The organism is Cyanobacterium sp. (genome assembly GCF_054166785.1).
The window spans coordinates 1-57,671 of sequence record NZ_JBSZCP010000013.1; the positions used below are offsets into that span (position 1 = coordinate 1).

General features: G+C 39.0%; 54 protein-coding genes, 2 tRNA genes and 1 riboswitch (1 of these 57 running past the window's edge). Of the genes, 27 read left to right on the top strand and 29 right to left on the bottom strand.

Annotated elements, in window-relative coordinates:
- The first annotated feature begins 311 nt into the window (after window positions 1–311).
- Window positions 312–1,286, top strand: coding sequence for a hypothetical protein (locus ACXITR_RS01425; RefSeq protein WP_457995451.1), 975 nt, complete (start codon window positions 312–314; stop codon window positions 1,284–1,286).
- A 225-nt stretch (window positions 1,287–1,511) separates the two neighbouring features.
- Here ACXITR_RS01425 and ftsH2 read toward each other — a convergent pair whose 3' ends face one another.
- From ftsH2 to ACXITR_RS01475, 10 genes are all read right to left on the bottom strand, one after another.
- On the bottom strand, window positions 1,512–3,398 hold the full coding sequence (gene ftsH2, locus ACXITR_RS01430; protein ID WP_457995452.1) for an ATP-dependent zinc metalloprotease FtsH2: 1,887 nt from the start codon (window positions 3,396–3,398) through the stop codon (window positions 1,512–1,514).
- A 176-nt stretch (window positions 3,399–3,574) separates the two neighbouring features.
- Window positions 3,575–4,582 (bottom strand): CsgG/HfaB family protein, encoded by a 1,008-nt coding sequence (locus ACXITR_RS01435; RefSeq protein ID WP_457995453.1) that lies wholly within the window; start codon window positions 4,580–4,582, stop codon window positions 3,575–3,577.
- A 154-nt stretch (window positions 4,583–4,736) separates the two neighbouring features.
- The gene (locus ACXITR_RS01440; protein ID WP_457995454.1) at window positions 4,737–5,591 is read right to left on the bottom strand and encodes an HIT domain-containing protein; all 855 of its coding nucleotides are present in this window, start codon (window positions 5,589–5,591) and stop codon (window positions 4,737–4,739) included.
- 8 nt (window positions 5,592–5,599) lie between these two features.
- Window positions 5,600–6,394 (bottom strand): ABC transporter permease, encoded by a 795-nt coding sequence (locus ACXITR_RS01445; protein WP_457995455.1) that lies wholly within the window; start codon window positions 6,392–6,394, stop codon window positions 5,600–5,602.
- A gap of 153 nt (window positions 6,395–6,547) precedes the next feature.
- Entirely contained in the window at window positions 6,548–7,711 is a 1,164-nt protein-coding gene (locus ACXITR_RS01450) for a DegT/DnrJ/EryC1/StrS family aminotransferase (RefSeq protein ID WP_457995456.1), read from the bottom strand.
- 80 nt (window positions 7,712–7,791) lie between these two features.
- On the bottom strand, window positions 7,792–8,229 hold the full coding sequence (locus ACXITR_RS01455) for a tetratricopeptide repeat protein (protein ID WP_457995457.1): 438 nt from the start codon (window positions 8,227–8,229) through the stop codon (window positions 7,792–7,794).
- Window positions 8,230–8,246: 17 nt separating this feature from the next.
- Complete coding sequence (locus ACXITR_RS01460; RefSeq protein ID WP_457995458.1) at window positions 8,247–8,783, bottom strand: hypothetical protein; 537 nt, start codon at window positions 8,781–8,783, stop codon at window positions 8,247–8,249.
- Between the two features lie 61 nt (window positions 8,784–8,844).
- Complete coding sequence (locus ACXITR_RS01465; protein WP_457995459.1) at window positions 8,845–9,330, bottom strand: allophycocyanin; 486 nt, start codon at window positions 9,328–9,330, stop codon at window positions 8,845–8,847.
- A 105-nt stretch (window positions 9,331–9,435) separates the two neighbouring features.
- Window positions 9,436–9,855, bottom strand: a complete 420-nt coding sequence (locus ACXITR_RS01470) for a hypothetical protein (RefSeq protein WP_457995460.1) — start codon at window positions 9,853–9,855, stop codon at window positions 9,436–9,438.
- 192 nt (window positions 9,856–10,047) lie between these two features.
- On the bottom strand, window positions 10,048–10,197 hold the full coding sequence (locus tag ACXITR_RS01475; RefSeq protein WP_457995461.1) for a hypothetical protein: 150 nt from the start codon (window positions 10,195–10,197) through the stop codon (window positions 10,048–10,050).
- A gap of 37 nt (window positions 10,198–10,234) precedes the next feature.
- Window positions 10,235–10,296, bottom strand: a riboswitch (Glutamine riboswitch).
- A 346-nt stretch (window positions 10,297–10,642) separates the two neighbouring features.
- Between ACXITR_RS01475 and glmM the strand changes: the two genes are divergently transcribed.
- The 4 genes from glmM (at window position 10,643) to ACXITR_RS01495 (ending at window position 15,144) form a co-directional block, all read left to right on the top strand.
- On the top strand, window positions 10,643–12,073 hold the full coding sequence (gene glmM, locus ACXITR_RS01480) for a phosphoglucosamine mutase (protein ID WP_457995462.1): 1,431 nt from the start codon (window positions 10,643–10,645) through the stop codon (window positions 12,071–12,073).
- A gap of 64 nt (window positions 12,074–12,137) precedes the next feature.
- The gene (hpsL, locus tag ACXITR_RS01485; protein WP_457995463.1) at window positions 12,138–13,871 is read left to right on the top strand and encodes a hormogonium polysaccharide biosynthesis protein HpsL; all 1,734 of its coding nucleotides are present in this window, start codon (window positions 12,138–12,140) and stop codon (window positions 13,869–13,871) included.
- Entirely contained in the window at window positions 13,868–14,854 is a 987-nt protein-coding gene (gene hpsN / locus ACXITR_RS01490) for a hormogonium polysaccharide biosynthesis glycosyltransferase HpsN (protein ID WP_457995464.1), read from the top strand. The genes hpsL and hpsN overlap by 4 nt, the downstream gene beginning before the upstream one ends.
- Window positions 14,855–14,871: 17 nt before the next feature.
- Window positions 14,872–15,144: a glutaredoxin family protein gene (locus ACXITR_RS01495; RefSeq protein ID WP_457995465.1), complete on the top strand. Its 273-nt coding sequence runs from the start codon at window positions 14,872–14,874 to the stop codon at window positions 15,142–15,144.
- Between the two features lie 94 nt (window positions 15,145–15,238).
- Here ACXITR_RS01495 and ACXITR_RS01500 read toward each other — a convergent pair whose 3' ends face one another.
- Window positions 15,239–15,832, bottom strand: a complete 594-nt coding sequence (locus ACXITR_RS01500) for a chorismate lyase (RefSeq protein WP_457995466.1) — start codon at window positions 15,830–15,832, stop codon at window positions 15,239–15,241.
- 277 nt (window positions 15,833–16,109) lie between these two features.
- On the opposite strand from ACXITR_RS01500, the gene ACXITR_RS01505 reads away from it, so the two are divergent.
- From ACXITR_RS01505 to ACXITR_RS01520, 4 genes are read left to right on the top strand one after another with little or no spacing between them, the layout of a single operon-like run.
- Window positions 16,110–16,565 carry a phosphate-starvation-inducible PsiE family protein gene (locus ACXITR_RS01505; RefSeq protein WP_457995467.1) on the top strand — a complete coding sequence of 152 codons (456 nt, stop codon included), beginning with the start codon at window positions 16,110–16,112 and terminating at the stop codon, window positions 16,563–16,565.
- A gap of 37 nt (window positions 16,566–16,602) precedes the next feature.
- On the top strand, window positions 16,603–17,496 hold the full coding sequence (locus ACXITR_RS01510; protein ID WP_457995468.1) for an ROK family protein: 894 nt from the start codon (window positions 16,603–16,605) through the stop codon (window positions 17,494–17,496).
- 28 nt (window positions 17,497–17,524) lie between these two features.
- Entirely contained in the window at window positions 17,525–18,598 is a 1,074-nt protein-coding gene (locus tag ACXITR_RS01515; protein WP_457995469.1) for a potassium channel family protein, read from the top strand.
- Between the two features lie 14 nt (window positions 18,599–18,612).
- Window positions 18,613–19,437 (top strand): hypothetical protein, encoded by an 825-nt coding sequence (locus ACXITR_RS01520; protein WP_457995470.1) that lies wholly within the window; start codon window positions 18,613–18,615, stop codon window positions 19,435–19,437.
- On the opposite strand, the gene ACXITR_RS01525 is transcribed toward ACXITR_RS01520, so the two are convergent.
- Window positions 19,438–21,330: a protein kinase domain-containing protein gene (locus ACXITR_RS01525; RefSeq protein WP_457995471.1), complete on the bottom strand. Its 1,893-nt coding sequence runs from the start codon at window positions 21,328–21,330 to the stop codon at window positions 19,438–19,440.
- 252 nt (window positions 21,331–21,582) lie between these two features.
- Between ACXITR_RS01525 and ACXITR_RS01530 the strand changes: the two genes are divergently transcribed.
- Window positions 21,583–21,669 (top strand) — tRNA-Ser (locus tag ACXITR_RS01530).
- Window positions 21,670–21,801: 132 nt separating this feature from the next.
- Here the strand turns inward: ACXITR_RS01530 and ACXITR_RS01535 are convergent.
- Window positions 21,802–22,383 (bottom strand): Npun_F5749 family FMN-dependent PPOX-type flavoprotein, encoded by a 582-nt coding sequence (locus ACXITR_RS01535; protein ID WP_457995472.1) that lies wholly within the window; start codon window positions 22,381–22,383, stop codon window positions 21,802–21,804.
- A gap of 103 nt (window positions 22,384–22,486) precedes the next feature.
- Here ACXITR_RS01535 and ACXITR_RS01540 point away from each other — a divergent pair, with 103 nt between their 5' ends.
- On the top strand, window positions 22,487–23,956 hold the full coding sequence (locus ACXITR_RS01540; protein WP_457995473.1) for a glycosyl hydrolase family 57: 1,470 nt from the start codon (window positions 22,487–22,489) through the stop codon (window positions 23,954–23,956).
- A 304-nt stretch (window positions 23,957–24,260) separates the two neighbouring features.
- A complete protein-coding gene (locus ACXITR_RS01545) occupies window positions 24,261–25,007 on the top strand; it encodes a hypothetical protein (RefSeq protein ID WP_457995474.1) in 747 nt (248 codons plus the stop codon).
- Window positions 25,008–25,059: 52 nt separating this feature from the next.
- On the opposite strand, the gene ACXITR_RS01550 is transcribed toward ACXITR_RS01545, so the two are convergent.
- Window positions 25,060–25,431 carry an AbrB family transcriptional regulator gene (locus ACXITR_RS01550; protein WP_457995475.1) on the bottom strand — a complete coding sequence of 124 codons (372 nt, stop codon included), beginning with the start codon at window positions 25,429–25,431 and terminating at the stop codon, window positions 25,060–25,062.
- A 170-nt stretch (window positions 25,432–25,601) separates the two neighbouring features.
- On the opposite strand from ACXITR_RS01550, the gene ACXITR_RS01555 reads away from it, so the two are divergent.
- On the top strand, window positions 25,602–26,045 hold the full coding sequence (locus ACXITR_RS01555; protein ID WP_457995476.1) for an Rrf2 family transcriptional regulator: 444 nt from the start codon (window positions 25,602–25,604) through the stop codon (window positions 26,043–26,045).
- 8 nt (window positions 26,046–26,053) lie between these two features.
- Window positions 26,054–27,241, top strand: a complete 1,188-nt coding sequence (gene dprA, locus ACXITR_RS01560) for a DNA-processing protein DprA (protein ID WP_457995477.1) — start codon at window positions 26,054–26,056, stop codon at window positions 27,239–27,241.
- A 65-nt stretch (window positions 27,242–27,306) separates the two neighbouring features.
- Here dprA and ACXITR_RS01565 read toward each other — a convergent pair whose 3' ends face one another.
- The 3 genes from ACXITR_RS01565 to aroB form a co-directional block, all read right to left on the bottom strand.
- Window positions 27,307–28,119 (bottom strand): hypothetical protein, encoded by an 813-nt coding sequence (locus tag ACXITR_RS01565; protein ID WP_457995478.1) that lies wholly within the window; start codon window positions 28,117–28,119, stop codon window positions 27,307–27,309.
- Window positions 28,120–28,275: 156 nt separating this feature from the next.
- Complete coding sequence (locus ACXITR_RS01570) at window positions 28,276–29,898, bottom strand: MFS transporter (protein ID WP_457995479.1); 1,623 nt, start codon at window positions 29,896–29,898, stop codon at window positions 28,276–28,278.
- Between the two features lie 193 nt (window positions 29,899–30,091).
- A complete protein-coding gene (gene aroB / locus ACXITR_RS01575) occupies window positions 30,092–31,174 on the bottom strand; it encodes a 3-dehydroquinate synthase (RefSeq protein WP_457995480.1) in 1,083 nt (360 codons plus the stop codon).
- A 101-nt stretch (window positions 31,175–31,275) separates the two neighbouring features.
- Here aroB and petL point away from each other — a divergent pair, with 101 nt between their 5' ends.
- The 3 genes from petL to purL all read left to right on the top strand — a co-directional run bounded on the left by petL (window position 31,276) and on the right by purL (window position 35,002).
- Entirely contained in the window at window positions 31,276–31,371 is a 96-nt protein-coding gene (gene petL / locus ACXITR_RS01580) for a cytochrome b6-f complex subunit PetL (RefSeq protein ID WP_069790161.1), read from the top strand.
- 84 nt (window positions 31,372–31,455) lie between these two features.
- Window positions 31,456–32,625 (top strand): tetratricopeptide repeat protein, encoded by a 1,170-nt coding sequence (locus ACXITR_RS01585; protein ID WP_457995481.1) that lies wholly within the window; start codon window positions 31,456–31,458, stop codon window positions 32,623–32,625.
- A 100-nt stretch (window positions 32,626–32,725) separates the two neighbouring features.
- Window positions 32,726–35,002, top strand: coding sequence for a phosphoribosylformylglycinamidine synthase subunit PurL (gene purL, locus ACXITR_RS01590; protein WP_457995482.1), 2,277 nt, complete (start codon window positions 32,726–32,728; stop codon window positions 35,000–35,002).
- On the opposite strand, the gene ACXITR_RS01595 is transcribed toward purL, so the two are convergent.
- Window positions 34,999–36,003 carry a pentapeptide repeat-containing protein gene (locus tag ACXITR_RS01595; protein ID WP_457995483.1) on the bottom strand — a complete coding sequence of 335 codons (1,005 nt, stop codon included), beginning with the start codon at window positions 36,001–36,003 and terminating at the stop codon, window positions 34,999–35,001. The genes purL and ACXITR_RS01595 overlap by 4 nt on opposite strands.
- A 417-nt stretch (window positions 36,004–36,420) precedes the next feature.
- Window positions 36,421–37,245, bottom strand: coding sequence for a hypothetical protein (locus ACXITR_RS01600; protein WP_457995484.1), 825 nt, complete (start codon window positions 37,243–37,245; stop codon window positions 36,421–36,423).
- Window positions 37,246–37,510: 265 nt separating this feature from the next.
- Between ACXITR_RS01600 and ACXITR_RS01605 the strand changes: the two genes are divergently transcribed.
- Window positions 37,511–38,665: a cysteine desulfurase family protein gene (locus ACXITR_RS01605; RefSeq protein WP_457995485.1), complete on the top strand. Its 1,155-nt coding sequence runs from the start codon at window positions 37,511–37,513 to the stop codon at window positions 38,663–38,665.
- A gap of 7 nt (window positions 38,666–38,672) precedes the next feature.
- Here the strand turns inward: ACXITR_RS01605 and ACXITR_RS01610 are convergent, their stop codons facing one another.
- Window positions 38,673–39,098: a hypothetical protein gene (locus ACXITR_RS01610; RefSeq protein WP_457995486.1), complete on the bottom strand. Its 426-nt coding sequence runs from the start codon at window positions 39,096–39,098 to the stop codon at window positions 38,673–38,675.
- Between the two features lie 71 nt (window positions 39,099–39,169).
- On the bottom strand, window positions 39,170–39,823 hold the full coding sequence (gene lipB, locus ACXITR_RS01615) for a lipoyl(octanoyl) transferase LipB (RefSeq protein ID WP_457995487.1): 654 nt from the start codon (window positions 39,821–39,823) through the stop codon (window positions 39,170–39,172).
- 573 nt (window positions 39,824–40,396) lie between these two features.
- On the opposite strand from lipB, the gene ACXITR_RS01620 reads away from it, so the two are divergent.
- Window positions 40,397–42,811 (top strand): phosphoketolase family protein, encoded by a 2,415-nt coding sequence (locus ACXITR_RS01620; RefSeq protein WP_457995488.1) that lies wholly within the window; start codon window positions 40,397–40,399, stop codon window positions 42,809–42,811.
- An 82-nt stretch (window positions 42,812–42,893) separates the two neighbouring features.
- Here the strand turns inward: ACXITR_RS01620 and ACXITR_RS01625 are convergent, their stop codons facing one another.
- The gene (locus ACXITR_RS01625; protein WP_457995489.1) at window positions 42,894–45,437 is read right to left on the bottom strand and encodes a DUF3536 domain-containing protein; all 2,544 of its coding nucleotides are present in this window, start codon (window positions 45,435–45,437) and stop codon (window positions 42,894–42,896) included.
- A gap of 106 nt (window positions 45,438–45,543) precedes the next feature.
- Complete coding sequence (gene cruG / locus ACXITR_RS01630) at window positions 45,544–46,716, bottom strand: 2'-O-glycosyltransferase CruG (protein ID WP_457995490.1); 1,173 nt, start codon at window positions 46,714–46,716, stop codon at window positions 45,544–45,546.
- Window positions 46,717–46,853: 137 nt separating this feature from the next.
- Between cruG and ACXITR_RS01635 the strand changes: the two genes are divergently transcribed.
- The 3 genes from ACXITR_RS01635 (at window position 46,854) to accB (ending at window position 48,270) form a co-directional block, all read left to right on the top strand.
- A tRNA-Gly gene (locus ACXITR_RS01635) sits at window positions 46,854–46,924 on the top strand.
- A gap of 231 nt (window positions 46,925–47,155) precedes the next feature.
- Window positions 47,156–47,716 carry an elongation factor P gene (efp, locus tag ACXITR_RS01640; RefSeq protein ID WP_457995491.1) on the top strand — a complete coding sequence of 187 codons (561 nt, stop codon included), beginning with the start codon at window positions 47,156–47,158 and terminating at the stop codon, window positions 47,714–47,716.
- A 56-nt stretch (window positions 47,717–47,772) separates the two neighbouring features.
- Window positions 47,773–48,270 (top strand): acetyl-CoA carboxylase biotin carboxyl carrier protein, encoded by a 498-nt coding sequence (gene accB, locus ACXITR_RS01645; RefSeq protein ID WP_457995492.1) that lies wholly within the window; start codon window positions 47,773–47,775, stop codon window positions 48,268–48,270.
- A gap of 91 nt (window positions 48,271–48,361) precedes the next feature.
- Here accB and ACXITR_RS01650 read toward each other — a convergent pair whose 3' ends face one another.
- Window positions 48,362–48,562 carry a hypothetical protein gene (locus tag ACXITR_RS01650; protein WP_457995493.1) on the bottom strand — a complete coding sequence of 67 codons (201 nt, stop codon included), beginning with the start codon at window positions 48,560–48,562 and terminating at the stop codon, window positions 48,362–48,364.
- 90 nt (window positions 48,563–48,652) lie between these two features.
- Between ACXITR_RS01650 and ACXITR_RS01655 the strand changes: the two genes are divergently transcribed.
- The 3 genes from ACXITR_RS01655 to ACXITR_RS01665 all read left to right on the top strand — a co-directional run bounded on the left by ACXITR_RS01655 (window position 48,653) and on the right by ACXITR_RS01665 (window position 52,205).
- Window positions 48,653–49,390, top strand: coding sequence for an HAD family hydrolase (locus tag ACXITR_RS01655; RefSeq protein WP_457995494.1), 738 nt, complete (start codon window positions 48,653–48,655; stop codon window positions 49,388–49,390).
- Window positions 49,391–49,424: 34 nt separating this feature from the next.
- Window positions 49,425–50,867, top strand: coding sequence for a D-alanyl-D-alanine carboxypeptidase/D-alanyl-D-alanine endopeptidase (dacB, locus tag ACXITR_RS01660; protein WP_457995495.1), 1,443 nt, complete (start codon window positions 49,425–49,427; stop codon window positions 50,865–50,867).
- Window positions 50,868–51,191: 324 nt separating this feature from the next.
- Window positions 51,192–52,205, top strand: coding sequence for a thiamine phosphate synthase (locus ACXITR_RS01665; RefSeq protein WP_457995496.1), 1,014 nt, complete (start codon window positions 51,192–51,194; stop codon window positions 52,203–52,205).
- Window positions 52,206–52,309: 104 nt separating this feature from the next.
- On the opposite strand, the gene ACXITR_RS01670 is transcribed toward ACXITR_RS01665, so the two are convergent.
- Both ACXITR_RS01670 and ACXITR_RS01675 read right to left on the bottom strand, forming a co-directional pair.
- The gene (locus ACXITR_RS01670; protein WP_457995497.1) at window positions 52,310–52,843 is read right to left on the bottom strand and encodes a deoxycytidylate deaminase; all 534 of its coding nucleotides are present in this window, start codon (window positions 52,841–52,843) and stop codon (window positions 52,310–52,312) included.
- Window positions 52,844–52,906: 63 nt separating this feature from the next.
- Complete coding sequence (locus ACXITR_RS01675) at window positions 52,907–53,209, bottom strand: 30S ribosomal protein PSRP-3 (protein WP_457995533.1); 303 nt, start codon at window positions 53,207–53,209, stop codon at window positions 52,907–52,909.
- Window positions 53,210–53,349: 140 nt separating this feature from the next.
- On the opposite strand from ACXITR_RS01675, the gene ACXITR_RS01680 reads away from it, so the two are divergent.
- On the top strand, window positions 53,350–54,120 hold the full coding sequence (locus tag ACXITR_RS01680) for a TIGR01548 family HAD-type hydrolase (RefSeq protein ID WP_457995498.1): 771 nt from the start codon (window positions 53,350–53,352) through the stop codon (window positions 54,118–54,120).
- 146 nt (window positions 54,121–54,266) lie between these two features.
- On the opposite strand, the gene remA is transcribed toward ACXITR_RS01680, so the two are convergent.
- The 3 genes from remA to minC form a co-directional block, all read right to left on the bottom strand.
- Window positions 54,267–54,527 carry an extracellular matrix/biofilm regulator RemA gene (remA, locus tag ACXITR_RS01685; RefSeq protein WP_457995499.1) on the bottom strand — a complete coding sequence of 87 codons (261 nt, stop codon included), beginning with the start codon at window positions 54,525–54,527 and terminating at the stop codon, window positions 54,267–54,269.
- 182 nt (window positions 54,528–54,709) lie between these two features.
- Entirely contained in the window at window positions 54,710–55,138 is a 429-nt protein-coding gene (locus tag ACXITR_RS01690; RefSeq protein WP_457995500.1) for a VOC family protein, read from the bottom strand.
- 42 nt (window positions 55,139–55,180) lie between these two features.
- A complete protein-coding gene (minC, locus tag ACXITR_RS01695) occupies window positions 55,181–56,125 on the bottom strand; it encodes a septum site-determining protein MinC (protein ID WP_457995501.1) in 945 nt (314 codons plus the stop codon).
- 131 nt (window positions 56,126–56,256) lie between these two features.
- Between minC and ACXITR_RS01700 the strand changes: the two genes are divergently transcribed.
- Window positions 56,257–57,671: the 5' portion of a serine/threonine protein kinase gene (locus ACXITR_RS01700; RefSeq protein ID WP_457995502.1), read on the top strand. The gene runs 85 nt beyond the window's last position; the window shows 1,415 of its 1,500 coding nt (coding positions 1–1,415); it begins with the start codon at window positions 56,257–56,259; the stop codon falls past the right edge of the window.

The window sequence follows — 57,671 nt, forward strand, 5'->3', positions numbered from 1 at the left end:
CTTGGATGGAAAGATGTAAAAATTTGGTCAAAAACTTTGAAAGAACCTTATTCAACTCCACCCAAAAAGTTAACTTATGTTTTATTCGATTACTTTTAAAAAGACTCACTGCTTCCTGAGATACCAAATGGGTTCTATAAGGGCATTCTGAGAGTTTAATTCATTTCCAGAAGAAGTCAAGGTAAAAACTAATCGCCACAATTAACAAAAGATAAAGTTTTATTTCACAAAGCCCAAAAAAAATGTTATCTATAATACGATTGTCCAAATATAGAAATTATAATCATATTTTCCGAGGTTAATCATAAGTCATGACCAGAAAAAAGAGTAGAACTGGAACTGGTTTAGGAAGTTCTAAATCTAAAGTTAATATCACCCTTACCCCAGAAGCCAACGACACTCTGGTTGCTTTGGCGAAGGAGACTGGTTTAACTAAGTCTAAACTATTTGAGCAAATTCTATTGGGTGGATTGATAATTAACAGTCATAGTGCGGATACTCAGGTAGTCTTGCATGATGAAGGAGAGCAAAAGTTTTCTATCACTGAAGTGGATGGGAATGATGGGGTTAGGGAAGATGAGTCGGTTTCTTTAGATAAAGATGCCATTGAGCAAAAAACAAAAAACCAGCTACAAAAAATTGCTGAGTTAGAAAAACAAGTCAGTCAACAAAAAGAGTTAGTGGCTGATGCTTCTAAGAATAATCAAGATTTAGAAAGTAAGTTACAAGCACAACAGGATAAAGTTGGGGCTATTCAACAAGAGTTAGACAATAAAAATAATCAGATAAAAGATTTAGAAAGTAGTTTAAAGAAGGTTACTCAAGATTTAGAAAAGGGAGATCAATCTAATGAGATTAAAAACCTTAATCAAAAACTAAGTGAGCTTAACAATAATATTAAAAGTTTAGAGGAAAAAAATTCTGAGTTAGAGTCTTTTGTTAAAGAAAAGGATAATCAAATTACTAATTTAAAAGAGCAGATTTCTAGTTTACAAGAGGACGCTAAAAATAATGATAGTAATGAACAATTAAATTCTATTATTAATCAACTTAAACAAGATGTAGAAGATTATCGTCAACAAATTGCCATAAAAGAACAAGAGAAGGTTGCTTTGAGCCAAAACTATGCTAATAAACATAATAATATTATCAATACTTTAACTAAGGAAAATTCACAGTTAAAACAGGAAAACGCTAGTTTAAATAAACATTTAATAGATTTACAGTCTGTGGCTAGTATTGGGGAAAAAATGCTTAATAAATGGCGTGGTAAAAATAATTATTAACTCAATTTTAGTTGTATAAACCCACAAAAAAACTGACCTATATTTTAGATCAGCTTTTATACTAAGTCCGATTTATCTATACTGGGCAATGGGCTTAAGCCCATTGTTCTTTTTATTACTATACTTTTCTCTTAGAATCCAGTATTATTGTTTGTTCTGAAGAAAAAAGAGGTAGGGGGCGATCGCCCATTATTTGCTTGACACCCTACCTAAATTAATGAATCCCTATAGTTGAGGAATAAACTGTTCTTTTTCAGGAACTTCGGTATATTCAGCCACAATTTGACGGAATTCTTCACCATCAATGGTTTCCCTTTCAATTAAAAGATCCACAAGGCGATCGATTACTTCACGGTTATCTCTGACAATTTGACGGGCTAGTTGATGACCATGTTCGGCAATCATGCGAATTTGATCATCGATACGGGAAGCACTTTCTTCTGAATACTCAGCACGGTTCATGAAACCACCACCGAGGAACACTTCTCCCCCTTGTCCTTCTAAGGATAGAGGACCCATATCACTCATTCCAAAACGAGTTACCATTTGACGAGCCATGCCAGTAACTTGTTGTAAGTCACCCCCAGCACCCGTAGTTACTTCATCATCACCAAAGATTTCCTCCTCAGCGGCACGACCACCCATGGCCCCTGCAATTCTTGCCATAAGCTGGGATTTAGTGGTTAAACCTTGCTCCTCATTGGGGGTAAACCAAGTTAAACCTTGGGCTTGTCCACGGGGGATAAGGGTTACTTTTTGCACAGGATCATGATCTTTTAAGAGAGTACCAACGATGGCATGACCTACTTCATGGTAAGCAATTAGACGCTTACTCTTACTATCCACCAATGGAGTACCTTCCATCCCTGCGATCACACGATCCACCGCTGCATCGATCTCACTCATGGTGATTTCGGGTTTACGACGACGGGCGGTTAGAATAGCAGCTTCATTAAGAAGGTTGGCAAGATCCGCACCACTAAATCCGGGGGTACGACGGGCGATCGCCTCGATGGACACATCAGGGGCTATTTTTTTGTTACGGGCATGGACATCTAAGACCCCTAAACGACCTTTGAAATCGGGGGGATCAACCATTACCTGACGGTCAAAACGACCGGGACGCATCAGCGCAGAATCGAGTACATCGGCTCTGTTGGTAGCAGCGATAACGATAATACCAGTATTACCTTCAAAACCATCCATTTCCGTAAGGAGTTGGTTGAGGGTTTGTTCCCTTTCATCATTACCACCACCGATACCAGCACCCCGTTGACGACCTACCGCATCAATCTCATCGATAAAGATAAGACAAGGGGCATTTTCCTTGGCTTTTTTGAACAAGTCACGGACACGGGAAGCACCCACACCCACAAACATTTCCACAAACTCTGAACCAGAAATACTGAAGAAAGGAACTCCAGCTTCCCCGGCGATCGCCTTTGCTAGTAAAGTTTTACCAGTTCCGGGAGGTCCTACCAAAAGAACCCCTTTAGGAATACGGGCGCCCACTGCCGTAAATTTTTCAGGCTGTTTAAGGAAAGTTACCACTTCTTGTAACTCCTCTTTGGCTTCATCGATACCAGCCACATCATCAAACTTGATTCCTGTTTTAGCATCCATCTGGAAACGAGCCTTAGACTTACCAAAACTCATCGCCTGTCCAGGGCCTCCTGGCATATTGCTAGAACGACGGAACAAAAAGAACAAAGAAGCAATCAATAATACAGGGAATACTAGATTACCCAAAATTCCCCAAACAGCTCCCTCGCTGCGCATGGGGTGAGAGTCGAAGCTAATACCAGACTCTCTTAATTTACTGATTAACTCAGGAGAAGAACCGGGCAAATCAACCCTTAATCTTTGTACCTGACGTAATTCAGGATCAATGGCTTCAACGATAGCAGTGCGTCCACCTTCGTATAAATCAACACTGCTAACTCTGCCCTTATCAATGTATTCTAAAAATCTACCATAGGTCATGCGGGTACTAGCGGTATTATTACCAGCATTGCTCATGTTGTTGGGAGCAAAACTGCCTTGCCACAAGAAGAATCCCACCACCAAAAACGGGATTGCCCACAATAGTATAGTTCGCCAAGGTGTTTTCATATTTTCTAATATCCTCTTTTTAATGTCGAAAGTATTTTCACACTTCCCTTTAATGTTGTCTTTTATTTAATTATTAACAATAATAACAACTGCTTGTTAACTAAACTTAACATAATTCTCATCTTAAACGCAAAAAAACCTATTGGGGGAAAACCACACCCATTATCTATGGTTCATTACATGGGAGATACAATGTCACCCACCTGAAAACCAGAACCAGAAATAATACGACCTTCACTAGAGGAAGCATCCACGTCCTGAAGCTCTACAACCCCTAACTGCTGAGTAACTTGGCGAATAACCTCTCCCGTGGCAGGATCTTTAATTTCTCTGGATACCCTTTCAATGGACACCCGTAAACCACTACTGTAACCATGATTGGTGCCACGGTTAATAATGACGCTATTTCCTGCTACATCGGCTACTAAACCGGGGGTACTAGGGGCTACTCTGGCGATGGATGATAAATCAGCTTGTCTTGCATCCATTCTTTTAATCACTTCTCTGGTGGCATCCCGAGTGGCAACACTTAATAAAGTACCATCGTTACTGGTGGAGGTATCAATGGCAACTCCCCTTCTTCTGAAACTACCATCTACTTGAGAAACTTCGGCTTTTCCTTCCGCACCCATGACAATTTCCCCCGTGGTGGTGTTGATAAGACGGGTATTGAGGGTGACAAGGGCTTTTTTTGTTTGATTGCCGAGGCTGACACCAAATAAACCAAAACCTGTACCTCTTTCTTGTAAGTCAAACTGGGTAATAGAGCCTACCATAATTAGTTCTACCCCCAAAAGGCGACCGATTTGGGCTGCGGTGGCAGGATTTACCATTCCACTAGCCCCTAGGTTTTGCTCGTTGATAACGTCTTCTAGGCGACTGCGTTCGATTACGGAATATTTACCACTTTCTAACAATTCATTGACCACTATATCACTGACTCCTCTGGCGGCGCCTTCGATAAAGTTAAGGTTATTGGCGTTACTTAAGCTACTGTAATCAAAGTCCATTACCGCTAGTCTTACCCTTTGTTGGTTGTTTTGGGCTAACAGGTTTTGGGAGGGGTTTTGCTGGGCTATGGCTTGATATGGACTCACAGAAAGGGTTGAGATGGATACGGTGATGAGGCTAGAGGCGATCGCCATGGGAACTATTTTAAGGGACTTTTTTTTTGTGATGGTCATGATTATGGTATTTAGTAATTTAAAAATTAGCGGATGTTTAAAATTATAATAGTTATTATGACGACGTTTATTATGGTAAATTGTTCCGAAAAATAATAATAGAAAATAATTTAGTAAATATCATTACAATATGGCTTTTAAGTAATGGTTTATCCTATCTTTTGGGAATGATGGAGCGAATACCTTTGTTTGATTTTTGGTTCTCTTTTTCATAGCGAGGGATAATGTGAATATGGCTGTGCATCACTTTTTGTCCTCCTGCTTTATTGACGTTAAATCCTACGTTGAAACCATCTGGATTATATATATTTTTTAATATTTTTTGGACGGTATTAACCATTTGCCAACAGTTTTTTTGATATTCTATGGGTAACTCAAAATAATCAGCAACATGAATTTTAGGAATAATTAAACTATGTCCTTGGGTGAGAGGGTAGCCGTCTTTTATGGCATAGCTAAGGCTGGATTCTGTAATTAATTCTAGTTTTGGGTAGGGATTACAAAAGATACAGTATTCTTTCCTTTTTTTTATTTGATTGTAGGGAGTATATTGATAAATTTCGCAAAATTCATCGTTATATAATGATTTAAATGGTAGTTTTACTAATCTTTGATAGGTTAGTTTTTTATGGACATAATGGGTTCTATATCCTTCTTTTTTTAGATCCCTTCTTACGGCAAAATAAGCCTTTCCTGATGGTTTTAGGCTATGGGCGATCGCCATTATCACATCTTCTTGGGGTTCGGGAAATAATACATTGAGGACGTAAAAACAGATTATGGTATCAAATTTTTCTAAGGGATAATGGGGAAAATAATGGGGGTCATAACCAATAATATTTAGACCCTTTTCTTGTAGCTTTTTTACATCATTGCCTAATCCACAACCAAAATCTAAAATTTTACCCTTTAATAGGTTATTTTCTAACAAATATCGTGCAGGAAAGGATAAATATTTTCTATCAATGGCGGTTAAGTGACTATATTTATTTTCCTGTTTTTCATTCATTACAATAACTATTTTCTTGTAAAACGTAAAGTTTCAATGGATTGAGCTGTTAAAAATAAACCTAGTATAATGTAGCTTAAAAATATAATCAGACTAGATGTACTAAAAATACCTTGCACAAATTCCTCATAGCTTTTTAGCACTGACAATTGATTAATAAATTGCCCAAAAGAATTTTGAATATTATTCGTTAAAGCATCTAAAATTGAGATAAAAACAACTAAAATAAAGGTAATAATTGCTGAAAAAATGGTGCTATCCGTAAGGGAAGAGATAAACATTCCTAGGGATAATATGGCACTGGCTAAAAGAATTAAACCAAGGTGGGCTAGTAGAGGTACCGCAGGAGGAATAGGGGGATTAGAAGTACTAAAGGCGATCGCCTCGTACAACAAAATAGGTATAATCATAGTGATGTAAAACACCACTACTCCCAACAATTTACCTAGGGCAACTACCCAATTAAAAATAGGCGAAGTGGCTAAAAGTTCGATAGTACCCCTTTTTCTCTCCTCGGAATATAAACCCATAGATAGCATGGGTAAAAGAAAAATGGTAATAGACCCCATAATACCAAAAAACACTTGGATAAACTCATAGGGTACATCCCTAGGGCTAGTATTACCTAACTGTTCTTGCAATGCTACATTTTGAATAATGCCCTCTTCACTAAATAAAATAAAGAGAAAAAATACCCCTGAAATTAACCAAAAAACACTGGCAATAGTTAAGGCTAAAGGGGAATTAAAATAACCTTGTAACTCTTTTTGAAAAATAGCAATTATATTATTAATAATTTTCATAAAATCAGTAAAAAATTAGAACTTGAAACTTTGTTAATCGAATCTGAGAATTTTTAGTAACCATTGAAAAATGAGCAATAGGTGATAAAAAATGTACTTTATAACTGTAGAAAATCCTATGGTATTTTAATTCACATCTATCAGCACAAAACTCTAACTATTGATGGTTTTTGTCCATTGAATAATGGTATCAGCCACAATTTTAATGTCAGTTTGAGGTAATTCGGGATAGATAGGTAAACTCAAAACCTCAGAAGCCAATTGAGTTGTAAGGGGGTAAGGGGTATATTGACCTTGATAAACTGGTAATTGATCTTGGGGAATGGGATAATAAATCATACTACCAATGCCTTTATCTGCGAGGTAATCTTTTAACTCATCTCTTTTGCCATTTTTTACCCTGATAGTATATTGGTGGAAAACATGACCATCAGAAAATTTAGGTACGATGATAGAATTACAATCTGCCAATAATTGATTATATTGACGGGCGATATTTTGTCTTGCCTGATTCCACTTTTCAATATATTTGAGTTTTACCCGTAAAATAGTTGCTTGAATACTATCAAGACGGGAATTGTAACCCAACATTTCGTTATGATAATTCTTCTTCGCCCCATGCACTCGCAACATTCTAGCTAATTCGGCAACGCTATCATCGTTAGTCGTAATCATTCCCCCATCTCCATAAGCCCCAAGGTTTTTGGTAGGATAAAAAGAAAAAGCCCCCACATCACCAATACCCCCCACATATTTTCCTTTGATGGGATTAAGGTAATTTTCGTGGCATTTTTGCTCACATCCCAAACAATCTCCATGGTATTTTGCCCCAAAGGCTTGGGCGCAGTCTTCAATAATTTTTAATCCATATTCTTCTGCAATTTCTTTGATTTGAGCCATTTTTGCTGGTTGCCCATAAAGATGCACAGGCATAATAGCTTTAGTTTTCGAGGTAATTTTTTCTTTGATACTCTGGGGATTAAGATTAAAACTATCGGCTTCTACTTGGGCAAAAATAGGTTTCGCCCCCACTAAACTGATGGATTCGGCGGTGGCATAAAACGAAAAAGGGGTAGTTATTACCTCATCTCCTTCCCCAATATTTAACGCTCTTAGGGCGATAATTAGTGCATCTGTACCAGAGTTGACTCCAATGGCATGGTTAACCCCCAAAAAACTAGCAATTTCTTGTTCTAATTTTTGAACTTCTGGCCCTAATACAAATTGGGTTGATTCTAGCACAAGGGCGATCGCCCCATCAATCTCAGATTTTAATTGTTGATATTGCAGTTTTAAATCAAGAATAGGAATTTTCATAAAGATGGAATACTAAAGACACAATAATTTTAGGGCTAAAAATAACCAATAATTAAACTTTTCTTGCTTTTGCTCGGATTTTACTCAGTCTCAGGGGTAGTCTCAGGATTGGTTTCTAACTCAGTGGGAGGATTCTCTTGCTCCTCTAAACCCTGCTTAATGATACCCAAAACCTCCTGATAACGCTCTTCTTCGGGTTGAATTGCCACTAATTTTTTCATGGGAGTGAGCGCTCCTTGTAAATCACCCTTTTGTAAATTTAACTCTACTAATCTTTCTAAAGCAAAGCGATTTTCTGGCTCATTTTCCAACACCGATTCATAACCAGCGATTTCCCTCTCTATTTGAGATATGGCCACACCATCATCCTGGGGATTTTGATTATCCGTTGACACAGGAGTTTGAGGATTGATAATCATATTAACTACCGCCGACACAGAAAACAAAACAAAAGCTAATCCTGAGAGAATTATAAAAACCTTTTTAAAAATTTCTTTACCCTTCTTTTTACTTGCCATAAAATTAATTATATTATTCAGTGTAAATAATCAAACATTAAAACTCCTAAACTAAAAGTTATAGAAGCAATGGAAACCATGATAAAAATAAGTTGCTTACCGTAAATCTTTTTTTCTTCTAAATCTAAACTTACCAGAATAGTAGCTGAAGTGATTACTAAAATATCTGCAAAATAATCAAAATAACAAAAGATAAAAACTAATAAAATAGACCAAATCAGTACCGAAATAAATCCCTTTAAATCAGAACTAATGGATTCTTCAAAAATAAAAGTAATTATAGAAAAAGGGTTCATTACCATCAAAGAGATAGTAACAACGAGTATTAAAGACAATATCCGAATAATAATGAGTAATAAATCGTCATCAATTATTATATTCCATCTATTTATTAAACCCCTTGCATTTCTAATTAAAATCTCAGAGCGATTAGCCACAGACCAACCAATTATTAAGTAAATAGAAGAATATAAAAATAAAGATAACCACCACTTTTTACCAACCCAAGAAATGGTATTTTCCGATGATGAATCTTTCGCCTTTTTCTTAGCCATACAACTTTAGCAAAAAGGGCTTGATAATCAAGCCCCCGTAAAAAAATTTAACCGTTTTCTCTTAAGACATTACTTGAACCATATAATCGAAATAAGGAGCGGTTTCTGCGGCTTCCTCTTTGCTCAAAAGACCTAAGGATGCGTCTTTTAAACAACGAATAGAGTCAATCATGCCGGGGATAGGTACACCAAGAGAGTTGTACATTTCCTTGACACCAATCAGGCCAATTTTTTCGATAGGCTCTTTATTTCCAGCTAAAACTCCGTAGGTAGCTAAACGCAAATACCAACCGAAGTCTCTTAAACATTGATTATATTGTTTTTGTCCTGAAGCATTGCCACCGTTAGCACGATATTCAGGATGTTTTTTAAATAACTCTTGACTAGCTTTTTCTACGATTTTCTTTTCGTTTTCGGCTAGGGTTTCAGCTATTTTGAGACGAATCAAACCTGAATCTAAAAAACTTTTGATTCCTTGTAATTCCCCACTACTAGGATAACGCAGTTCATCATCTGCTTTGAGAATAACTTGACTTACTATGCTCATCTTAAAATACGAGTATTATTTTTTTATTATGTTTAGTTTAACTTAATTCGGTCTATCTATTTATGGCAAAGGTGGTGACATTTTGGTAAACTTTTTAATAATTCTTTAATTTTGGAATAACTCGAACACTTGACGGGAAAAATATTTGAGCTTTTCTTTGACTTCTTCTACGGGGGGAGTTTTTCCTTCTAGTTGCCAGTTTTCAATGGTGGATAGTCGCCACGCTTCCCCTGTATAGTTGAATCCTGCACTGTCAACCCCGATTAGTTTGTGGGTTTTATCGATTTCGTCATAATGAAATCTGATTTGTACTAGGATACTTCGACTCTGAATTTTACGACTCCAACCCGGGAAGTGAAAGCCGATGTCGATGGAGTCAGGATCTACTAAGTTAATGGTATCAGGATCACTATGCCATGGTTTAAGATCTGCTTTTACGTCAGGAAATTGTTGCTTGAATAGGTTGACTATAGCGGCTATTTTTGTGGCTATTTCTAAGCCTCTGGCTTTTTCTTCTGCATTCATAGACTATTGATGGATGATTACTGTTTCGGCTCAAACCTTTTAGGTTTATTATTAACACTATAGTTTGCCTTTTAGGGAAAAGGTAGTCTAAAACACATTCAATCTATGGTGAAAGCAAAAAAAACCTTCTGCCCTTATGATTAAGAACTCGAGGTTTTTTGTTAGTAAACTAGATTATTTTATTTTCTAGGATTATTGAAGTCCTACTTCTGCTGATATTCTGGTTAACATTGATTCTTGACGGCTCTGGGTGCGTTTGCGATCGCCCCTCATCAATAAACGAGCTTGTTGATTAACCGAACCGATGGTGTTATTTTTTTTGAAAGTGTTAGTTGCGTTCATAATACCGCCTCCTCTAATTTGTTGAGTTTAGATTTGAGGCGCGTTCCTTCAGAAGACTTTTTTCTTCTTACTTCCGTCTGTAACCAACAGATGAACGATTTATCCTTACTCTTTTAATATAACATAAACCATTAAAAACTGTCAAAAATAAAGTTATGTAACAGTTGATTTATTTAGCGTTCTAGTCTATGATCCAAGGATCTTTGAAAACATGGTTATCATATAACCAACATAAGAAAACTTAATTAAAAATTTATGGATTAGCAAGGACTGTTTGTAAATCGTCGTGGTTAGAATCAAATACTTTTAGATATTCCCTATAAATTAGATTTTTGATAATAGTATTAATAACCGATGGTTCATAAAATCATGGCAAATATATTTGTCTGTCTGTTTTAAAACATAAATTTAATAACCATTTATTATCGTGTGAGGAAAATTTACAATGGTAATGTCTTTTAATATTGCTGAAAATGGCAAGGTATCTGACCATGGAACGGTGCGATTTGGGGTTAATTCTTTACCCGACAAACTCTTTGGCACCGATGGCATCAGAGGTAAGGCGGGAGAGTTACTCACCCCTGAGTTAGCTTTGGGGGTTGGTATGGCAGCAGGAAGGGTATGGAACGAGGATGGAAACGGCTCTAAGATTGTTATTATTGGTCAAGATTCCCGTAATTCTAGTGATATGTTAGCCATGGCGATCGCCTCTGGTTTAACTTCCATGGGGTTAGAGGTATGGAATATTGGTCTGTGTCCAACTCCTTGTGTATCCTACCTAACAAGAACCATGGGAGCCGTGGGTGGCATTATGATTTCCGCTAGTCATAACCCCCCTGAAGATAATGGAATTAAGTTTTTTGGGGCTGATGGTACTAAATTAAACGGTGACAAGGCGATCGCCATTGAAGACCTCCTCAAGAGCCAAAATTTAAGGGCAGATGGTTACAAATATGGAAAAAATATTTATCGCCATGGACTAGCCCATAACTATCAAAGATTTTTAAGCCAATCCCTTCCCCAAGATATGAATTTTCAGGGAATGCGCATCGTCCTTGACTTGGCATGGGGGGCAGCGGTAGAAATTGCTCCCCAAGTATTTACCGAATTAGGAGCCGAAGTCATCACCCTTCATCATCAAGCCGATGGCGATCGCATTAACGTTAACTGCGGTTCTACCCACCTAGATAGAATTAAACAAGCTATCAAAGAATATGACGCTGACATGGGCTTTGCCTTTGATGGTGATGCCGACAGAGTTATGGCCATGGACTCGATGGGGAACATCATATGTGGTGATTATATTCTCTATCTTTGGGGACAATATTTACAAGAACAAGGACAACTACCCGACAACCTTTTAGTAGGCACTGTGATGGCAAACTTGGGTTTTGAGTTGGCATGGCAAAAAATAGGCGGTAAACTATTACGCACCGCCGTAGGAGATCAACACGTCCAAGCCACCATGTGGAAAACGGGAGCCATGTTGGGGGGTGAACAGTCGGGGCATATCCTTTGCCACCATCACCACTACTCAGGAGACGGCATCCAAACCGCCCTCCATCTCGCTTCCCTTACCCGCCAAAGGGGTGTTAGTTTAGCCGAATTGGTCTCTCAAAGTTTTACCCCCTATCCTCAAATTTTAAAAAATGTGCGGGTAGAAGATCGGGAAAAACGTCTGCGTTGGGGTGAGTGTGAACCCCTCGCCCAAGCCATAGCTAAAGCCGAGTCCGCCATGGGTAATCAAGGTCGCATTTTAGTACGACCATCGGGAACGGAGCCTTTAATTCGGGTCATGGTAGAAGCACAAAATGAGCATCTTGTCAATTATTGGACTGAAAATTTGGTGGCGGTAGTTCAACAACATCTAGCATAATAAAAAAGAAAAGAATTATTGGTTTGCTCAGTGATTCTTTTCTGTACATCATCCCCAAACTATTATGACTGCATCGAAAACCCAAAAATTTCGCAATCGTAAAAGGGGTGTTAAAAATGCTCCACTCAATGCTCCTGCCCCCCTCAGTCGCAAAGAAAAAATTGCTCTCAAGCGACAGGAAACTCGACAAAAGCAGAAACTGGTTAGTTCATGGGCGATCGCCCTTATATTGGGCATTTTAACCGCTTTACCCTCATTTTTCCTCTTTTCCCCAAAAGTGGGAATTTCTGCTGGTATCGGGATCATGGCAACCATTTTATCCTATCAATTTCCCAGATCCGCCCTCTGGGCTTTTCTCATCTATATGCCCTTCGGGGGAACCGTGGTATATGCCTTTGCTGGGGGAAATCTAATCTTTCAAATTGCCAAAGATGTATTTTATATTCCCGCACTGTTTGCCCTACTCATTCAGGCATGGAAGAACAGAAAACCAATTATCATCGCTAAACCCCTACTACCCACCCTGATGATATTGAGCATAGTGTGCCTCATTGTTTTAATCTTTGTAAATCTTCGACTAGAACTTTTTGCCCCGGCCTGTAGCTTAGTAGAAAATGTAGTTCCCCGCCCCATCTGCAAAAATGGTCAACCTTTTCTCCAAGGGCTTTTGGGGTTAAAAATATTCATCGGCTACATACCCCTGATGTTTTGTGGCTATCACCTCATCGAAGATAAAAAAACCCTCCTTAAACTAGGCAGATTACTCGCCGTATTAGCAATCATCTGTTGTCTTTTAGCCCTTGTGCAATACTCTTTCCTCCGCAGTGGACGTTGTCAGGCTACCAGCGAATTTACCGATGGTGCAGGTTTATTCCGTGCCAGTTTAGATGCTCGATGTTTTGTGGGTGGCTCGTTGCTTTATACCCCAGAACAAAATCAAATACGCTTACCAGGTACATTTGTATCCCCTTGGCATTGGGGCTGGTTTCTCATCGCTAACAGTGCCATTTGTTTTTCCGTTGCCTTTTTTGAAACCTCCCGTTTTTGGCAACTAATAGGGCTTGGGGGCATGGGATTAATTTTTATTAATACCGTTATCTCCGGGCAAAGGGTGGCTCTTTTTCTCGTGCCTGTGTTTCTTTTTGTGATGTTGGTGTTGACGGGGCAACTATTTCGCCTGAAGCGTTTTATACCCATTGCCGTTATTCTTGCCATCGCTGGATTTATATTTGTTTCGGCTAACCCAGATATTGTCACAGACAGGGTAAACAGTGCGATCGGACGTTGGAATGCTTCTCCCCCCCAAGATTTCATCATACAACAATGGCGATGGGTTATTAGGAACACTCGTTCCTATGGAGGAACAATTTTGGGATCTGGACTAGGCACTGCCACCAATTCCGCCAGAACTTTTGGTTCCATTGCTTTCATTGAAACCTATCATCCTAAAGTCATCTATGAAGTGGGAATAATGGGTCTAATCACTTTTTTAGCTTTTATCACCCACATAGTAATATATACTTTCAAAAAATATCGTTCTATTCAAGATCCTACCCTCAAAAGTTTTGCGAGCGCCTTTTGGGTATTTTTACTATTTCTCGGCTATTTCCCCTATTGGTACCCCCTTGATACTGACCCTGTTGCCGTTTACTATTGGTTATTTGCAGGGGTTTTAATTAAACTGACAATCATAGATAAACAAGAACGAGATCAAGAAGTACAAACGATCTTGAGTAAAAATCGAAAAAACAAGAAAAAATTTAAATCCCTAAAAAAAAGACGTACTGCCTCACCATGAATCAACCTCTAGTGTCTGTTATCATCCCTACCTATAAGCGAGAACAAGCCCTTGTGGATAGTATTCGGGATGTACTTAAACAAGATTATCATTCTTTTGAAGTGCTTGTGGTGGATCAAACTCAAAACCACGGAGAAGATGTGGAGTCTTTTCTTAACGAGCATCATGGGCAGGGGCAGATAAAATGGTATCGGGTAGATTGGGCAAGTTTACCTAAAGCTAGAAATTATGGAGTTAGTAAAGCTAAGGGGGAGATTGTCATTTTCATTGATGATGATGTTCAGTTGTCGGAAAGTTATATATCATCCCATGTCAAAAACTATCTGGATAATGAAAATATAGGAGCAGTGGCTGGAAGGGTTTTAGACCGTATGAAGCAGTTTTCGGCTCAAACAGGGGAACAAGGATATTCAACGGCATTCAAAGAGCATTTAGACCCCAAGGCGAGTGATCCTGGATTGGCATGGTATCATTTAGATTTTGTTTATCTGATTAAACCTCAAAAAATTATTACGGCGAGGGGTTGCAATATGTCTTTTCGGCGGGATATTTTCACAAAATATAATGTTTGGTTTGATGAAAGGTTTCGGGGTAGTGCGGTAAGGGAGGAATCGGATTTTTGTTTACGATTGCGGAGTACGGGGTATGATATTTGGTACGATCCTGATGCCGATTTGGTACATTTAGGGGAAGAAATGGGGGGCTGTCATGACATTACCACTAAGTCTTTGAGTTATCAGTTTGCTTTTTATCATAATCATTTTTTGATGGGGTTAAAAAATTTGACTTTTGCTCAACAAAGGCGTTTTTATGGTAAGTTATTTGACTGTCATGTTTTAGGGAATCCTCCTTGTAATAAAAGTGGTTCTTTATTTAAAATTATTACTCGGGGTATTTTTTATTTTTTAGGTTTTTTGGATGCTTTGAAAACTCAATTTTTGGGTTTATTTAGTAGTTATCATTCTTCTTTTTCTTTGGATTAATTAATATTTTAAAAATAATGAAGTTAATTTTATATAGTAAACAGGGTTGTCATCTTTGTGAAGGATTAGAGGAAAAACTTAGGGAAATTGATGATTTTAGTTTAACTATTGAGCTTAGGGATATTACTACTAATGAACAATGGTTTGAGATGTATAAGTATGAAATACCTGTTTTATTTATGGTTACGGATAAGGGCGATCGCCCCATCCCCCGTATGTCTCCCCGCATTTCTGTGGCACAATTAAGCAAAAAATTACAACAAATTACCGAAGATTTTGTAGATAATTAGGCTTTGATGAATAGATGATATTAAGTCTGATTTCTCGTTGAGGAGGGAACGGGGAATAGGGAACGGTTATAATATTTGGAAGTCTTAGTTTTTATCAATTATCATATTTGATTTGCCCTAAATATTTAGATAGATAAGGAGAAAAAACTTCATAAATAAGAGTCAAAGGCTTTTTATTATGCCAAAAAAGATAATGTCTGCCCCAAAAAGGCCCTTTTTCCCCGAAACTTTCCTCCAAATAAGAACAATTTCCGTAGTAAATACCCTGAATATCTCGATATAATTCCGTATGCAGTTTCGATAAACTTTCCCAAATGGGCAAGGCTCTATTTTCTAAATAATGATCCACATTATCCGCATTCCACCAAGAAGAAGCATAGGCTAACCTTTGTCCTGATGCGGTTTTGAGCCATACTTGTCTTCTTAATCTAGGGCCTGGTACTTTTTCGATGGCTTGAGGAGCATTATCTTTATCCATACCAATTAAGGACATATCAATCACATCTACTTGGGTGGGTTCTTGGGTTAATAATCGTAGATGCCTTGTGGGAGAGCCATCCCCTAATAGTAGTATTTGCCAGGGAGGTGCTAGTTGGGTATGGGGTAAGCCTGTTTTAACTACTTCTTCTCCCCCTTGCCAGATATTATCTAAACAATTCCATTGAGTTACGGTTGGTTGAGTCTTCAAGATTTTTTTGCTGAGTTTACAAAACTTAATAATATTGTAGCAATTATCTTAATACCGTTGTGGAAGATGCTTTTTTTGATGCAGTGCCTAGAAAGAACAAGGGCAATAACATGATTTAATATTTGTGGGTTAGAAATATTGGCTAAAAAGCATTTTTATCCGTGGGCGATGGTGTGCCATGGGATTAGGGGAATGGAATTAATTATTTTGTTTGAATAAATATATATTTTCTGCTCAATTTTATGGTTATTTTCCAATCAAATCAATATTAGGATTTATGAATAATTTTATCAACTATTTAAGAGAAATATTTAGGGATAAAAATTTTTTAAAAATAGTTCATCTTACGGAAAACGTTGTTTCTAAAATTTTGTCCTTGGGTATTATTATAGTAGTTTTTATATCTATACTAGATTTAATATTTGTTTTAGCAAGATACTTATTTATTACAGGGCAAATAGGCTTTTTCGCTAGTACGATATTTGAAATATTTGGATTATTTCTCAATATTTTGATTGCTTTAGAATTGTTGGAAAATATTACTGTATATTTAAGGAAGCATATTCTTCAAGTGGAATTGGTGTTGACTACGGCTTTAATTGCGGTGGCAAGAAAAATAATTATTTTTGACCCCAAACAGTCTGATAAAGTTGATTTAATTGCTTTAGGAATCGCCATAATATGTCTTTCGGCTAGTTATTGGTTGGTGAGGAAGTCCCACGAAGCTAAGTAAACATTAAAATAAATAAGGATAATAACACTATTATAAGATGGTAAAAGAAAAAGACGTAATCGGAGTAGATTTAGGGGGAACAGCCATTAAATTTGGTCGGTTTTTGGCCGATGGTACTTGTTTAGAATCCTTTAGTATTCCCACTCCTCAACCTGCTACCCCGGAAGATGTCATCAGTGCGATCGCCCTTACGGTCAACAAAATTAATCAAAATAACCATAGCATTGCCTTAGGTATTGGCATGCCCGGGGCTACCGATGCGGGGGGCAGAATCGCTAAAGTTGCTATTAATTTGAGTGGATGGCATAATGTACCCCTTGCCGATGAACTAGAGGCAAAAACAGGGCTAAAAACCACCATCTGTAACGACGCTAACTGTGCAGGATTGGGAGAAGCATGGTTAGGGGCTGGAAAAAACTATCAAAACTTGATTTTACTCACCATTGGTACAGGGGTAGGGGGTGCGGTTATCCTTGATGGTAAACTATTTGTGGGACACAATGGAGCGGGGGCAGAACTCGGTTTAGTTACTTTCAATCCCCAAGGGCATCCGTGCAATAGTGGTAATACGGGTTCATTTGAACAACACGCTTCCGCCACCGCCATCTATCGTGACACAGGAAAAAAGCCCTCGGAGTGGGGAAAATTAGCCAAGAATAATGATCCCAAAGCCCTACAATTTTGGCAAGATTACGGCAAAACATTGGGTATTGGTTTGGCAACCTATATTTACATATTTACCCCAGAAGCCATTTTAATTGGCGGAGGAGTAAGTGCTAGTGCAGAATATTTTTTACCCGCAACTTGGAAAGAAGTTGAAAAAAGAGTTTTACCGAGTTCTCGAGAAGGACTAAAATTAATGGTGGCACAGTTGGGGAATAATGCTGGAATAGTAGGGGCAGCAAAACTTGCTTGGCAATTAGTTGATTAAATTACCATAAGCAGGAGTGTTTAAGTGAGTGAATAACGGAAAAAGACCTTCAGCTTCCGAACAAAGATATTTACGGGTAAAAAGAGAGTTAATCGTTGCTTCTGTCGCCCTTGGGGGGGTAGTATTATCCGGTACGTTGTGGTACTGGCTGGTGGAAAAGTGGTCATTCATCGACTCTGCCTATATGACTATTATTACCCTCTCGACGGTGGGTTTTGGTGAAATTAGATCCCTCGATGATCGAGCTAGGGTTTTTACCATGCTCCTGATTTTAACAGGGATCATCATTTTCGGTTATTTGGTCAACAGTTTTACCGATGCCATTTCTCAGGGTTATTTTAAACAAAGACTTTTACTAAAACAAAAGAAAAACGTGATTGATAAACTAGAAAATCATTATATTCTCTGTGGATTTGGTCGGATGGGCTTCCATGTGGCAAGAGAGTTACACGCCGAAAATACCCCTTTTATTCTCATCGAAATGGGGGAGGATGAATTAGAAATTGCTCAGGGTTTAGGTTATCTACATATCCAAGGGGATGCCACCCTTGATGAGTCTTTATTGGAGGCTAGGGTGGAAACGGCGGCGGGTATTATTGCCTCCCTTAGTTCTGATGCTGATAATCTTTATACGGTAATATCGGCTAAGGCTCTTAATCCTCGTATAAGGGCGATCGCCCGGGCAAACTCAGAGGAAGCGGTAAAGAAGCTAGAAAGGGCAGGGGCCGATGCGGTAGTATCCCCCTATGTAACAGGGGGAAAAAGACTAGCTGCCGCAGCTTTAAGACCCCAGATAATGGATTTTGTAGATGGTATCCTTAGTGGGGGGGAGCGATCTTTTTATTTAGAGGAATTTATGCTTCAAGAAGATTGTCTTTGTTTGGGGCAAACCCTCCGAGAAGCTGGTCTAAGGGCAAGATCTGGGGCTTTGGTGGTGGCTATCCGCACCCCTGACAACGGACTAATTCCAGGTCCTACGGGGGAAAGCATCCTTGAGGAGGGGGACTCTTTGATTTGCATGGGTACAGCGGAGCAATTACGCTCCCTTAATTCCATTCTTGCTCCTATGAAAAAGTCTCCTCGTCAACCTAGAAAATCATAGGTTTTTATTGTTAAATGGACAGTGTTTTAGTTAGCGATATTTTAGGGAATACTTTATTTAAAATCTATTCACATGGGCAACTAAATCAACAAGAATTTATTAACGTATCTAATGATATTTTCTTCGATTTAATTTTAAATCAACGTCAAAAAACTACTATTACTTTCAATAGTTCTATCTGTTTTAAATTAACTAAATATTATTCTTGTACTCCCTATTCTTTAGCTACTGATTTTCTTGAAATTTATAAAAATATGAATCTCAAAAAATATGGTAATTTAATGATGAATATATCAGGAGAGGGTTGGTTAGAGTTAACTTTAGATAATTTTTTTTTAGAGGAATATTTAAATAATTTACTGAGCTTTTCTTTTGAAAATAACTATATTAATCATAGTAAAATACAAGCTGATTTTAAGCATATTTATATCCACAGTCGCTTTTGCTCAATTTTAAGATCAGCCCATGAACAAAGAATAATTACTTTAGACTGTTTAAATTTTGCCACAAATTTATGGAATATATTAGATTTTGAGGAAATAAAATTTAGTAGTTTAGAATTTTTAATAACGAAAGATTTAGGGTTAATAAAAAGTATTATTTACTGCTTAGAACTAACGAAAAATAATAAATCAGGAAAAATTAACTACCTTAAAATCGTTGAAAAAATGTTTCAAGCCTTAACCGCATGGGAAAAAAACTGTCGTATTTGGGGAGCAGTAAAAGAAGAAAATATCGATTTAGCCAAGGCTAGATTGGGACTAAGTGCGATCGCCCTTAGATATTATCAAAACCTATGTAAATCAATATTTATAGAAGACCTGCCCACAGAATTGTAACTACTCCATCACCCAAAGATTAACATTAATTCTGCCATTAACCTTTCTAATCTGACCATTCCAATTTGCCACACTAAAAGATCTTAAATCAGTCTCCCCATCTACCACCTGCCTTAAAGCCTCCCTTACCACAGGGGTTAAATTACCCTTCAATAAACGATCAAAAGTTGCCGCCATGGTTTCCATATCCGCAGAAGGAGGAAAAGATAAATCAACTTCTCTAATGCGATTATTGTTATCATCCACCTTGTAACTAACCTGAGTGTTGCTGTTGAGTACGTTGTTATAACTCCATTCCGTGGTATTGCTTTCAGGATTAGAGCGTCTTTGGCTAGGCTCACCTAATCTGCTTAAAACTTCATTTACGAGGCTTCCTGTGGTTAAAACAGGGAGAGAGTTGCCTGTGCCAGAGGACGAATTATCTCTCCTACCCCGTCCCCTCGAACTATCAGAAGGAGGATTAGAAGCTCCTTGGTTTTGATTACCCTCAGGGGATTCTGGGGAAGTAGTTTCCTCTGAACTTGATTGATTTTCAGTAATTTCCGACTCATTTTCCTGATTTTCCACGGTTTCTTCTGGATTAATTTCTTCTTCTACCGTTTCTCGCTCCGGAAGACGAAATATATCAGGATTTAGGATTGGATTACGGCGATTTGACTCAATGGCAGGGGGTTCAACTTCTTCTGAATTTGGGGATGGTTGATTTTCCCCTGATTCATTGGCTAACTGTGAATTAGAATTATCAAATATATTGGCAATTACCCCATAACCGAGGGTAAAAGAGGCGATCGCAATGAGAGATAACCATAGGATAGGTAATAAAGAGCCAAAAAAGCCCTGTTTTTCATCCTCCTCATACCCTTGAGTATAAGAATCATTAACCGCTACCGTGTTCACCTTGCCCCGTCTAATAGTACCCCCATGGAGAGGATTATTAACCAAGTTTTGATTCCGTCCTCCCACCGCCACCGTGGGATCATAACTAATAGTACGATTATTAGTAGAAGTAGAAATATTTTTAGTAGGTATTTTCGGGCTACCAAAACCCACCGTAGGCTGATGGGAAGTCATGGGTTTGAGGGCATCCAACATTTCCTGAGAATTAGAAAAACGCTCCCTGGGGCTAAAACGAATTGCCCTATCAATTACCCCAGCGAGATTAGAATGAAAATCTGGAATCTCATCACGCCACAAAATTTCCCCCGTGCGATTATCCGTGCGTAAATGCTGGGGGGACTTACCCGTTAACATATATACCGCCGTCAAACCTAAGCTATATAAATCACTAGAGAAAATAGGGCGCCCCGCCGCTTGCTCAGAAGACATATAACCCGGGGTGCCAATGGCGATAGAATAGGCAGATTGCCCATGGGAATACATTAAAGTCGTTAAAGCCTCTTTTACGGCCCCAAAATCGATTAATACTGGTAAATTATCCTTCGCCCGAATGATGATATTGTCAGGCTTCACATCTCGATGGACGATATTTTCTTTGTGAATGTAACCCAATACGGGAAGGATTTTTAATAAAAACTGCTCCACTTCTTCGGGAGGAATTTTGCCTTCTTCCTGAACTTTTTTGGTGAGGGTAATTCCCTCTACCCATTCCTGTACTAAATAAAAATTTTTATCTTCACAAAAATAAGCATGAAGACGGGGTACTTGAATTTGTTCATCCCCCACATGTTCTAATATACGAGCCTCTTGTTCAAAACGATCATACATCCAGTCAGGAATGCTCGACTCATTAATAATCGGCTTTAGTTGCTTAATCACACATCTTTTATGGGAGGGCGAATGGGTATCTATGGCAAGAAAAGTCTCCCCAAACCCCCCCCTACCAATAGATTCTATGATTTGATAACGATTATTTAACAATGTAGTAGTATTCATTCCTTTGGTGGAAGTCGTTGATATTTTTCCCATCTATCATAACCATTATTTAAAAAATTTTGAGATAGTGATTTTCACACTTTTTGCTCTACTGAATTTGAATTAAACAATAATTGGCATTTTCAAAAAATGATTACAAGAATCTCCTAGCAAGGACTATAGCCCTAATTTAAGAAATTGTCTAAACCTTTTTTTGTTCTCTTACCTTGTAAATTTTTTTTAGATTAGCTATAATATTTAACTGTGTCATCTGGAGAGGTGGCCGAGCGGTTGAAGGCGCAGCACTGGAAATGCTGTTTGGGGGTAACTTCAACGAGGGTTCGAATCCCTCCCTCTCCGTACTCCATAAGAAGAGCTAAGGGTTAATTCCAAGGCTCTTTTTTTGTTGTCAATTTTCTTAGTTTTACATTTAATTTAGTTAGTTGTTTAGGGGAAGGAGTTTAAACCCCTTGTTCAAGATAAATTTGATTACTATGGATTAGTAGGACTCATTTTCCATTGATTTTGTTCCTCTAATTGGTACAAGTATCTATTTTGAGGATTGCCTTTGAGTTGCAGATGGTCAACCTTTTGGGGTTTAAATAGTAGTAAACAAAAAGTATCTAGGGGATTATCAAGATTGTCGGGGGTGATGGCGGATTCATCATTAAGTGTCTCCCCGGGGTTTGCCCATGTGAATTGTATTTTGGCGTTATCGCTCAATTTTTCCCATACCTGTTGACGGCCATGGAGCATTTTTGGCTCTTTTTCTTGATGGGTGATAATATCAATAACACCATGGATTCTAAATTGCTCTCTAGTTTTGGTAAAGTACCAACAAATTTCGCTTTGGGGTTGTTTTTGTAGATGTTGATATTTTTCGCTTCTGATGTCGGTGATGATTTGTAGCCAGTTGGTATCGTCATAAAATCCCCTAAATACCACGGTGCGATTTGTAGGAAAGTCCTCGGGGGAAATGGTGGCTAGTTGAAAGTAACGGCTATAGGGTTTTGCCCTATTTAGATGTAATGCTTTGGCTAAGGGCGATCGCCATGGTGCTAGAATATTAGACATGGGGGTATATGTAAAAAATTAATTAAGATTTGAGAGTCAAACTAAAAAGACTTACATAATAAAGATACTATAGCGATAGTTCACATGGAGAACCATTGTTATCATGACCGCTACAAATGTACAACAGTTTAGACAACTCACCACAGATATTCCCCCCATTGCAGGAAAAGAATTAGATATAGAAAAGATAGTTAATCACCAAGAATCTATTTTTTTAGATAACACCGATATTAATTTACAAGAAAAAAAAGCTCTATTTGCCTGTGCCTTACATATGCACCAACCCACCATCCCCGCAGGGCAACATGGGGAATTAATCTGTAATTTACAACATATGTTTGAGCATCAGGGGGAAGGGGATAACCATAACGCTTCTGTATTTGCTTGGTGTTATAGCCGTATGGGGGATTTTATTCCCGAATTAGTGGCAAATGGTTGTAGCCCTCGCATTATGCTGGACTACTCAGGCAATCTATTATGGGGATTGCAACAGATGGGCAGGGAGGATATTTTAAATAATTTGCGTAAAATTACTCAAGATAAAACCTACCAACCCTATGTAGAATGGTTAGGTACGATGTGGTCCCATGGGGTAATTCCATCTACTCCTATTCCCGATATTAAGTTACACATTCAGGCATGGCAACATCATTTTGCTTCTATTTTCGGAGAAGATGCCCTAAAAAGAGTTAAGGGTTTTTCACCCCCTGAGATGCACCTGCCTAATCATCCCGATACTTTGTATGAATATATCAAGGCGTTGAAGGAATGTGGTTATCGTTGGTTATTAGTACAAGAGCATTCGGTGGAAAGACTCGATGGACAAGGACTATACCATGATGAGAAATATATTCCTAATCGTTTGGTAGCTAAAAATTCCCGTGGGGAGACTATCAGTATTACAGCGTTAATCAAAACTCAGGGTTCGGATACTAAGTTAGTGGCACAGATGCAACCCTACCATGAGGCGAAAACAAAAGACAAGCAATCCATAAATGGGGTGATGATTCCCCCTTGTGTAACCCAAATTGCCGATGGAGAAAATGGTGGGGTAATGATGAATGAGTTTCCTCGGGATTTTCCTCCCCTATGGTATGGCATCAAAAATTCTGATGTGGTGGGGGTAAATGGCACAGAATATCTGGAGTTGTTGGCAGCCTCTGGGGTATATGAAGATGATTTCCCTGTGTGTCAAGGGGTGGGGCAACACAAGATTTGGCAACGGGTTGGGGATGATATAACCCCCGAAAAAGTACAAAGTGCGATCGCCTTTTTAACGGAAAATGATCATCAATTCCATACCGAAGGCGCATCATGGACAAATGATTTAAGCTGGGTAAAAGGTTATGAAAATGTATTGCAACCCATGAATCAGCTAAGTGCTTTATTCCATGAAAAATATGATTCTTTGGTAACAGAAAATCCTCAAATTACCCATACCCAAAACTATCAAGAAGCCCTTTTATATAATCTACTATTGCAAACTAGCTGTTTTCGCTATTGGGGGCAAGGCACATGGACAGATTATGCTAAGGAGTTATATCAGCGAGGAATAAACATCATCAAGGCATAACCCTACTTCTATTATTTTTTGTCTTTATTACTCATTTATTAACAAGGGGTTTTAACCCCTTGGCTTCTAACACCGAATAGACAATTATCAATTATTCCCTAACCTCCCTTTGCAAAGGCAGCCATCACAATAATAGATAAAGACAATCCGGGGATTAATAGTACCACTAACATTAAAAATTGATCGCTGGTCATAATATTATTGCTTAAAAGTATTTACATTAACTATCATTTTAGAGGATGAGAAAAAAAATAAACCTTAAGAGATGGTTTAAGTTCATGTTTAAAAGTCAGTGGAGTTGGATATGGTAGATGTGAAAGATTTTTTTCTGGGCTTATTTTTATGGTTAGGAAGCTCAGTTTTTTTGATGGCTTTTTTGGGTAGTAAAACCTCATCGGAGCATAATTCCGTATCTACTCCTCGGCGTAGAAAGTTAGTTCAAATTACAGAGCAACAAAGGACGGTTATTGATAATCTACAGGGGCAATTGGCTACTAAGGTGGAGGAATTACAACAGGCTAGATTAGATATTATGGAGTTGCAGTCTGACTTGAATGATTCCACTGAGGAATTAGAATCTACCCAAGATAAATATCAAGCCCTTCACAAAGAATTTACCCAGAAGGTGGCCGATATAACTAATAAAATATTGGAGTTAGAAAAACAAAACTCTGTTTTATCTCAACAGTGTGAAAGGTTGCCAGAGGAAGTAAAACAAGATTTACAGACAAAATATTTTGAGCAATTACAGTCTTTGCTTACTAATTATCCTACGGCTAAAATTATGGTGAAGTTTAAACCCGATTTACCCGCTAAAAGTGTTGTCTGTTTACTAAAACCCCTCGAGGATTTGTTGGCAGGGTGGGAAATAACTCCCGTTGGGCAACCATGGCGACGGGTAAATTTTGACCCCAATTTACACCAACCAGATGCTGATGATATTAGGGAGGGGGATTTGGTTTATATACGTTTTATTGGCTATGCCCAACAGGATAAAGTTTTGGTTAAAGCCAAGGTTAGTCGTTTTTTACCTGGGCAAGAGGGAGGCTAAACCCATTAAGCAAGGTTGGTTGGATGGGGCAGAGGGGATTAGTTAATGGAGTTTATTCTTCATCTACTTGTTTGAGATGAATATTTTTACGCCCCAAAACTACTTCAAATTCATCTCCCGGTTTTAAACCCATTTTTTCGGTATAGGCTTTACCGATGGATAAATTACCGTTGGATTGTACATTGATGCGGTAGTTGGCACTTCTACCCCTTTTCTTGGCTTCGGCGGTGGAGTCATTGTCGAGGCTAATACCTTCTGCTTCTATGAGAGCATTAAGAAATTTCACCATACTGACTCTTTTTTGTTTGCCTGATAGGGTGTAATAACCACATTCAATGGCTTTTTCTTCCCGGGATGCGTCACCCATCTTTTTTACTTTTTTGAGTAACTCTTTTCCTGTTAATGCTTTTACTTTTTTTGACATTTACTTTGATTTTACTATTTTTTGACTAGCTATTTTTTTTGATTTACAAAAGACTAATAACTCTCTTTGTTTCTGATCTATAATATACTAAAATAGCATTTTTTTATTTTATTTCTAAACTTATTGTCCTTTAATATGTTATTCCTGTTTTTTTAATATTTTTTCTTTATATGAAGTTAACTACTAAGGGGCATTATGCGGTCAAAGCCTTGTTGGATCTTAGTTTACAACCTGATTTTAAACCTACCTCTGTAAGGGCGATCGCCCTTAGACAAAATATTCCTGCACCCTATTTAGAGAAAATATTAATAAAAATTCGTCAAGCGGGATTAATAAATTCTGTGAGGGGGTCACAAGGGGGTTATCAATTAGCCCATGAAACCGATGAAATATCCCTAGGACAAATACTCGAAGCAGTGGGGGAAAATTTAGAATCAATGCCCTTAGATATTAGTGGTCAAAACAACTCTACTGACTGGGTTACGGTTGCTTTGTGGCGTAAATTAAACCAAAAAATAAGACAGGCAATTTATAGTATAACTTTAGCTGATTTATATTATGATGCTCGTAGTCGTCAAGCCTCTCTGGGGGAAGAAAATAACTTTATCGTATAGGATGAAACATGAGTAATAACCGAGAAAAAAAGTATTGGTTGGCATGGTCAAATATCAAAGGATTAGGTGCAACATCTATTAGAAAAATTCATCAAACTTTTAATAGTTTAGAGATAGCTTGGCAGGTTTCTTCTCAAGAATTATTAATGGTGGATGGCATCGGCAAAAAACTTAGTGAAACCATCGATCAACAAAGAGGAAAAATTGACCCTGATTCCCTTTTTCAACAACACATTGAAAAGAATCCTTTTTTTTGGACTCCTAGTGATGATTTATACCCCCATTTATTATTAGAAATTCCTAGCCCTCCCGCTATTCTTTATTACAAAGGAAAGATAGTGGAAAAAGAAAATAATGGCATTACACCGATGATTGGTATTGTCGGTACTCGTAAACCCACCGAACATGGTCGTCGCTGGACTTATAATATTAGTAAAGCACTAGCACAGAAAGGTTTTATTATCGTTTCAGGGTTGGCGGAGGGTATCGATACCGTTGCCCATCGTGCCTGTTTAGATGCAGGGGGTAGAACTATTGCGGTATTAGGTAATGGATTAGATCGAGTTTATCCCCCTAGTAACCGTGATTTGATGAGGGAGATTACCCAAAAGGGATTAATCATGACGGAGTATGCCCATGGTAGTCGCCCAGAAAGGGGAAATTTTCCTGCCCGTAATCGTATTGTGGCGGGGTTATGTCGAGCAGTATTGGTGATGGAAGCACCGGAAAAGTCGGGAGCTTTGATTACAGCCCATTATGCGACGGAGTTTAATCGAGATGTCTATACCTTACCCAATACCCCTGATAATTTTCAGGCAAGGGGTTGTTTGAGGTTGATTCATAGGGGGGCGGAAATAATTGTCACCCCAGAGGAGTTACTAGCTAGTTTGGGGAGTATTCCTGATTTAGATCAACCTCAGCAATTATCTTTATTTAGTGAAAATGTACAACAGGATGCTTTTGATGGGGTAGTTGTAAAATCCTCTGTTGTGGTAAAACCAAAAGAGCCTAATTTGAGTCCTCCTTTGAGTATAGTATATGGTGCGATCGCCCCTGACCCCACATCTTTAGATATGGTAGTAACAAAAACACAACTACCCACCGCCCAAGTGTCAGGAATTTTACTACAACTAGAATTAGAAGGACTTATTACCCAATTACCCGGCATGAAATACAAAAAAGTAATGGATAATTGAGAATTGAGAATGGATAATTAGATATTTAAAATTATCTGAGCGTTGGTTATTCTCAGTAATCTAATCTAATAACTTAAACTAGAACGTAAGGTAAGATTAAGATCCCTTCTAGTATCAAAAGAAATTACCTCCGCAGAAGAAGGCCCCTGACGGAGTAATAAACCAGCCAATGCTCCTAAACCAGCACCACCCAAAATTTTCTCGGTGGAAATAACCCTGTTACCAGTTACTCCAGAAATTAGGGTAGCCGCTGCTGCCCCTGCCAATGCACCTTGCCAAATGGAATCGCTATTACCCCCCCTTTCAACTACTTCGGTGCGAGTAACTACATTAGATTCAATATCAATGGGCATCCTTGTACCATTAGGATAAACGATAGTTCTACCCACAAATAAAGAACCTCGACCATTTCTTGCTGGGCGAATTTCCCCCTCAATACGGCTGTTGACAGGAATTACAATATTATTACGATTATTTCTAATATCTCTATCTACAGTAAGGGTTAAAGGTAAAGTTTCTTCTTTCGTTACATAAATTCTGGTGGCGTTTCTATCTTCTGCATAAACGGTGGGAACATTTGTTCCTGCAGGAAGGCTAAGTTGCGCATTTTGTTGGGTAAAGATACCTCTATTTTCATTGGAAACTGGTACAGTATCTCTGCGGTTTCGAGAAGAATTGTTATCACCACGAAAATCTCTGTTATTTCTAGCAGGAAAATCACCACGAAAATGTCTGGAGTTACGACTTTGAGCGGCAACGGAGCTAATACCTGTAGTGGAAATCATCCCTGCACAAAGGGTTAGGGCAATAATAGATTTAGGCTTGACTAAGGATAATACTTTTTTTTGATTGGAGGTTCTGGAGGAAGAGTTAAACATATTAATAAAATATCCTGAAAGTTATCAACTAATTTATTTAGACTGGCAAAACCATAAAAAGTTCCAAAAAAAAATTGATATTGACAACCTAATTAAAATATTCCTTTTCTTACCTGTGCGTAAGTAGAGCAAAATTAGATTTAAATTGTGCAATACTTATAAATTTTTCTGGTCTAACTTTAATCTGATTTGACTATGATATTCTCTGGTAATGGGATAAAAGTAGGCAAGAATTACTCCCATAACTAATACGATGGCGGGTAAAACCGAAACCACCAGACGAATGGCAAGGAGGGCAGAGGAAGGTTGGGTGGGAATTGCTTCTCCGGGAATGTTTCTGATAAAGCCTGATGCGTCTAGGGCTATGCCCACAAGGAATAAGCCAAGGGCTAGTCCAAATTTTTGCAACAGTACCATAAAGCCATAGAAAATTCCTTCTCTACGTTTTCCTGTGTTTAGTTCGTCAAGGTCAATTACATCGGGTATCATTGACCAAGGGATTAGATAGGCTACCGAAACTCCGAATCCTGCGAGGATAGCAAGAATATATAGTAGTGTTGTTTGCCCGGGTTGAATGAGAAATAAGCCGATTTGGGCGATTACCCAAATACCTGAGCCGAGGAAGTAAACTATTTTTTTGTCTAATTTTTTACTGATTATTTGCCAAACAAACAGCATTATTAAGGCTGTACCCTGAACTGCGATCGCAACTTGGGGAAAGGCACTTTCGGGTAATCCCATCCAGTTAACCACAAAAAAGAGCAATATGGAGGCGGTGAGTTGCACGGCTAACCATGAGCAAAGATAGATACCGATAACGAATAAAAAGGGTTTGTTACTAAATACGATTTTTAGTTGGCGAAAAAAGGGAATTTGTTCTTGATTTTGATTATCTTTGATTTCCTCTGGAATGAGTAAATGTTCTTCTGTTTTTCCTGTAATAAATGTCCATGCCATGGCACTTAATATAATAGTAAAAAACAAAAATATAATGCCTTCAAATATATCTTGAGAAGTGACATTATTAACTATTCTAATAACTGCAAATATACTTAATATTGTGGCTATGGCAATTAATAAAAATCCTAGGTTTTTTCGATTATTTCTGGTTAATAATGGCTTTTTCCCCCTTTCTTGTAGTTGTAAAGGACACCAAACTAGGGCTACCAAGGCAATTAGACTAGATAAAAAACCTAAGATTAAATATTTTTCTTGATCTTGACCATCATAAATATCAAATATTATTCCTGCTAAGATTAAGGAAAAAATACTAGCACCGATGGAAAAACTGAAGCGAAAACTGTTTAAATTTGTGCGTTCATTATAATCTTTGGTTAATTCTGGGGTGAGGGCTTGATAGGGTAAATTAACGGCAGTATAGCAGATGTGAAAGGCGATCGCCACTACCATGTAGTATATAAATAGGTAAATAGTATTTGTGCGAGGATCATCACTAAAACTAGGTACTACCCACATCAGGAAAAAGAAGACGACAAAAGGAATTGCCCCTAATATCATCCAAGGGATACGGCGCCCCCAGGGGGTTGAGGTGCGATCGCTCGACATTCCAATGATAGGATCATTAATAGCATCACTAATCTTACCAATCATCAAAATACTACCCGCCAAACTAGGACTTAAACCAGCTACATTAGTAAAAAAAGGTAACAGGAAAAAAATCAATAAATTAGCAGACAAAGCAGTGCCAACATCCCCCGCCCCAAACGCTAATTTAGTGGTAAATGCTAACTTTTCCGTCTTATTAGTTGATGAAACCATCTTTTTTAATTCCTAAAAATTAGTATGGGGGTAAAAGTAAAATAATATTTAAAATTAAATATCGTGTTTTCTTTGATTATGGGGTACGTCTGTTATTTCCCAATCCCACTTATTAAGGGCGATTTAGGGGCATTATTCTATATTTTACGACCATGATAACTGCTATATTAAACCCTCACAAGGTAACACATCATCAGAAACAATCCCTCAATAAATCTGCTGTAATTTCATCGGTAATAATCACCTTACCAACTTCAGTGGGTAAAATAAAACGTACCTTTCCAGCCTTAACCTTTTTATCCAACTGCAAACTATCCAGTAAATCTTCCTTATCCACCGTATCAGGGATATTTAACGGTAAACCAGCCTTCTCAATTAACTTATTTTGTCTGATTAGCTCATCCTCCGTCCACAAACTAGCCCCCACAGCAATTTTTCCAGCCACCGCCATGCCAATGGCTACCGCTTCCCCATGGACAAAGGTATTGTAATTAGTCAAACTTTCTACCCCATGCCCTACCGTGTGTCCATAATTAAGGATAGCCCTTACCCCCCCTTCCCGTTCATCCTGTCGCACCACCTCCGCCTTCGCCAGACAAGAACGTTCTAAAATGTAACGGAGTAACTCAGGATCTAAAACATTCATAGAATCAAGGTTCTCAGCCGATTCTAAGCGGTAAAACAACTCTTTATCCCAAATCACTCCATATTTAATCACCTCCGCCATACCAGCCCGAAACTCTCGCTCTGGCAATGTTTTTAAAACCGTAGGATCAATTAACACCAATTTAGGTTGATAAAAAGCCCCAATCAAATTTTTTCCTCGGGGATGATTTACCCCCGTTTTTCCGCCCACCGAAGCATCCACCATGGCAAGTAAGGAAGTAGGAATCTGAATAAAATTTATTCCCCTCAACCAAGTAGAAGCGGCAAACCCCGTCATATCTCCAATGACACCGCCCCCCAAAGCTACCATGGTAGAGTTTCTTTCTAGGCGTAAATCTAAAGCCTGATCATAGATTTTACTGATAGACTCAAGGGTTTTATAACTTTCCCCTGCGGGAATTAGATGATAATTAACCTCATATCCTTCTTCGACAAAAGCATCTATCACCGTTTGTCCGTAATAATTAAAAATTTCGGGGTTAGAAATGACCAAAATCTTTTTACCGATACCCAAAGACTTTGCTTTGCGCCCAATTTCTCTTAATCCATCTGTAGCGATGTGGATTTCGTAGGCGTTTTGGGGTAGTTTTACAGGGATGATTGAGTGCATCGTTAATTATTAAAAGACTGGGGTGGTATAACTTAGTGATTGGTTTAGCAGTCTATTGTACAATAGATCGGTTATCCATTTTAAGTTAAGGAGTTTTATATATGTCTGGTGTAATTGCATATGTTGGCATCATTGGTGGTTTCACCGTAGCCGCTGTGGGTTTATATTACGGTTTTCGTGCTTTAAAATTATTATAAAATCCATCGCCCTATCTGTTTCCTAGATAGGGTTTTTTTCAAAAGACTATAATAGATGACGGTCTAAATTTTTCTACACATATCATGTTCCCCAAAAAAGGTTTTGTTATCTACTGTTGGTTATTGTTGTTAGCTATTTTTACAATTTCTAGCCCTGTTTTTGCTCAAAGCAGAAGGGTTAACCCTATTAATGAAACCGTTAGGGATGAGTTATTGCCAAGGGGAAATAATTTAACTCGAGAAGAAAGGGAAGCCCTGCAAGGGGCCCTTGAGGAGTTGAATCAATCGGCACAAAGTCAGCTAGAGTTGGGTAATGTCGATGGGGCTTTCGAGATTTGGTATCGTCAAATAAGATTAAGTCGTTTTTTGGGAGTTAGGGAAGAGGTTGAAATAATTGGTGAGGTTGGGGCGGTAGCATGGGCTAGGGGTAGGGGAGATGATGTTAATTTTTTGAGTGAAAGGTTGTCTGTTTTACAGTCTCAGAATACTAGGAATAATCGTCTTAACCCCCAGCTTTTGCCTTATTTTTTGGTAGCTTATGAAAATTTGAGGAATGGTGATAATTCGGTTTTATTAAGACAGCAGTTGTTAGGAGTTGCGCGGGAAGAAAATAATCAGGAAGAAATAATAACTAATTTGGAGGCTTTGGGTAGTTTATATTTAGCTCGGTTTAATTATGTGGAGGCTCAACCTATTTATGAGGAGTTGCTAACTATTGCCCAACAAGAGAGAAATTTTCTGGCGGAGTCTAATTATTTAAGAAGGTTATCCCAAATTAATGGGGCGATGTTACGTCCTGAAAATACCATTGAATATAATAAAAAGTTGATTGCGAGTCATGTTAGGGATAATAATTTAAGGGCTGTGGCTTTGATTGAGATTTCCATCGGGGATAATTATCGGTTATTGGATAATCCAGAGGAGGCGGCGGTATTTTATCATGGGGCTTTTAATACGGCATGGACTCAAGGACAATTTGCGATCGTCACTGATGCCCTCAAAAGATTGGGTAATCTATATCAGGAATATGAGGAATTAGATGCGGCGCTGACTGTTTATGACGAATTGATAAAATTACAACAACAAGCCTATGATTATTTTGGCTTAATGGGAACCCATGAGCAAATAGGTATAATTCATCAACAAAAACAAAACATTACCGAGGCGAGAAACTCTTTTACAAGGGCTTTACAAATCGCCCAAGAAATTAATCATCGAGAACAACATTATCGAGATTTACTTTCTCAACTTTAAACCTTTTCTCCACCGTTTGAATCCTCAAGAAAAAAATTTGATTAAGATATATGAATATGGGATAATGTAGGCGTTAATTCACAAAAACAAACAACCATATATGTCAGCGCCCTTTACCCCTGAAGAAATTGCATCCGAAGGCTTAAAACCCTCTGAGTATGAAGATATAGTCCAACGCTTAGGCAGACACCCCAACAAAGCAGAATTAGGGATGTTTGGGGTAATGTGGTCAGAACATTGTTGTTATAAAAATTCTCGCCCTCTCCTTTCCCAATTTCCCACCACGGGGGAAAGAATTTTAGTAGGGCCTGGAGAAAATGCAGGGGTTGTGGATTTTGGAGACGGGTTACAGGTAGCCTTCAAAATTGAATCCCATAATCATCCCAGTGCGATCGAACCCTTCCAAGGAGCCGCCACGGGGGTAGGGGGTATCCTCAGAGATATTTTTACCATGGGTGCGCGCCCCATCGCCATTTTAAACTCCCTTCGTTTCGGTAATTTAGACAACCCCCACACCAAAAGAATTTTTCAAGGGGTAGTAGAGGGTATAAGTCACTACGGGAACTCGATTGGAGTTCCCACCGTGGGCGGTGAGGTGTATTTCAATTCCGCTTACAAAGGGAATCCCCTCGTTAATGCCATGGCTATCGGCTTGATGGAAACTGAAACCATTGTTAAGTCTGGGGCTTCTGGGGTAGGAAATCCCGTTTTATACGTTGGCTCCACCACAGGGCGTGATGGTATGGGAGGCGCAAGTTTTGCCAGTGCCGAGTTAACGGACGATTCCATGGACGATCGCCCTGCGGTACAAGTAGGAGACCCTTTCCTCGAAAAATCCCTTGTGGAAGCCTGTTTAGAAGCCTTTAAGACGGGGGCAGTGGTAGCCGCCCAGGATATGGGTGCCGCAGGAATTACCTGTTCTACCTCTGAAATGGCCGCCAAAGGGGGATTGGGTATTGAGTTAGATTTAGACAAAATTCCAGCTAGGGAAACGGGAATGATACCTTATGAATATCTCCTTTCCGAGTCCCAAGAAAGAATGTTATTTATTGCCCAAAAAGGCAGAGAGCAAGAATTAATCGATATTTTCGAGCGTTGGGGACTCCATGCCGTGGTAGCAGGGGAAGTAATCGAGGAGCAAATTGTGCGCATCCTCCACCAAGGAAGCATCGCCGCCGAAGTACCCTCCACCGCCCTAGCGGATAATACCCCCGTCTATCACCACCAACTACTTTCCGAAGCCCCCGAATATGCCCAAAAGGCATGGACTTGGAACGAAAGCGAATTGTCTGAGTGCGACGAAAACGGGGTAAAAGGTCAAAAATGGTCTGAAGTTCTTTTAACCCTCCTCGATCAGCCCACCATCGCCTCCAAACGGTGGATTTACCGCCAATACGATCACCAAGTACAAAACAATACGGTCATGCTCCCTGGGGGCGCTGATGCTGCCATCGTTAGGGTGCGTCCTGTTAACGGTAAACCCGAATTAGCGAAAACGGGTATAGCTGCCACCACCGACTGTAACCCCCGTTATGTGTATCTCGATCCCTATTTAGGGGCATCTTTAGCGGTGGCCGAGGCAGCTCGTAACCTTAGTTGTGTGGGGGCTGAACCTATTGCAGTAACGGATAACCTTAACTTTGGTAGCCCTGAAAAGCCCATCGGTTATTGGCAGTTACACCACGCCTGTAGTGGTATTTCCGAAGCCTGTCGTCAATTTGAAACCCCTGTGACGGGGGGTAATGTTTCCCTCTATAACGAAACCGTGGACAGCGAGGGCAATCCTCAACCCATTTACCCTACCCCTGTTATCGGGATGGTGGGTTTAATTCCTGATATTACCAAAATTGCGGGGCAAGGATGGCAAAAAGAGGGGGATTTGATTTACTTCTTAGGGGCTTTTAATCCTAGTTTGGGAGCTTCTGAATATTTGGCAACTATCCATGACACCATCGCTGGAAAACCCCCTGCCCTAGATTTTGAGTTGGAAAAGGCGGTACAAAAAGCCTGTCGTGAAGGGATTCGCCATGGTTTGGTAAACTCTGCCCATGATTGTGCGGAGGGTGGTTTTACCGTTGCCCTTGCGGAGTCTTGCATCGGTGGGAATGTGGGTGCTGTGGTTAATTTACCTGCTTTTGATGGTCGTTTCGATAGGGCTTTATTTGGGGAGTTAGCTAGTGCCATTATCGTTTCTGTTTCCCCTGAAAATAAGGAGTCTTGGGAGCAGTTTTTGGCGAACCATTTACCTAATAATTGGCAGGAAATTGGGGTTGTTAAGGGTAGTAATTTACAGGTTAATTCTGGTCAATCCCTGATTGATGTTGACCTTTCTTCTATGGTTAATACTTGGGAAAGTGCGATCGCCCGTCGCCTCTAAACGTGAATCTTACCATCAGGCATAGTCGCCCCTGTCAGAATTGCATCTGATAAATCTATGCCTGATAAATCCGCATCCCGTAAATTTGCCCCCGTAAAATTAGCACCCCTTACAATAGCCCCATCAAGACAAGCACCCCAAAGATAGGCACCGTGGAGGTTAGCATTACTCAAATCAGCACCCTTTAAATTAACCAAATTAAGATTAGTAAAACTTAAATCCGCCATCCTCAAATCCGTTTCACTCAAATCACTTTTCATCAAATTAGCCTGAACAAATTGAGCACCTTTCAACTGTCCCTTATTTAGCACCACATTTTTTAAATCTGCCTTATCCAAAACAGTACGGCGCATATAGGCAGACTGCATATTACTACCACTGAGATTAGCACCATAGAGCTTCATGCCACTCATTTTAGTTTCCTCTAAATCCATGGCACTAAAATTAATACCATGTAAATCCAAACCATTAAGAAAAGCCCCCTTTAACTTAATGCCATAAAGTTTAGCCCCCCGCAAATTAGCACCACTTAACCTTGCACCGCTTAAATTCGTCCAATTCAAATTCGCCTTTTCTAAATTAGCACCCCGTAAATTAATCCCCTCCAAATTAGCACCGCAAAGATTCACTCCCGGTAAATTTGCCATATAAAGACTCACCCAATTTAATACCGCACCGCTGAGGGTTGCCCCCTGTAAATCAGCCTTATGTAATTGAGCACCCTGTAAATCAGCCTTAGTTAAATCTGCTTCCATCAATAAGGCATCTTTGAGCTTCACAAAACTAAGATTTGCCCCATAAAGAAAAGCCCCCCGCAAATCAGACTCCAGTAAAAAGCATCGTTGTAAATCTGACCATGCTAAATGAGCTTCCATCAACTTAGAGCGAGATAGATTAGCATAACTTAAGTTCATCCCACTTAAATTACTCTTACTTAAATTGATTTCCCTAAAGTCACGATCGCCCTTATCATAGCGTTTGAGTATATCACTAATTTGCATTTTCTTCTCTCCAAAAAACTAGGGGTTACAGTAACTTAATATCTTCTAAAAATTATCAAAAAATAATATTTTAAAAATTAACTATTTTTTCAACATAGATATTGTTTACAAAGACTAACATTTAAATTAGCCAAATTAAAACAACCCCCAGAGCTTAATTAATATCAACAAAATTAGTAATTCTCTCGAGTTATTTGTCTTTATTATATGATCCTCATTTTTGAAATAGTTAGTTTTTTAATAAAACCTAGTCAAAATTATTTAAACTTTATTTTTATTTACAAAAATATACTAAAAAATCCGCATAATATACGGATGATAAACATTTTGATGACATCAAAAAGAAAAAGGGGTTTAAACCCCCTATTATTATTAAAAATTTAACCTTCTCCCCTGAGCAAAAAACACAAAGAAATACTACGACTCCCGAGGAATAAACTCCTTCTCTTCCTCCTTATAAAACCACGGAATGCCGTCAGGATCTCGACTTTGGCTCCAAATCCCAAAATCATCATCCAACTTTCTTTTACCCACAGTGCTAGGGCTAACCTCCAACCGTTTCGCTAACTCCGTTTGATTTAAAACCATAGTAGAAGTTTCAATCACCTCTCCCAAATCAGACTGAATTACTTCAGGGGGATTTACTGGGGAAATATCATTCTCCTCAGAGACATTATCATCACTATTTTCGCTAATAGATTCCTTTGCTATGGATACATCCTCAGTATTAGCGGAAGTATCAACACCAGTAGAAGATTGAGGCTGAGATTCAATTACTGTGGTAGTATTCCCATCAGAAGAACGAGAATCAGATGAAGAGATTACATTGGTTTTTGGTGCAGATTCGGTTTCACTATCATCAAGAATACTGCCCAAAGTATTCGCACTTAGGAAATAATAAACAACTCCTTGATTATCATAAAGTCTTTTTACCGCTCCATATTCCTCTTTTTTACGATCTAAATACCATTTAGATATACGAGCGCTCAAACCTGTTTTTGAAGATAAATCCAAAATAGTTAAACATCCCTGATTGACGTTAACTAATTGATTAAATAAAGGATCAATTTGTGCAGATAGTTGTTGCCATTGGTAGGTTTGCCATATCTTCCACCCTAATGCAAAAGCAAAAGCTCCGACAATTAGGGGCCAGGCGACAAAAACCACCATGGTTACAAGAGCGAAAGGCAGTAATACTAATAGTAAACCGTTAGCACCACTATCTATTACTTTTCCAGTCATAGTATTAAGTGGTTAATTTGATTATGAACATTTTATTTTAGCTGATTTTGGTCTATATCCTGAGATTGCAAAAAAAATTCATACATTATTCTCAAAAGTAGTGTCGTGAAGGTGGGCAATGGGGAATAGGTAATGGTTAAAATCCTATTTCCCGAGTTGTGGCTTACACAACAAAGCCATAGTGAACCATAATTGACAATCAACTAGGGTTAATGGACAATGAAACTTATTATCAATTCTCAATTATCCATTATCAATTAAGATCATGCGTCCAATATATTTAGATTGTCATGCTACTACTCCCATGGATAAAAGAGTATTAGAGGCAATGATGCCTTTTTTTACCGACTATTTTGGTAATTCTTCTAGTATTGCCCATGTTTACGGTTGGGAAGCAGAAGCGGGAATTAAAAAAGCGAGGGAAATCATTGCAGGGGCGATAAATGCTCAGGAAAATGAAATCGTTTTTACCAGCGGGGCAACGGAGGCGGATAATTTAGCCATTAAAGGGGTAGCAGAGGCCTATTTTGATAAGGGAAAACATATCATTACCGTAGCAACCGAACACAAAGCAGTAATTGAGCCTTGCGAATATTTGATGGATTTGGGATTTGAAGTCAGCTTTTTACCCGTTAGGCAAGATGGTTTACTAGATTTAGATTTATTACAGGACACAATCCGAGAAGATACTATTTTGGTATCGGTGATGGTAGCGAACAATGAAATTGGAGTATTGCAACCCATCGCTGACATTGGGCAAATTTGCCATGATAGGGGGATTCTTTTTCACACGGACGCAGCCCAAGGTATTGGTAAAATACCCCTCAATGTGCGATCGATGAATATTGATTTGATGTCTCTCACAGCCCACAAAATTTATGGACCAAAAGGAATAGGCGCTTTATATATCCGTCGTCGCAATCCGAGGGTAAAAATTGCCTCACAGATTCAGGGGGGAGGGCAAGAGAATAAAATTCGCTCTGGTACTTTGTGTACTCCTAATATTGTGGGGTTTGGTAAGGCGGTGGAAATAGCTATCAATTCCATGGAAGAAGAAAATATTAAACAAAAACAACTGAGGGATTATCTCTGGCGGGAAATTAGTCAACTAGAAGGGGTTATCCTTAATGGGGATTTAGAAAAAAGATTGTCTGGCAACCTTAACATTAGTGTTAAAGATGTCGATGGTGCGGCTTTAATCCTTGCCCTACAGTCCACCGTTGCCGTTTCCTCTGGCTCTGCTTGTACTTCTGAATCCACAAAACCATCCCATGTGTTAACGGCGTTAGGACATCCTAAAACCCTTGCCCAAGCATCCCTAAGATTTGGTATCGGTAGATTTAATACTGAAGCCGAAATAAAAAAAGTAGCACAAGCCACCGTTGATGCGGTTACCGCTTTACGCAAATCAAGAAGATGAAACAACTCTAAAAAGATTGAGAGGTGCGGTTGAGACGACTATAAATATTTTTTAGCCTTTTGTTATTCTGAATTGGCTCTCGGGGAGAGGGGAGTGAGTCATTGGGCCAATTATCTAAATCATCGCACACGCAACTAGATTTTTGTATCCCAACTTCAATGATAGGTACAGGCATGGCACAACGGGCGCAGTCACTGATATTCCATTTAGAAGATAGTAACTGTTGAATGGTTTGGGCGGTACCCTGTACATAACAATCTCCTGTGGCAGGATCTGAAATTAGCTCCCAACATCTCTCAAATTCGAGGCTGTAGCGATCGCCCATAAGAACTCTTTTTGGTAAAATGGCTTTATTCTGACGGGCAATTATTACTGGTTTTTGTAACTGAAACCAATACGCCAAATATTTTTGAACTGCTTCAGGGGATGCCATAAATGCTTACGTTTTGTGAGTGTTTTGTCTAGCTAGATCATAACCCTTGATTGTCAAAACCCCTGAAATCTTTAGCTATTCTCAAGATTTGAGCCATAACCAAAGACTTTTTTAAACCTTATTACCAGTTGTTTTTTTACATCTTCTATCTGTATATCAGGCTCAAAATTAGCCAACCTCGTCACTGATTTATCCCGAATACCACAGGGAATAATTTGTTCAAACCCTGACAAATCACAGGTTACATTAATGGCTAAACCGTGCATGGTAATCCATCTTTTAACCTTAATACCGATCGCACTTATTTTTTCATCATTCACCCAAACCCCCGTTAAACCATCGATTCTTTCACCCTTAACCCCATAAACAGCCAACAAATTTATTACCACCTCCTCCAACTGCCTGAGATACCAGTGTAAATCCTGCTGATGACGGCGTAAATTCAAAATCGGATAAGCTACAATCTGCCCTAGGCAATGATATGTTACCTCTCCGCCCCTTTCCGTGCGAAATAGCTGACCAGAAAAATGATTTAGGTCAAATTTGAGGTTGTCCACCGTTGACCCTGTACCGAGGGTATAAACAGCGGGATGCTCCACTAATAATAAAACATCGTCTAAATTAGGATTTTCTAACCGTTGTTGCACCAATTTTTTTTGATAATCCCATACTTTTTCATAGGGGGTGATACTTAAATCTTCTATTAATAATCTTTTTTTTATCATGGTTAAATAGAAAATAAAAATCAATCAAATACTTTGAAATATACTATTTATTGTAATATTTTTTGTCTTGAAAAGATAGTTATAGTAGCGATTCATCGGAGATGAATAAAATTTTCTAGGTAGATAAAATTTCTAGGTAGCTAATGATCAATTAAGCCTAAACAAAAGTTAATTATTAGTTATCATAATTTTTCCGTTCAATAGATTGGTGAAATTATTTATAATCTTTAATGTTATTCAAATTTTATTAACAATCGGCTTAAACCCTTTGCATTAAAATACTTCATGAGAACTACTTCCTTAACTATAACTTAACCTTTCATAAGGTAATGGTGGAAAAACAGGGCATAATACAGTACAAATCCTAAAAAACCGTCAAATAGTATCTAGACTTCATTAAAAATATTACCTTTATTTTTAGTAGCAAATTATACCCTTATAACTGTAATTTAAAAAACATATTTTCAAAAAAAAGTAGATAAGGTTAAGCAATAATTAAAAAATATCAAAAAGGTTGAACATCAAAAATTCTGGTGCTAGACTGAGTACAAATACTGAACGTATGGTGCAATTATGGTACAAACTCCCACACAACAAAATAAAGAGTCATTAGTATTAGACTCAGAAGAATTAAGAAAAATAGATGCCTACTGGCGCGCCTGTAACTATCTTGCGGTAGGAATGATCTATTTACGCTCCAATCCGCTACTAAAAGAACATCTAAAACCAGAAGATATTAAATATAGATTACTAGGACATTGGGGTTCTAGCCCGGGGTTGAGTTTTGTATATGTTCATCTCAATCGCCTAATTAATAAATATGACCTTAATATGATTTATTTGGCAGGGCCCGGTCATGGAGCGCCGGGGATTCTTGCCCCCGTATATTTAGAAGGTACTTATTCCGAAGTTTATCCAGATAAAAGCATGGATGAGGAAGGAATGCGCAAGTTTTTTAAACAGTTTTCTTTCCCCGGTCATATCGGTAGCCATGTTACCCCTGAAACCCCCGGTTCTATTCATGAGGGGGGAGAGTTAGGTTATAGTTTATCCCATGGTTATGGCTCTATATTAGATAATCCTGATCTTATTTCCGTGGTGATGGTGGGGGATGGAGAGTCGGAAACAGGGCCTTTGGCGACTTCTTGGCACTCCAACAAGTTTATTAATCCTATCCGTGATGGGGCGGTGTTACCGATTTTGCACCTTAATGGTTATAAGATTGCTAACCCTACTATTTTATCTCGTATTTCCCATGAGGAGTTAAATGCTTTATTTGTGGGTTATGGTTATGAGCCTTATTTTGTGGAAGGGGATGACCCTGAGATTATGCACCAAAAGATGGCCGAAACCCTTGAGATTTGTGTAAATAAAATTAGGGAAATTCAAGCAGAAGCCCGTAGCACTGGTATTCCGAAACGTCCTCGGTGGCCGATGATTGTTTTTCGCTCTCCGAAGGGGTGGACTGGCCCGAAAAATGTGGATGGTCATAAGGTGGAGAATTTTTGGCGATCGCACCAAGTTCCCATGGGTAATATGCACAGTAACACGGAACATCTACGCCTGTTAGAGGAATGGATGAAAAGTTATAAGCCAGAGGAATTATTCGACGAAAATGGTACTTTAATTCCCGAATTGCAGGAATTGTCTCCGAAGGGAGCTAGGCGTATGAGTGCGAACCCCATTACTAACGGTGGTTTACTCAGAAAAGACCTTGATTTACCTAATTTTGCCGATGCTGAATACGCCATACAAATTACCTCCCCAGGTAAAATTCGCTTTGAAAATACTAAGGCCATGGGCATATTTTTACGGGATGTGATGGCTCGTAATATGACCACTTTCCGAGTATTTGGGCCCGATGAAACCGCTTCTAACCGCCTTAATCCCATTTATGAGGTTTCTAAAAAAGTATGGATGGCGGACTATTTACCCGAAGATGAAGATGGGGGCGAACTTTCCCCCGATGGTAGGGTAATGGAAATGTTGAGTGAGCATACCCTAGAAGGATGGCTCGAAACCTATCTACTCACGGGCAGACATGGACTATTTCACACCTACGAAGCCTTTGCCCATGTCATTGATTCTATGTTTAACCAACACGCAAAATGGTTAGATATATCTAAAAATCATGTGCCTTGGCGATCGCCCGTATCTTCCCTCAATATCCTATTATCATCCACCGTATGGAGACAAGATCACAACGGATTTTCCCACCAAGATCCCGGCTTTGTGGATTTAGTAACCAATAAAAGTGCCGATGTTACGAGGGTATATTTCCCCCCCGATGCCAACTGTTTATTGAGTGTCATTGACCATTGTTTGCGTAGCAAAGACTATGTAAACGTCATCGTTGCCGATAAACAAAGCCATCTCCAATACTTAACCGTAGAAGATGCCATTAAACACTGTACCAAGGGTATTGGTATTTGGGATTGGGCAAGTAATGACCACGAAAAAGGCAAAGCCAACGAGCCAGACGTAATTATGGCATCCTGCGGTGATGTACCTACCATGGAAGCCCTTGCTGCCACAGCGATTTTACGGGAAGAATGTCCCGATTTAAAGGTAAGGTTTATTAATGTGGTGGACATTTTCAAATTACAGGATGAAACTGAACATCCCCACGGTTTATCCCACCGAGATTTTATTACCCTTTTCACCGAAGATAAGCCCATTATCTTCAATTTCCACGGTTATCCTTGGTTAATTCACAAACTAGCCTACCGTCACCCTAATCCTGAGCGTCTCCATGTGAGGGGTTATAAAGAAGAAGGAAATATTAATACTCCTTTAGAGTTAGCTATTAAGAACCAAATTGATCGTTTTAATTTAGTAATTGATGTTATTGATCGTGTTCCTAAACTAGGCTCTAGGGCAGGATACCTCAAAGAATTGATGAAAAATGAAATTATCGATAATCTTAACTATGCCCATACCCATGGTATTGATAAGGATGAAATAAACAATTGGCAATGGCCTTTTTAAAAATTAGTACCAAGTAAGGCAGGGGGTTTAAAAACCCCTTGTTATTAAATGACTTCCCCACAGGGTCTAAAATTGGTAAAACCTAAGCGCCACAATGGACTGATAAATATTCCCCTAGCTTAAAGAGCGATCGCAACTTAGAACTATTGGGCATCAGGGTTTCTTGTTCGATAATACTTTCAATGGATTTTTGATGAACAAAAAAGTATAACTGCTCCTGTGCCTTGTGTAAACAAAGATTAATCTTTAGGAGTGTACCCACATCAATAATACTCTTAATACTATCAATATCTTGCTCAATGGTTTGGATCGATGCCCCATCTAAAATTTGGGTCAAAAAATCTACCATTAGTTTCTCCAAAGTTTCCTTAGCTTCGGGTACTTCTAACTTACAGTTTAAATGATCCGCCTCCAGGGCGATCGCCTCTAACTCCATCAAATAACCCTCCACATTACAAGACTTAGGGCATTTAGTAGCCAACTCCTGAATTACCTGACTACAACGGTAAGAAATCGCCACCTGCGCCGCCACTTGCAACTCTTGAGGTACGGGCATATCATCCCTGTAGTAAGCAAGAAGAATACTATAATTATCTCGATATACCTGAGTATAAAGCTGATCAAGATGTTTTTTCGTCGTCTCCATCAACTTATCACGGATAATCAGTTTCTCCTCCCCAAAAATCTGTTGTAAATCAAAAGACTGATTCCCAAACAACTCACTCATCAACAAAATTACCTCCACCACACTAATATCCTTAAGGGCAGTGAATAACTGAGATTTTATCTGACTGTAAGTCAAGCGACTGGAAAAAGGTTGAATACAACAATGAAAATCCCAACCCCCCAGATGAATTACCCCAAACACATAATGGGCGCTTTCTAGGGTAATCTGAGAAGTTAATTTGACCTGTCCTACCGCCAAAGTTAATGAACCAACCTGCTGTTTTTGATAGTCCAATTGATGAGCATCATAACAATAGATTGTCTCATCCGTGGAATAATTAGTATATAAAGAACTAATGGCATAGTGAGCCGCCACCTGCTTGAGGTTTATCTGATTGGGAATTACCGATTCTAAATATATTTGCCCCCCATTGCCAAAACTTTCCACATTACTAGGCGCTTTTTGCAGAAGTCTGATAAATTCTTTTTCTAATTGAACCCCTGAAATTTCCCCAGCCAATTCAATGGCCCTTGAAGCATAGCGTAATATTTGTGTACCTTCGGGGCGAGAAATTTCCTCAAAAAACCATCCGCAACTGGTAAACATTAACAATGAGTTACGTTGCATCTCCAACAACCGTAAAGCGTCAATTTGTTCAGAGGGGGTTAATGATTGAGGGCTATGTTTTGTTAAAAACTTTTCTACATTTTCAGGACTACGATCTAAAATAACTTCTACATATTCATCCCTCGCCTTCCAAATGTCCACAAAATAGTTAGGGGCAACCTCTTGATATACCTTAGTTAATTCATCCCTTAACCAGTTGAGGCTATCACGCAACGGACGGCGCCATTTTTGGTGAAAACCACCGCCCCCTCCACAACCACAATCATCCTGCCATCTATCTACCCCATGGGAGCAACTCCAAGCGGTAACGGGTTTAAGTTCTACTTCCCAAGTGGGTTCTACCAAACTAAGATAGTGGGCGTAATTGGTTACGCTCCAACCTTGTTGGGGAAATTCTTTTGTAAAGGCATAGGCAAGACATCTTTCTGTATCTCTTTTGTGGTGTCCAAAGGTTTCTCCATCGGTGGCCACGGAGATTATCTGAGATGGTCTTTCATCCCCCCGAATGGCTAATTTGAGACGGGAATAAAAGTTGTGGCTACTGGATAAAACATCCCCAAAGCCCATATCTCCTGAAATAGGTCCATCGTAGAAAAATATATCAATGTGACCATGACCTTTAACATAGCATCGGTAGGGGCGAGTGGGATCAATTTGTCCTCCTCCTACTTCTAGCCATTCTCCTTTTGTGCCGTCGTTATTCATGGGGCGACATTTTTTGGCTTGGGTGGGGGCAAGGATCAGAAATTTTATCCCTTCATCGATGAGGACTCCTAGGGTGGGATAGTCCACGGCGGTTTCCGCTAACCACATTCCTTCGGGATTACGCCCAAAACGCTGATAAAAGTCGGTAATGCCCCAGCGTACTTGGGTATATTTATCCCGTTCGTTGGCGAGGGGCAAAATAATATGGTTATATACCTGTGCGATCGCATTTCCATGACCATTGAGCCTTTCACAACTGGCTTTATCTGCTTCTATAATTTTTTCATAGACTTCTTGATCATATTTTTGTAACCATGACATGAGGGTGGCGCCAATATTAAAACTTAGATACTCAAAGTTATTGACAATACCGACAATTTTTCCTTGATCGTTATATATACGGGCAAAAACGTTGTTACGATAGCATTCATGGAAAATTCTTTCGTTCCAATCGTGGAAGGGTTGGGCGCTAGGTTGACGCTCGATGGCGTTTAGGTAAGGGTTTTCTCTGGGCGGTTGATAAAAATGCCCATGGACGGTTACATAGATTCCCGTGGCGGTGGGTCGGGTATTTTCTTGTTTCTCTACGCTTAAATTGCTGGGTTTGGTGGCGGTAACTGTACTCATGGGGCGTTATCTGATACTGTGTCTTTTTTGTCGCTTCCTTTAGCCTAGCACCTATTTTATAATATACAAATTAAGTGCGATCGGTTGTTAATATTTGCTCTATGAATTACTTATATGCTCTACCTCGCCATGTTTTGGGTTTTGTGAGGGCGGAAAGAAAAATACGGGCTACGGCGAAAATATCTGCGGTGGGTGATAGCCAGAATAATAGTTTACCCATTGATTTCCCTTTATCGTAGCTAGGGGCGATCGCACCTAAAAGAGCAAAGCGAATTAGTAATAAAAATAAATTGAGAATAAATAACAATTTGAAAGTTAGATAATCATAATTATCATAGTTCAGAATTCCAAAAATAGTCAAAGGTAATGGTAAACCCTGTACCAACGCCAAAAAACCACACTCCACCCACAACTGAGCCTTAGAAGCCGCATCCTTCAAATCCAAAGAGCGTCCCCATTCCTGCCATGTTTCCTTTAACCCCTCATACATTCTCACCTTAATTAACGTAGCACCATCGGCAAAACCCACCTTATAACCCTTCATCGCTGCACCACGGGCAAGGGTGACATCATCACAAAAAGAAGTAGAAGCCATGGAATAACCATCTAAATCTTCCAACACCTTACGTTTAATTAAAAAACATTGACCATTAGCCATTACCGTTTCAGGAGTCATGGCATTTACCCCCGAAGACTCAAAGCGATATAGCAAAGTCATTAATAAAGCTGGTTGTAACCACCATTCACCCCCTGACTTGAGAATGAATTGGGGAGATAAGGACAACACATCATAATCATGGGTTTCCGCAAAACTAATTAAACTAGGGATTAATCCGGGTTGAGGTTGAGTATCAGCATCAATGCCCAATATCCATTTACTATGGGAGGAACTAGCTAAAAACCCATTGTGCAAAGCCCAAGGGCGCCCTACCCAGTCCGAAGGCAAGGGGGGGTCAGTTAATAATTTCACCCGGGGATCTTTTTGTGCCACATCTTTTACTTTTTCCCTTGTGCCATCTTTGGAGTCGCTGTCAACTATTAGTATCTCTCTTACTTCATAGGTTTGACGGGTAATGCCTAACAACATTCCATCCATGCGATTTACTTCATTTAAAGTCGGTACTACCACGGAAACTTGGGCTAACTGTGTCGGATTTGCTGATTGGGGTTTGAGGGGGGGAAATCTTTTTGCTCCTCGCAGTAGTCTGGCTAAAAGAATGAAGCTACAAACTCCTTGAAATAATAATAAAGTAAAAAAACTAACAGTAACTATATCCATATGTCTTAATAAAATGTAATATGATTTTACATCTATGGGGATTATTTTTGAAGTGCAAAGGGCTTTGTCGAATAAATAAAAAATATCCTTGCATAATAAAAAAAGTTTGGTTATAATAGTTAACCAGCAAAGCACCTGCGGGTGTAGTTTAGTGGTAAAACCTTAGCCTTCCAAGCTAATGATGGGGGTTCGATTCCCCCCACCCGCTTTGTAGACTTGTCTAAAACTATATCTACCATCTATTACCCCTGTGGTTACTGCTGGGGTATTCTGGTCTGCTTTTTCTAATTATTCTCTGCGATGAAAATTTAATTATCAACTATCAATTATCCATTATCAATTGTTCTCTAGCGTTGTCAATTGTTCCATTTTGAGAGAATATAGTTTAGGCGTTTTTTATCGCCATTGTCAAGATATTGATTAGTATTTAATAAACTGTATGATTTCTAGTAATGATTTTCGCACGGGTGTCAGCATAGAGTTAGATGGCAGTGTTTGGAAAGTTGTTGAATTTCTCCATGTAAAACCCGGTAAAGGTGCTGCTTTTGTGCGTACTAAGCTCAAAAATGCCAGAACAGGTAATACCATGGAAAAAACTTTTAGGGCAGGGGAAACCGTACCCCAAGCAAATCTTGAAAAGCGTACCATGCAACATACCTATAAGGATGGGGATGAATATGTTTTTATGGATATGGAAACTTTTGAGGAAGCGAGGTTATCGGAAGAGCAAATGGGCGATCGCTTTAAGTACCTAAAAGAAGAAATGGAGGTTAATATTCTTTATTGGAATTCCACCGTTTTAGATGTAGAGTTGCCCACTTCCGTAGTGTTGGAAATTACGGAAACAGATCCGGGGGTAAAAGGAGATACCGCCACAGGAGGAACGAAACCAGCTATTGTAGAAACGGGAGCCCAAGTGATGGTGCCTTTATTTATCTCCATCGGTGAGAAGATTAAAATTGATACCCGTACCGATACTTATTTAGGCAGAGAAAACTAAGCTAAGATTAACCTTGACTTTGTTAACATAAACCCTTTAGATCATAAAATTTAACAGTGCCAATAGATTTTAAGCAACTACAAGAATTTATAGAGGCGATCGCCACTACAGACATTACCGAATTAACTATCAAAGAAGGAGACTTCGAGTTAACAGTTAATAAAAGTAAACCTGAAGTGGTCATGCCCAACTATACCATTACCCAAGCTCCTGTATCTGTACCCCCGACGGTAGAAAGTACACCCCCAGAGGCGATCGCATCCTCTAACACCAGTATCGAAAAACCAGCGGAAGACCAAAGCAAAAAACGAGATAACTGGAAAGAAATCACCTCCCCCATGGTAGGTACATTTTACCGAGCATCAGCCCCCGGAGAACCCGCCTTCGTAGAAACAGGAGATAAAATCAGTGTGGGCAGTGTTGTATGTATCATTGAAGCCATGAAACTGATGAACGAAATCGAGTCTGAAGTCACAGGGCAGGTAATGGAAATTGCCGTAGAAAATGGCGAACCCGTAGAGTATGGACAAACCCTCCTTTGGGTTGCCCCTTAGCCCCGTATCCAAGAAACTCAATGCCATGGTCAACCCCCTAAATGAAAAAAACCCTATTTCCTGACACTTAGAAAATAGGGAAAATATCTCATTAAATATCATCAGGAATAACCCATTTAGGAGGCTCAGTCAACTTTTTCAACCGGGCGGCCTCCGCCATCTCCAACATTTTATCCAAAGAAGTATCATTCAAAAACTTTTTTGTTTCCTCAGCATATTGCTTATTAGGACAATCATCCCCCAAAATACAACCGTTGACACACTCAACCTTACAATTTACATCTCTAGTCATAATCAATAATCGTCTTATCTGTGTTATTCCTCGCCTAAAATTATCTCATATCTAGTCACCGTTACCAGCCCTCAAAAAACAAACAACCCCATGAAAACAATCACCTGTAAAGGGAAAAAATTTGAAAATATAGAAGCCATTATCTTCGACAAAGACGGCACCCTCGCCGACTCCGAGAGCTTTCTTCGGGAATTAGCACTCAAACGTGCCAGACTCATCGATGCTCAAATCCCCGGTACCAGTGAACCCCTACTCATGGCCTACGGTGTAGAAAGAGATTACCTTAACCCCACAGGATTAATGGCCGTAGGTAGTCACCATGAAAATTTGATTGTTTCCGCAGGATATATCGCCGAGACGGGCAGAAGTTGGTTTGAGTCATTGGCGATCGCCCGAAAAGGATTTGAAGAAGCCGATAAAGCCTTACCCAACCGAGGAAACACCTCCCCCCTATTTGCGGGCAGTTTAGAAGTGTTAAAAACCCTATCCGAAGCAGGACTACCCCTAGGCATCCTTTCCGCCGACAGTACCCAAGGAGTAGCCGAATTTGTAGAAAACCATCAACTAACCCCCTACATTAACCTTATCATGGGCGTAGATGGCGGATTATCAAAACCAGATCCCCGCCTATTCCTTCAAGCCTGTGAAAAAATGCAAGTCGCCCCAGAAAAAACCCTCATGATAGGAGACTCCCAAGGAGACATTGCCATGGCAAAAAACGCAGGGGCAAAGGGCGTAATCGGTATTTGTTGGCACAACCCCCAAGCCCACCACCTTGACACCGCCGATGTTGTCATTTCCGACTTAGCCATGGTATGCCTTGATTAACCATTACAATGATTTTGTTGCCCTAAAAAAAATCATGTTAAAAACCAGCTTAAAAGTTACTTTTGCCCTCCTCTTTGCCCTCAATCCCCTTTCGGGATACCAAGTAAAAGCGCAAGAAAAACCTCAAATCTGTGAACAGGACTTAGGCAGAGAAATAAATGCCATTTTAGATAATCCTACCCATCAAAGGGCGACTTGGGGCATCCTCGTTAAACAACTCAACTCAGGAAATACCCTGTATGAGCGCAACAGCGAACAATACTTCATCCCAGCTTCCAACGCCAAAGTCTTAACCACCGCATCCGCCCTTCTCAAATTTGGTGCAAACCATCAAATCTCCACCCCCATTTATTACACAGGGGAAATGCCCAACATAGATAGTTTAATCATCCTAGGCAATGGAGATCCCACCATTACTACCGATAAATTAGAAAGTATAGCCCAACAATTAAAAGAAAAAGGAATTACCAGCATCAATCAACTGATTATCAAAGACGATTTGCCCTTTAGCGAGATTATCAATGGCACATGGGAAAACTCTGACCTACCCTATTATTACGCTCCCCCCGTCAGTAACATTATTCTCAATGAAAACACCGTTACCATCAGCCTTTTTGGACAAAGAGTAAATCAACCCGCCACCATTCAATGGTCAGATAATCTTGGGGGAAGACAATGGCGAATTACTAATAACGTGATTACCACCAGCAATCCTGACGATAATAATATTAGGTTAATTCCTAACTGGCGTGAGTCAACCATCGAAATTACGGGAGAATTAGGAGTTAATAGGGAATCTAGGCAATGGTGGTTATCAATTCCTAACCCTCATCAATACTTTTTAGATGGTTTACAAACCGCCCTCATCAATGAGAATATTTCAGTTTCATCCACCAGAATTGTTACCGATAATAGTTTTAATAATTTATCTCCAGAAAATCAGTTAATGGAAATAAAATCAGAACTTTTATCCGACATAGTTAATACTACAAATAAAGATAGTAATAATCTTTTTGCTGAAATTTTGCTAAGAAAATTAAGAGAGGATAACAGTAGTCAATTTGAACAACAAAAGCAACTATTAAGCACCATTAATGTTGACCCCCAAACCCATAATCTTCGGGATGGCTCAGGACTTTCTCGCCAAAATTTAATTACCCCCTCAGCGGTAACGGCTACTTTACAGGGCATGGCTAATACAGAGTATAATAATCTTTTTCGTCAATCTTTACCCATTGCAGGGGTAGATGGAACCCTTAGAAATCGTTTTCAAGATAGTACAGCCCAAGGAAATTTTCTAGCAAAAACAGGAACGTTAACGGGGGTAACGGCTTTATCGGGTTATTTAGAAATGGAAAATTATCCTGATTTAGTAGTAAGTGTTATGGTTAATAAATCTACTGAAAATGCTATAGTCTTGAGAGAAACTACGGATCACATTGTCAATACTGTTACTCGTTTAAAGGTATGTGAATAAAAATTTTCTAGTTAGGGCAGGGAATAGGGAACAGTTTTCGATGGTTTATGGTTATAAATTGATAATATATAGCAATTATCATGGTTACGGGGTACAAAATGATCCCCCTAAATCCCCGTTAATAAGGGGGACTTGAGAATAATAAATATATCTCATAATTATGAAAAACGCTATAAACATTTTTAACTACTCCTTAATCTTGAAATGATCAAGATCCTGTCTTTTTTTTTCGGTAAACGCTTAAGCCCATTGCCAATAAACAATGAATAAAAGTACAGTTTATAAATCGGATTTATTATTGCAAACTTATTTTAACTAACTAATATGATTAATCAAAAAACCGCTATTTATCGAATTTTAGATGCTAATTTAGACAGGGCAAGGGAAGGCTTAAGAATCATTGAGGAATGGTGTCGTTTTGGTTTAAATGATGTTGATACCGCCTCAGTATGTAAGGAAATGCGTCAAGACTTGGCTAGTTGGCATAGTGACGATTTACGTACCTCTAGGGATACTCCCAATGACCCCGGGACGCAGTTAAGCCACCCTCAAGAGGAGGAGAGAGAAAGTTTAGAGGCTTTGTTACAGGCGAATTTTTGTCGTGTTCAGGAGGCTTTGAGGGTATTGGAGGAATATGCCAAGTTATATAATGGGGAGTTTGCTTCGGGGATGAAGCAATTACGCTATCAGGTTTATAGTTTGGAGAGTAAGTTGATTGGCAAGTCTCGACAACAGTTATTAAATAAGGTTAGTTTGTATCTGGTGACGATGCCTGTGGATAATTTTTTTGGGGTGGTGGAATCGGCTTTGAAGGGTGGTTTGAAAATTGTTCAATATCGCCATAAGGATCAAGATGATTTAATTAAACTTAAGGAAGCGTATAAGTTAAGGCAATTGTGCCATCAGTATGGAGCTTTATTTATTGTAAACGATCGCCCCGACATTGCTTTGGCGGTGAATGCAGATGGGGTACATCTGGGGCAAACGGATATGCCTGTGGGTTTAGCCAGACAAATATTAGGACAAAATAAAATCATTGGGAAATCTACCACTAATCCCCAAGAAATGGCGAAGGCTTTGGGGGAAGGAGTTGACTACATTGGAGTAGGCCCGGTTTATGAAACCCCTACCAAGGCAGGAAAGAAGGCTTCTGGATTGGAATATGTCCGTTATGCCAAGGCTAATGCTACGGTACCTTGGTTTGCCATTGGGGGCATCGATGAAACTAATATTACGGATGTGACAAAGGCTGGTGCTAGTCGTACGGCGGTAGTGAGGGCTATTATGGAGGCAGAAAATCCTATGACCGTTACTCAGAGTCTTTTGTCCCTATTGTAAATAGGGTAATGGTAAAGGGAGATTATTTTTTGCTGCCAAAACAGATGCTGATGGGGGAGAATTTTAGTCTTTACGGAATATTTTTCTCCTCATTTCTCGATACTCTATTTTTTTAAAGAAACGGTATCATTCAGAAATTGAATCGCTTTGATAGCTACTCCCTCACTAATGGACATTTGGTGAAGTCTGATTAGTCCATCTTGTATATAATAATCCCTTACCGTTAGCCGATCGCCCTTATTAAAATTGGTTTCGTAAAATACTTCCTTAATACCCGCTGAAATAATTAATTTTAAACAGGAAATACAAGGCTCAAGGGTTACATAGATGGTTGCCCCTTCGGTGGAAATACCATGACGGGCTGCCCGTGCGATCGCATTTGCCTCGGCATGAACCGCCCGAGAGGGTAAATCCTTACTAGCATCACAACTGCTCAAACCCTCATAACAAAAGCCCTGTGCCGTACAATGTACCGAACCAGAAGGAGGGCCATTATAACCAGTGGCTAATACTTGACGATTTTTGACGATGACAGCGCCCACGGGAAAAGCAAGACAAGTAGAGCGAGTAGCCGCTAACTTTGCCATCAACATAAAATATTCATCCCATGAAGGGCGATTTTCTTCTTTATCAATCATTTATAAAAAATAAAACTTTTTGAAGGGATAATTATGTAAATTTTACCCCCTCCAATAAAAAAATTAGTTGGTACCCGAAAAAACAACTCCGGGGAACTTTTGTTGAGCCTGTACCATAGAGGTAACTTTACCTTTTTCTTGCCAGAAATTAATAATTTCGGTAGCTTGGTTTAGTAATTCAATTTTTTCGGTGTCAGTAATCCAATTTTTCTTGTCTAACTCATCTTTTAAATCTTGCCAAGCATCGCTACGAGGCCAGAAGTAATAAGGGGTTAGGGGGCTTGTCCCTTTACTGATAACATAATCTACGGCTAGGGCAACATCTTTATCTAACCAAACTACTTTTAATACAAAGCGACCGTCAATGTTAGTTTCTAAGGTTTCTACTGTAGCTTCCAATTAAACCTCCAAATAATAATTTTATATATAGTAATAATTTTGGACAATACTATATTATAGCTTAAATTGAATAGTGACAAAGTCTAGTTTTGGGGTAATTATTTTTTATGACGGCAATTGTAATATTTGATATTGATGGTGTAATTCGTGATGTAACTAATTCCTATCGTCGTGCGTTGGCTGATACGGTGGAGCATTTTACGGGGGGAAATTATCGCCCTGATATGGCGGACATTGACAGTTTGAAAGGGGAAGGGGTGTGGAATAATGATTGGGAAGGTTCTCAGGAGTTGATTTATCGTTATTATGAGGGGGTGGGTAAGTCTCGCTCGGATGTGGCTTATTCCTATGAAGAAATTGTCTATTTTTTCCAGTGTCGTTACCGTGGAAAAGATCCTGAAAATGCAAATACATGGGATGGTTACATTACCCAAGAGCCTTTGTTGGTGGATGCTAATTTTTTTAAAAATTTAACGGATAAGGGTTATTATTGGGGATTTTTTAGTGGGGCAACAAAAGGTTCGGCACAGTACATTTTAAGCCGCCGTTTGGGGTTAGAAAATCCTGTATTGGTAGCCATGGAGGATGCCCCCGGAAAGCCTGATCCTACGGGGTTGTTTATGGCGGTAGAATCTATTAAACAGAAAAATAATATTCAAGAGTCTTTACCCATTATCTATTTGGGGGATACGGTGGCGGATATGATGACGATTTCTCGGGCTAAATCTATTAAACCTGATGATGATTTAAGGGCGATCGCAATTTTACCTCCCCATGTTTATCAACAAGAAAATTTAATCCCTGATTATACTCAAAAAATGCTGAATGCAGGAGCCCAAGAGGTTTTAAGCAGAGTTACAGATTTTATCCAAAACTAAGGCTATGGGGAATTGAGGGAGTGAATTAATTCCCCCTCATGCAAAAAAAATCGCCCAACGAAAAGGCGACATTTACAGTAAGTTTCCCCCTTATTAAGCAGGGTTAGGGGGTATCATATTTCATGAATCATTTGAGTTGAGTATATTTATTTGCTTTCTCCTTCCTTCGGTGAGGCAAATCTTTGGGCCACGGTTTCAGGTTGAATAGAAGATAGTATGATATGGTTAGAGTCTGTAACGATAACAGCCCTTGTCCTTCTGCCGTAGGTAGCATCAATAAGTTGACCTTTATCTTTCGCCTCGTTGATAATCCTTTTTATGGGTGCAGACTCTGGGGAAACAATGGCAATAATTCTATTACCAGAAACAATATTCCCAAAACCTATATTTACTAATTTAATATCCATCAATGTTATGATTTGTTATAGATAATGACTAGAGTAATCATATCTTTATTTTTTAAGATTAACAATGATTTTTTATCATGGTAAATTAATGGTTTTTGTCAGAGAATGCTAACTATTGAAAATGTAAAATAAAATGGGTTTTATGTATGGAGAAATATTGCTTGATAAACCCCTATAGTCAATTAACGATCGCCTATAGCCATTACATTAGTAGCCCCAAAAATAGCCTCATAGTGACGATAAAACTTAAATTCTAAGATATTATAGGCTGGATCTTGTAAAAAAAAGGTTTTATGTTCGGTTAATTCCCCAGAGAAACGAGTGCGGGGGGGTTGATAAAAATTAACCCGTTTATTTTCACAATTAGAAACCAAATCATCCCAATCAGATTCTTTAGTAAAAACAATCCCAAAATGACGAGGATAAATACCACGGGGAAGAGAAACATTTTCTTTGCTAGTGTGGGTAACTAACTGATGTCCATAAAAATCAAAAATCATAGCATGGTCATTATTTCTTCCTAACTTCGCCCCTAAAATATCCCCATAAAATTTTTTAGTATCTTCCCCATTAACCATCGGAATTGCTAAATGAAAAATAATATTATCCATGACAACAAAATAACTAAATATTCCCTTTGTTTTTAATATAAATCAATTTTCAATGGATAGGTTTTCCGTGCGCTCAAATTTCAACTCTCCATAACTACTATTTACCCAATGTTGTTTTTGTGAACTAAAAACATTTAACTTGCGGAAAGTATCAGCATCCCTAATTCTAATGCCTCCCTCTCCAATGTAAGCCACCTCTGCCATACTATCGGGGGTATTATCTGGCGCCCTTGCCACCAAGTCAGCAATTCTTAATTGGGTAGGATTCATTCTCAAAGCCATGATTAAAGACTCTCTATTTCCCCCTGCCCCTGCATGGGCAATCCCCTTTAAAGCACCCCACACAAAAACATCCCCCCCCGCAATAATCGTCGCCCCCGGGTTAACATCACCGAGAATAATAATGGTGCTATGGTGAGATATTTGTACCCCCGATCGCAAATTAGTTTTAATATAAAGAGGTTCTGCTAAATTTTGTGCTGGATTTTCCTTGGGTTTAGCAAAAAGAGAAATAGAAGGATTTTGCTTCACCGAATAACCAGCGCTGGCAGCAGCTACGGCGGTTTGACGACGTTGGGCAACCACTAAATCCAGTTTTAGTTGATTTTGTTCAAGAATTTCGTCTAACTCCCTAATTTGGCGGGTATCGAGTAGCTTATCACCGCTATCTAAATGGGCTTTTGTGTCAGGAAGCCATGACTTATCCATTTTTTGTAGTCGGGTTTTGAAATCCTCCACCATTCTTATCCATTGATTGTTGTCGTTACTTTTGTGGGGGGGTAAAAAAATATGAACAAAATTCCCTTCTTGTTTGAGTTTAATTTGCTCTTGACTGCTCAAAGGCTGGGTTTCAGGCACTTCTTGGGGGGGAGATAATTCCGTGGGATTATCAGTTTCTGGGGAAGTAGATAATTCGGTGGGATTATGATTTTCGGTGGGGGTAAGACTATTTTCTTCGGGGGGAATATTGTCGGATGGATTAATCATTGGTTAAACAAGGGTATTGTTTTTTATCTTCAAGGGCAAAAAAAACTGACGTTTTAAACTCTATAATATATACTAAGGTGCTTTGGGTTTATTGCCATGGCAACTCAAAATGGTAGAGGTATAGTATCACAATGTTTAAGCCTATCTCAGATTTAGTCAAGTCTTTAAACAAAGACTCCCAAGAGTTACTAGCAAATCGATACAAAATTGGTAACTTGTTGGGTAAGGGGGCTATGGGACAAGTATATAAGGCTTTTGATACCAATAATAATGATATGGTAGTGGCCATCAAGTTTCTTTCTCAGGCTCTATTAGATGGAAAAATGCGCGATCGCTTCCAAAAAGAAGCTAAAATAAGTGCATTACTAGGGGAACAAAGTGATCATATCGTTAGGGTAAAAGATTATGGGGTGGATGATAGTCAAGTTCCATTTTATGTGATGGAATATTTAGAAGGGTATGATTTAGATCAATTAGTCAAAAAACAAGCTCTTTCTTTACCCAAATTTTTATCCTTTACCCATCAAATCTGCTTAGGGTTAGAGTGCGCCCATAACGGTATCTTAGTTAACAATGAATTAGCGCCAATTATTCACCGAGATATTAAACCCAGTAATATATTTTTAGCAAAAGATGAAAAACTAGGTCATTTTGTTAAAATCCTTGATTTTGGCATTGCTCAAATCCATAATCCCGATGAATCTCTGACCCAAAAATCCTTCATGGGGACTCCAGAATATTGTTCCCCTGAGCAAATGGCAGAGGATGAATTGAAGGCTACCTCTGATATTTACAGTTTAGGGGTATTGATGTATCAGATGTTAACCCAACAAATTCCCATTAAGGCAGAAGCTCATAATTTTCAATCATGGTATAAAGCCCACAATCAATTTCCCCCAAAAAAACTACCCAGTTATTTGGAGTTACCGAAAGAATTAGACGACTTGATTATGGGTTGTTTACAAAAATCTCCCGCCCGTCGCCCCCAAAATATTAGAGAAATTTTGAAGATAATTATCCCCTTAGAAAGGGAATATAATAGTGATAGAGGAGTAAATAAAAAAAGCCCACCAGCATCTTCCCCCCTTCCCCTCAGCAGGGTTTATCGTCAAAGTATTTGGCCCCAGGATAAACCTCGCAAAAAAATTGTTTTTCCACATTTGACAGAAGCCCAAGAGGGAACTTTTTCTAGTTTATGGACAATGCTTGATGCAAATGAGGTGTCACATTTTGAAGCAAAATCAACTTTCTGTTTTACTCATTTTATGTTTCAGCCTACTCCCCATCCGATGATTTTATGGGTTAATTTACTTTACAATCGTAGTTATGAACCGAAATGGTTGCCTTGTTATCTAGATTTAAAAACAGACATTGGGGTTCAAATTAGCACTAATTTAATCAGTCAAAAAAAATATTATATCTTACTTTTTGAATTGGGTAATCCTTCTGGTTATAAGCATAAACTGATGGTTAATGTGGGTGAACAGAAGTTAAAACAGTTGCAAGATTTTGTGGCTCAGGCTTCTTCTTGGCATGGGGAAAAACA

Bases quoted from the DNA above. Each gene is read 5' to 3' on its own strand.
- ACXITR_RS01520 (WP_457995470.1), top strand. From the start codon at position 18,613: ATGGACAGTGTTTTAGTTAGCGATATTTTAGGGAATACTTTATTTAAA.
- hpsN (WP_457995464.1), top strand. From the start codon at position 13,868: ATGAATCAACCTCTAGTGTCTGTTATCATCCCTACCTATAAGCGAGAA.
- ACXITR_RS01610 (WP_457995486.1), bottom strand. From the start codon at position 39,098: ATGGCATCCCCTGAAGCAGTTCAAAAATATTTGGCGTATTGGTTTCAG.
- ACXITR_RS01550 (WP_457995475.1), bottom strand. From the start codon at position 25,431: ATGTCAAAAAAAGTAAAAGCATTAACAGGAAAAGAGTTACTCAAAAAA.
- aroB (WP_457995480.1), bottom strand. From the start codon at position 31,174: ATGCACTCAATCATCCCTGTAAAACTACCCCAAAACGCCTACGAAATC.
- ACXITR_RS01535 (WP_457995472.1), bottom strand. From the start codon at position 22,383: ATGTCTAATATTCTAGCACCATGGCGATCGCCCTTAGCCAAAGCATTA.
- ACXITR_RS01565 (WP_457995478.1), bottom strand. From the start codon at position 28,119: ATGTTTAACTCTTCCTCCAGAACCTCCAATCAAAAAAAAGTATTATCC.
- ACXITR_RS01625 (WP_457995489.1), bottom strand. From the start codon at position 45,437: ATGAGTACAGTTACCGCCACCAAACCCAGCAATTTAAGCGTAGAGAAA.
- ACXITR_RS01670 (WP_457995497.1), bottom strand. From the start codon at position 52,843: ATGATTGATAAAGAAGAAAATCGCCCTTCATGGGATGAATATTTTATG.
- dprA (WP_457995477.1), top strand. From the start codon at position 26,054: ATGAGTAATAACCGAGAAAAAAAGTATTGGTTGGCATGGTCAAATATC.
- ftsH2 (WP_457995452.1), bottom strand. From the start codon at position 3,398: ATGAAAACACCTTGGCGAACTATACTATTGTGGGCAATCCCGTTTTTG.
- ACXITR_RS01465 (WP_457995459.1), bottom strand. From the start codon at position 9,330: ATGAGCATAGTAAGTCAAGTTATTCTCAAAGCAGATGATGAACTGCGT.
- ACXITR_RS01540 (WP_457995473.1), top strand. From the start codon at position 22,487: ATGACCGCTACAAATGTACAACAGTTTAGACAACTCACCACAGATATT.
- remA (WP_457995499.1), bottom strand. From the start codon at position 54,527: ATGGATATTAAATTAGTAAATATAGGTTTTGGGAATATTGTTTCTGGT.
- ACXITR_RS01455 (WP_457995457.1), bottom strand. From the start codon at position 8,229: ATGGCAAGTAAAAAGAAGGGTAAAGAAATTTTTAAAAAGGTTTTTATA.
- ACXITR_RS01665 (WP_457995496.1), top strand. From the start codon at position 51,192: ATGATTAATCAAAAAACCGCTATTTATCGAATTTTAGATGCTAATTTA.
- cruG (WP_457995490.1), bottom strand. From the start codon at position 46,716: ATGGATATAGTTACTGTTAGTTTTTTTACTTTATTATTATTTCAAGGA.
- ACXITR_RS01505 (WP_457995467.1), top strand. From the start codon at position 16,110: ATGAATAATTTTATCAACTATTTAAGAGAAATATTTAGGGATAAAAAT.
- ACXITR_RS01605 (WP_457995485.1), top strand. From the start codon at position 37,511: ATGCGTCCAATATATTTAGATTGTCATGCTACTACTCCCATGGATAAA.
- ACXITR_RS01495 (WP_457995465.1), top strand. From the start codon at position 14,872: ATGAAGTTAATTTTATATAGTAAACAGGGTTGTCATCTTTGTGAAGGA.
- ACXITR_RS01595 (WP_457995483.1), bottom strand. From the start codon at position 36,003: ATGCAAATTAGTGATATACTCAAACGCTATGATAAGGGCGATCGTGAC.
- ACXITR_RS01555 (WP_457995476.1), top strand. From the start codon at position 25,602: ATGAAGTTAACTACTAAGGGGCATTATGCGGTCAAAGCCTTGTTGGAT.
- petL (WP_069790161.1), top strand. From the start codon at position 31,276: ATGTCTGGTGTAATTGCATATGTTGGCATCATTGGTGGTTTCACCGTA.
- ACXITR_RS01570 (WP_457995479.1), bottom strand. From the start codon at position 29,898: ATGGTTTCATCAACTAATAAGACGGAAAAGTTAGCATTTACCACTAAA.
- ACXITR_RS01470 (WP_457995460.1), bottom strand. From the start codon at position 9,855: ATGAATGCAGAAGAAAAAGCCAGAGGCTTAGAAATAGCCACAAAAATA.
- ACXITR_RS01440 (WP_457995454.1), bottom strand. From the start codon at position 5,591: ATGAATGAAAAACAGGAAAATAAATATAGTCACTTAACCGCCATTGAT.
- purL (WP_457995482.1), top strand. From the start codon at position 32,726: ATGTCAGCGCCCTTTACCCCTGAAGAAATTGCATCCGAAGGCTTAAAA.
- ACXITR_RS01650 (WP_457995493.1), bottom strand. From the start codon at position 48,562: ATGACTAGAGATGTAAATTGTAAGGTTGAGTGTGTCAACGGTTGTATT.
- glmM (WP_457995462.1), top strand. From the start codon at position 10,643: ATGGTAATGTCTTTTAATATTGCTGAAAATGGCAAGGTATCTGACCAT.
- efp (WP_457995491.1), top strand. From the start codon at position 47,156: ATGATTTCTAGTAATGATTTTCGCACGGGTGTCAGCATAGAGTTAGAT.
- hpsL (WP_457995463.1), top strand. From the start codon at position 12,138: ATGACTGCATCGAAAACCCAAAAATTTCGCAATCGTAAAAGGGGTGTT.
- ACXITR_RS01600 (WP_457995484.1), bottom strand. From the start codon at position 37,245: ATGACTGGAAAAGTAATAGATAGTGGTGCTAACGGTTTACTATTAGTA.
- ACXITR_RS01450 (WP_457995456.1), bottom strand. From the start codon at position 7,711: ATGAAAATTCCTATTCTTGATTTAAAACTGCAATATCAACAATTAAAA.
- ACXITR_RS01435 (WP_457995453.1), bottom strand. From the start codon at position 4,582: ATGACCATCACAAAAAAAAAGTCCCTTAAAATAGTTCCCATGGCGATC.
- ACXITR_RS01445 (WP_457995455.1), bottom strand. From the start codon at position 6,394: ATGAAAATTATTAATAATATAATTGCTATTTTTCAAAAAGAGTTACAA.
- dacB (WP_457995495.1), top strand. From the start codon at position 49,425: ATGTTAAAAACCAGCTTAAAAGTTACTTTTGCCCTCCTCTTTGCCCTC.
- ACXITR_RS01425 (WP_457995451.1), top strand. From the start codon at position 312: ATGACCAGAAAAAAGAGTAGAACTGGAACTGGTTTAGGAAGTTCTAAA.
- ACXITR_RS01690 (WP_457995500.1), bottom strand. From the start codon at position 55,138: ATGGATAATATTATTTTTCATTTAGCAATTCCGATGGTTAATGGGGAA.
- ACXITR_RS01655 (WP_457995494.1), top strand. From the start codon at position 48,653: ATGAAAACAATCACCTGTAAAGGGAAAAAATTTGAAAATATAGAAGCC.
- ACXITR_RS01680 (WP_457995498.1), top strand. From the start codon at position 53,350: ATGACGGCAATTGTAATATTTGATATTGATGGTGTAATTCGTGATGTA.
- ACXITR_RS01510 (WP_457995468.1), top strand. From the start codon at position 16,603: ATGGTAAAAGAAAAAGACGTAATCGGAGTAGATTTAGGGGGAACAGCC.
- ACXITR_RS01545 (WP_457995474.1), top strand. From the start codon at position 24,261: ATGGTAGATGTGAAAGATTTTTTTCTGGGCTTATTTTTATGGTTAGGA.
- ACXITR_RS01460 (WP_457995458.1), bottom strand. From the start codon at position 8,783: ATGGCTAAGAAAAAGGCGAAAGATTCATCATCGGAAAATACCATTTCT.
- minC (WP_457995501.1), bottom strand. From the start codon at position 56,125: ATGATTAATCCATCCGACAATATTCCCCCCGAAGAAAATAGTCTTACC.
- ACXITR_RS01585 (WP_457995481.1), top strand. From the start codon at position 31,456: ATGTTCCCCAAAAAAGGTTTTGTTATCTACTGTTGGTTATTGTTGTTA.
- lipB (WP_457995487.1), bottom strand. From the start codon at position 39,823: ATGATAAAAAAAAGATTATTAATAGAAGATTTAAGTATCACCCCCTAT.
- ACXITR_RS01525 (WP_457995471.1), bottom strand. From the start codon at position 21,330: ATGAATACTACTACATTGTTAAATAATCGTTATCAAATCATAGAATCT.
- ACXITR_RS01620 (WP_457995488.1), top strand. From the start codon at position 40,397: ATGGTACAAACTCCCACACAACAAAATAAAGAGTCATTAGTATTAGAC.
- ACXITR_RS01475 (WP_457995461.1), bottom strand. From the start codon at position 10,197: ATGAACGCAACTAACACTTTCAAAAAAAATAACACCATCGGTTCGGTT.